Genomic DNA, 55,704 nt, shown 5'->3' on the forward strand with positions numbered 1-55,704 from the left:
CCCCGGGTCCGGCGCCCCCCCCCCCCCGACTCGGGCGCGGGGGGGGCGGCCGGCGCCCCGGCGATGGGCTGCGCAGCAGCCCCGATGACGCTAACCGACAGGCTTCAGGCCTTAGTGCGAGTGCTTTGGCACCGCCGCCCCTCGGCAACCGACCAGGAAGTCGAAGTCGCAACCTTCGTCGGCCTGCATGACGTGGTCCAGGTACAGCCTGGCGTAACCACCGCTGATCAGCTGCTGCGGGGCTTGCAGGTCGGCCAGGCGGCCGGCCAGTTCCTGGTCGGAAATGTCCAGGTGCAGGCGGCCCTCCTTGCAATCCAGTTCGATCCAGTCACCTTCGCGCACAGCAGCCAATGGCCCGCCGGCTGCCGCTTCCGGCGCCACGTGCAGCACTACGGTGCCGTAGGCGGTGCCGCTCATGCGAGCATCGGAAATGCGCACCATGTCGGTCACGCCCTGGGCCAGCAGCTTGGCCGGCAGGCCCATGTTGCCGACCTCGGCCATGCCCGGGTAACCCTTGGGCCCGCAGTGCTTCATCACCAGCACGGAACTGGCGTCCACCTCCAGCTCGGGGTCGTTGATGCGTGCCTTGTAGTCGTCGAAGTTCTCGAACACCACGGCGCGGCCACGATGTTGCATCAGCGCCGGGGTGGCAGCTGACGGCTTGAGCACAGCACCCTTGGGCGCCAGGTTGCCGCGCAGGATGCAGATGCCGCCATCGGCCACCAGCGGCTTGTCGATCGGGCGGATCACCTCTTCGTCATACAGCGGTGCGGCCTGGCAGTTGTCCCACAGGCTCTTGCCGTTGGCAGTCAGCGCGGCAGGGTTGGGCAGCAGGCCGTGTTCGCCCAGGCGGCGGATGACCGCAGGCAGGCCGCCGGCATAGTAGAACTCTTCCATCAGGAAACGGCCCGAGGGCTGCAGGTCGACCAAGGTTGGCGTACCGCGGCCGATGCGGGTCCAGTCTTCCAGCTGCAGGTCCACGCCGATGCGCCCGGCAATGGCCTTGAGGTGAATCACCGCGTTGGTCGAGCCACCGATGGCGGCGTTGACGCGGATGGCGTTCTCGAAGGCCTCGCGGGTGAGGATTTTCGACAGGCGCAGGTCTTCGCGCACCATGTCGACAATGCGCATGCCCGACAGGTGGGCCAGCACGTAGCGGCGTGCATCCACCGCCGGAATGGCGGCGTTGTGCGGCAGCGAGGTGCCCAGCGCTTCGGCCATGCAGGCCATGGTCGAGGCGGTGCCCATGGTGTTGCAGGTACCTGCCGAGCGCGACATGCCGGCCTCGGCCGAGAGGAACTCGTTGAGGTCGATCTGGCCAGCCTTGTAGGCCTCGTGCATCTGCCAGACGATGGTGCCGGCGCCAATGTCCTTGCCTTTGTGCTTGCCGTTCAGCATCGGCCCGCCGGTAACCACGATCGCCGGCACGTCACAGCTCGCCGCGCCCATCAGCAGCGCCGGGGTGGTCTTGTCACAGCCGGTCAGCAGCACCACGGCGTCCACCGGGTTGCCACGGATCGCTTCCTCTACATCCATGCTCGCCAGGTTGCGGGTGAGCATGGCGGTGGGGCGCAGGTTGGACTCGCCGCTGGAAAACACCGGGAACTCCACCGGGAAGCCGCCAGCCTCCAGCACACCCTTCTTGACGTGTTCGGCAATCTTGCGGAAGTGCGCGTTGCACGGGGTCAGCTCCGACCAGGTGTTGCAGATGCCGATGATCGGCTTGCCCTGGAATTCGTGGTCCGGAATGCCCTGGTTCTTCATCCAGCTGCGGTACATGAAACCGTTCTTGTCAGCGGTGCCGAACCATTGGGCGGAGCGCAGAGGGCGTTTGTGATCAGACATGGGGGTACCTAATTAGTATTACTATTTGTCGTTGTGGTGTCGAATGTACTGAGAAAAATGGTCTCTGTGAAGGCTTGTTGATTTAAATAGTAATACTATAAGATCGTTTACCCAGGTCAGAGGTCTGCCAAAAAGTCCCCGGCCGGTGCTGTACCCATTACAAGAACAATTGGAGACATCGCCATGATTCAGGAGCAGCGGCTCGTCCGCCTGATCACACTGAAACTCATCCCTTTTCTGGTACTGCTTTACCTGGTGGCCTATGTCGACCGTTCCGCGGTGGGCTTCGCCAAGCTGCACATGGGCGCCGACATCGGCCTGGGTGACGCTGCCTACGGCCTTGGTGCCGGGCTCTTCTTCATTGGTTACTTCCTGTTCGAGGTGCCGAGCAACCTGTTGCTCGACCGCGTTGGCGCCCGCCGCTGGTTCGCCCGCATCCTGGTCACCTGGGGCGCGATCACCGTCGGCATGGCCTTCGTCACCGGGCCCAACGGTTTCTACGTGATGCGCTTTCTGCTGGGGGCGGCCGAGGCGGGCTTCTTCCCGGGCGTGCTGTACTACATCACCCAGTGGTACCCGGTACGCCATCGCGGCAAGATCCTCGGCTTCTTCATCCTCTCCCAGCCGCTGGCAATGTTGATCACCGGGCCGCTCTCGGGCGCGCTGCTGGGGCTCGATGGCATCTACGGCCTGCATGGCTGGCAATGGCTGTTCATCTGCATTGGTACCCCGGCGGTGTTGCTGGCCTGGCCGACCCTGCGCCTGTTGCCGGATAGCCCGGCCAAGGTGCGCTGGCTCAGTGACGAGCAACGCAGCTGGCTGCAGGAACAACTGGCCAACGACCTGCGCGAGTTCGGCCAGACCCGCCATGGCAATCCGTTGCATGCCCTGAAGGACAGCCGGGTGCTGTTGCTGGCGCTGTTCTACCTGCCGGTGACCCTGAGCATCTACGGCCTTGGCCTTTGGCTACCCACGCTGATCCATCAGTTCGGCGGCAGTGACCTGGTCACCGGTTTCGTTTCGGCCGTGCCTTACCTGTTCGGCATCATCGGCCTGCTGATCGTGCCGCGTAGCTCCGACCGCCTGAACGACCGCTATGGCCACCTCGGCCTGCTTTACGCCCTGGGGGCAATCGGCCTGTTCCTCAGCGCCTGGCTGAGCGTGCCGGCCATGCAGCTGGCGGCACTGTGCCTGGTGGCGTTCGCGTTGTTCTCCTGCACCGCCATTTTCTGGACCTTGCCGGGCCGGTTCTTCTCCGGGGCCAGCGCCGCAGCCGGCATCGCCTTGATCAACTCGATCGGCAACCTCGGCGGCTACCTGGGCCCGTTCGGTATCGGCGCGCTCAAGGAGCACACCGGGCAGCTTTCGTCGGGGCTGTATTTCCTGGCCGTGGTGATGCTGTTCGGGCTGTTGCTCACCGGGGTTGTCTACAACCGCCTGGAGCGCCGCCAGCGCCTGGCTTCCACGCGGGCAGCCGAAGCCTCCCGCTAATTTTCGCAACCGAGAAGCGAGCACAAACATGCGATTGATCCAATTTGAAACCGCCACCGGCGAGCGCTGCGTGGGCGTGGTGGAAGGCGATTACGCCCTGCAGGTGCAGGGCGCTGGCAGCACCCGCCAGCTGGCCCTGCAAGCCATTGCCGCCGGCCGTGACCTGGCCGCTGAAGTGCAGGCTGCCGGCCTGGGCGAGCGCCACGACTACCTGGCCCTGCTGGCCGAAGGCCGCGTGTTGCCACCACTGGACCACCCGGACCCGGCGCACTGCCTGGTCACCGGCACCGGGCTGACCCACCTGGGCAGCGCCGCTACCCGCGACAAGATGCATCAGCAGCAGGCCGAAGGCGCGGTGACCGACAGCATGCGCATGTTCCAGTGGGGCCTCGAGGGCGGTCGGCCGCCGGCAGGCGAGGAGGGCGCCCAGCCGGAGTGGTTCTACAAGGGCGATGGTGGCATCGTCGTGCGCCCTGGCGCCGACCTGCCGCTGCCGGCGTTCGCCGAGGATGCCGGCGAGGAGCCGGAGCTGGTCGGGCTGTACCTGATCGGTGCCGACGGCACGCCCTACCGCCTTGGCTACGCATTGGGCAACGAGTTTTCCGACCATGTGATGGAGCGGCGCAACTACCTGTACCTGGCCCATTCCAAGCTGCGCGCCTGCAGCTTCGGCCCAGAGCTGCGCCTGGGTGCGCTGCCGGCCCACCTGGAAGGCACCAGCCGTATTTTGCGCAACGGCCAGGAGCTGTGGCGCAAGCCTTTCCTGTCGGGCGAGCAGAACATGTGCCACAGCTTCGAGAACCTCGAGTTCCACCACTTCAAGTACACCCAGTTCCTGCGCCCTGGCGATATCCACGTGCATTACTTCGGCACCGCCACGCTGTCGTTCGCCGACGGCATCCAGGCGCGGCCGGGCGACACCTTCGAAGTCAGCCTCGACGCCTTCGGCCAGCCGCTGCGCAATGGCATTGCAGCAGCGCCCGGGCAGGTTCGCCCCGGGGTGGTGAAAAGCCTTTGAGCTCGCTGCCAGCCGGTTGATGAATCGGGGCCGCTTTGCGGCCCTTCGCGGGCTCGCCCGCTCCCACAAATACGGCGCAAGCTGCCAGAACTGCGCGGTCCCTGTGGGAGCTGGCTTGCCTGCGATGGGCTGCGCAGCAGCCCCCTTTCCGCTAACTGCCTGACACGAGCATCTGAACCTTCTTTCTCATTACAGGAGTCAACCATGACCGGAAGCAACTTCATTGGCGGCCAGCGCAGCGCCGCCGGCAGCGTGCGCCTGCAAAGCCTCGATGCGCGTACCGGCGAAGCCTTGCCGCAGGCCTTTGCCCAGGCCACCCCGGAAGAGGTGGATGCCGCCGCGCAGGCTGCCGAAGCGGCCTTCGCCGAATACAACGCCTTGGCGCCGCAGCGCCGTGCGCAGTTCCTCGATGCCATTGCCGACCAGCTGGATGCGCTGGACGACACCTTTGTCGCCACCGTGTGCCGCGAAACCGCATTGCCGGCCGGGCGCATCCAGGGCGAGCGGGCGCGTACCAGCAACCAGATGCGCCTGTTCGCCACGGTGCTTCGCCGTGGCGACTATCTGGGGGCTCGCATCGACCGTGCCCAACCACAGCGCCAGCCGCTGCCGCGCCCCGACCTGCGCCAGTACCGTACCGGCGTCGGCCCGGTAGCGGTGTTCGGTGCCAGCAACTTCCCGCTGGCCTTCTCCACCGCAGGGGGGGATACCGCCGCAGCGCTGGCCGCCGGCTGCCCGGTCGTGGTCAAGGCGCACAGCGGCCACATGGCCACTGCCGAACGGGTGGCCGAGGCCATCGAGCGGGCGGTCGTGGCCACCGGCATGCCCGCGGGCGTGTTCAACATGATCTACGGCGCCGGTGTCGGCGAAGCGCTGGTGCGCCACCCGGCGATCCAGGCCGTGGGCTTCACCGGTTCGCTCAAGGGCGGCCGCGCGCTGTGCGAGCTGGCTGCGGCGCGCCCGCAGCCGATTCCGGTGTTCGCCGAAATGAGCAGCATCAACCCGGTGCTGGTCTTGCCAGCGGCCTTGCAGGCCAGGGGCGAGCAGGTGGCCAGGGAGCTGGCCGGTTCGGTGGTGCTGGGCTGCGGGCAGTTCTGCACCAACCCGGGGCTGGTCATCGGTATTGCCGGCGAAGCGTTCAGCACCTTCCTCACGGCCCTTGGCGCGCATCTGGCCGACCAGGCCGGGCAGACCATGCTCAATGCCGGCACCTTGCGCAGTTATAGCCAAGGTGTGCAACGCCTGCTCCAGCACCCGGGCGTGCGCCATCTGGCCGGTGCCGAGCAGGCGGGTGACCAGGCCCAGGCACAGCTGTTCCAGGCCGATGTGAGCTTGCTGCTGAACGGTGACGCACTGCTTCAGGAAGAGGTCTTCGGGCCTGCCACGGTGGCCGTCGCAGTAGCCGACGAAGCCGAACTGCGCCGCGCCGTGCAAGCCCTGCATGGGCAACTGACTGCAACCCTGATTGCCGAGCCGGAGGACTTCCAGCGCTTCGCCGCGCTGGTGCCGGTGCTGCAGCGCAAGGCCGGGCGCCTGCTGGTCAATGGTTACCCGACCGGCGTTGAAGTGTGCGATGCCATGGTGCATGGCGGGCCGTACCCGGCCACGTCCGATGCCCGTGGGACCTCGGTCGGCACCTTGGCCATCGACCGCTTCCTGCGCCCGGTGTGCTACCAGGACTACCCGGACGCGCTATTGCCCGATGCCCTGAAAAACGCCAACCCGCTGGGCCTGCAACGCCTGGTCGACGGCCAGCACAGCCGCGAGGCGCTGGCCTGACGCCTTGAGTTCCGACGTTGAATCGCTGCCCCCCGCCCGGCCAAGGCCAGGGCGGGCATTCGACCTATACCCCAAGAACAACAACAAGAGGTTGCAGCCATGCCCAGTCGTTCCTTACCCGCCGACCTGATCGCGCGGGAGTCGCTGGATAACCACCTGTTCCGCAAGATCAACTGGCGCATCGTGCCGCTGTTCATCGTGTGTTTCCTGTTCGCCTACCTGGACCGCGTCAACATCAGTTTCGCCAAGCTGCAGATGCAGAGTGCGCTGGGTTTCAGCGACGCAGTCTACGGCCTGGGCGCGAGCCTGTTCTTCGTCGGCTACTTCCTGTTCGAGGTGCCGAGCAATGTGTTGCTGCACCGCATCGGCGCGCGCATCTGGATCGCCCGCATCATGATCAGCTGGGGCCTGGCCTCGGCGGCGATGATGTTCGTCACCAGCGAAACCTGGTTCTACGTGCTGCGTTTCCTCATCGGCGTGATGGAAGCCGGTTTCGTGCCTGGGGTGTTGTACTTCTTCACCCAGTGGTACCCCAGCGACCGCCGTGCGCGCATCAATGCCTATTTCAAGAGTTCGATCTGCCTGTGCGGCATCGTCGGAGGCCCGTTGGCGGGGTTCATCCTCAGCCATTTCGACGGGGTCAACGGGCTGGCCGGCTGGCAGTGGCTGTTCCTGCTCGAGGGGCTGCCGTCGGTACTGCTGGGCCTGCTGGTGCTGTGGCTGGTCAGTGACCGCATCGAGGATGCCCGCTGGCTCGACGCCGAAGAAAAGCGCTACCTGCGCGAGCGTCTCGATGCCGAGCCCAGGCCCGAAGGGGGCAGCTCGGTTCGCGCCATCCTGCGCGAGCCGGCCTCGGTGGCGTTGTCGGCGATCTACCTGTGCCTGGTGATGGCGCTGACCGGGCTGCTGTTCTGGATGCCACAGTTGATTCGCAACGCTGGCGTGGCCGATGCCATGGACATCGGCTTGCTGACCATGATCCCGTACCTGGTGGCGGTGGTGGGCAACCTGCTGATTGGCCGCAGCTCCGACCTGCGCGGCGAGCGTCGCTGGCACATGGCGAGCTGTGCCGCCATGACCACCGCAGGCTATGCGCTGTGCGCCGGTTTCAGCGGCCAGCTGTGGCTGCTGATGCTCGGCATGAGCCTGATCATGACCGGGATCATCGCCTGGATGCCGATCTTCTGGACCCTGCCGCCGAAGTACCTGGCCGGCCTGGCGGCGGCGGCGGGTATTGCGCTGATCAACTCCATCGGCCAGCTCGGCGGCATTGTCGGCCCGTATCTGGTCGGCAGGGTACGCGACGTCAGCGGGTCGCCGACCCCGGCACTGTGGTTGCTCACTGCAGTCAGCCTGCTGGCAGTGATATTGATCATCTGGGGCGTACCGCGCCGGCTGTACGCGGCTCAACCTGAAACGCGCATCGACTGAGGAGGTTCCATGCAACGTGTCGTTTCCTTCGGCCCCATTTCCAGCGCCGAGGTGCTGGCCGACCTGGGCCGGCGTTACCACTTTCAGCGTTTCGACCAGCCGCTGGCCGACCGCGAACGCTTTCTTGCGGCGCTGGCCACTGCCGACGGGCTGATCGGCAGTACCTTGCCGCTGGGTGCGGAGCTGCTTGACCGGGCGCCGGCATTAAAGGCCATTGCCAGCGTGTCTGCGGGTTTTGACAACTATGACCTGGCGTACTTGCGCAAGCGCGGTATCCGCTTGACCAACACCCCGGATGCGGTGACCGAAGCCACCGCCGATACCGGGTTCATGTTGCTGATGATGGCTGCCCGACGCGCTGGCGAGCTGGCGCAGATGGTGCGTGATGGCGAATGGACGCACGCTATCGACGCCACGCGCTTCGGCCGCGATGTGCACGGCAAGACCTTGGGTATCGTCGGGCTTGGCCGCATCGGTGCGGCGGTGGCCAGGCGCGGGCATTTCGGTTTTGGCATGCAGGTGCTGTACAGCGGCAATAGTGACAAGCCCGAGTATGAAGCGCAGTTCGCCGCAAGGCGGGTGCCGCTGCAACAATTGTTGGGCGAGGCGCACTTCGTCTGCGTCTGCGTGCCGCTGAGTCCGGCCACGCATCACTTGTTCGGCCGCGAGCAGTTCGCAGCCATGCGGGCCGATGCAGTGTTCGTCAATATCGCCCGTGGTGCTGTGGTCGATGAGGCCGCGCTGGTGCAGGCGCTGGTCGAGGGGCAGCTCGGCGCGGCCGGGTTGGACGTGTTCGAGCAAGAGCCGCTGCCGGCCGCCTCGCCGTTGCTGGCGTTGCCCCAGGTGGTGGCGCTGCCGCACATCGGCTCGGCCACCGTCGAGGCGCGTGCATTGATGGCGCGTACTGCGGCGGCCGAGCTGGCAGCGGTACTCGAGGGCAGGGCACCGAACCATCCTGTTCTGTAGGGCTGCGCGCAGCCAGCAAGAGGCACCGTCCAGCAGGCGCCGGTATCGACCTGGCTTACAAGGTGGTCGAGCACCCCAGCCGGTCAACCTCGAACACCTTGCTGCGCTGCAGGCTCTCCCGCAGGTAGCGCGCCGCCGGGCCGGGCTGGCGCTTGCGGTGCCACAGCAGGTCTACACCCACCAGCCAGTCGGTGTGGGGGTACGCCTCCAGCTGCAACTCAACCAGTTGGCCGCTTTCCAGCTCGCACTGCACCAGCTGGCGCGGCAGGGTCGCCCAGCCAAGCCCGGCACGGACCATTTCTACCAGCGCCAGGTAACTCTCCGCCTGCCATAGCTGCCCGGCACGCAGGTATTCGCTGCTGGGCAGTTTGTCGGCATGGGCGGCGAAAGCCAGCCGTCGATGGGCGTTGAGGTCGGCGAAACTCACCGGGCACTGGCGCGCCAGGGCGAACCCGGGGTTGCACACATGGGTCATGATCAGCTTGCCTAGTTGCTGGAAGGCCAGCTCCGGCGGGTAGTCGGGCTGGGCGAAGGTTACCCCCAGGTCGGCCTCGCCAGCCAGGATCATTTCACTGACATCACCGTGCACCGGGTGGCGGATCAGCAGGTCGACAAAGGGAAACGCCTGGTCGAAGCCTTTGAATGGTGGGATAAGCGGCCCATACGGTACTTCGATCGCCAGGGTCAGGGTGGCTTCTACCTGGCCGGCCAGGCTGTCTGCGCTCCCCTCCAGCGCGTAGCAGCGCTCGAGGATGCCCTCGGCCCGCAGCAACAGCTTGTGGCCGGCGGCAGTCAGCTTGGGGATGCGGCTGGAGCGGTCGAACAGCTGCACGCCCAGGTCGGTTTCCAGGTTGCTGATCGCTGCACTGACCGTCGACTGGGTGCGCCCCAGCCGCCGCGCTGCGGCAGAGAACGAGCCGGCCTGAACGGCGCCGACGAAAACCTGCAGTTGCTCAAGGGAAAAGCGCATTGTCCGATCCTTTCTACCGCTCGATCCATCGATAGTAACGATGGTTAATCATTTGCTCCATCGGTGATTTCACAGGATTCTTCACCTCGACATCGGTGTCAGCTGCCCAGGCTTTCCTGCGCTGCATGTCACTCCGGGCGCCTTCAACAATAAAAAGAGCCGCATTTGAGGAGAGTCACGACATGAGCCAATCCAAGATCCATCCCGTGGACCAGGTCCTGCCCCCGCGGGAGCTGTTCACCTTCGGTCTGCAGCATGTTCTGGTGATGTACGCCGGCGCCGTCGCGGTGCCGTTGATTCTGGGCAGTGCCCTGGGCCTGAGCCAGGCCCAGGTGGTCACGCTGATCAATGCCAACTTGCTGACCTCGGGCATTGCCACTTTGCTCCAAACCCTCGGCCTGTGGCGCTTCGGCGCGCGCCTGCCGCTGATCCAGGGCTGTTCGTTCATTGCTTTGGCGCCGATGATCATGATCGGCAAGGCGTTCGGCCTGGCGCATGTGTTCGGCGCGGTCATTGCCGCCGGTGCGCTGACGATTGCCATTGCACCGCTGTTCAGCCGGTTGCTGCGGTTCTTTCCGCCAGTGGTGATCGGCAGCCTGATCACGGTCATCGGCATTTCGCTGATGCCGGCCGCAGCCATCTGGCTTGGCGGAGGGCAGCCTGGCGCTGCGGACTTCGGCAAGCCGGCCAACCTGCTGCTCGGTGTGGCGACGGTAGCGATCACGCTGGTGATCCATGCCCGTTTTCGTGGGTTCATCGGCAACCTCAGCGTGCTGCTGGGGCTGATTGCCGGCAGCCTGGTGGCCGCGGCCTGCGGCATGACGGATTTCAGCCAGGTCTCGGCTGCGGCATGGTTCGAGCTCAGCGCGCCGATGGCGTTCGGCGTGCCGCAGTTCTCGTTCACCCCGGTACTGATCATGCTGTTGGCGATGCTGGTGATCATGGCCGAGACCACCGGCAATTGCCTGGCCATCGGCAAGCTGACGGGCCGGCCCACTGACCAGCGTACCCTTGGCAATGCGTTCCGCGCCGATGGCCTGTCGACCATGCTAGGCGGCATGTTCAACAGCTTTCCCTACAACGCGTTCACGCAGAACACCGGGCTGATTGCGCTGTCCGGGGTCAAGAGCCGCTACGTGGTCGCCGCCGCCGGCGCGATCATGGTGCTGATGGGGCTGTTCCCCAAGCTGGGGGCGCTGATTGCCAGTGTGCCGACGCCGGTCCTGGGCGGCTGCGCCATCGTAATGTTCGGCATGACCACCGTGGCCGGTATCCAGGAGCTTGCCCGGGTGCGTTTCGAGGGCACCCGCAACGGCTTGGTGGTGGCGGTATCGGTCAGCATCGGCGTGCTGCCGATGTCGATGCCGGCGCTGTTCGGGCATGTCAGCGGCCCGCTGAAACTGGTACTCGAGAGCGGGATCTTTCTCGCCGCCGTCAGCGCCATCCTGCTCAACCTGTTGCTCAACCGCGCGCCTGATACCAGCACCCGGAACGCCGCCGATAGCGGCCTGGCCAACTGAACCTTCTTCACGCGCGCCAGCTGGCGCGCGTTCCATCATCCCTCAGGGAGGACCGTTCGTGACCTTTTCAAACCCCCAGGACACCGGCCTGTCCGCACTCGACCTGGACCTGCTGCGCCAGTCGATTCGTCTGTCCGAGCAAGCCCGCGAGGAAGGCCGGCATCCGTTCGCTGCCATTGTCGCCGATGCCCAGGGCCGGGTCGTCGCCAGTGCCGGCAACAACTCCATGCCCCCGCAGGGCGACCCGACCCAGCATGCCGAACTGGTCGCCGCAGCCCGTGCAGCCAGGCTGCTGACGCCTGAGCAACTGGCCTCCTGCACGTTGTACACCAGTGCCGAGCCTTGCTGCATGTGTGCTGGCGCGGTCTACTGGACCGGCATCGGCCGGGTGGTGTACGCGCTGTCGGAACATGCCCTGCTTGGACTGACCGGTGCCCACCCGGAAAACCCTACCTTCGCCTTGCCGTGCCGCGAGGTGTTCGCCCGCGGGCAGCGTGTCGTGCAGGTGCACGGGCCGGTATTGGAGGATGAGGCGGCGCAGGCCCACCGGGGGTTCTGGGCATGAGCGGCGGGGTGTCCGTGCATGTGGTCGACATTGCCAGCGGGCGAGCTGCCGAAGGCTTGTGCCTCAGCATCGGGGCGCCCGGCGCGGCACCGATCGCCGAAGGCTGCATCGACGCGCGTGGGCAGTGGCCGGAACTGGCGGCGCTGAGCGGGCGGTTTCCCGTCGGCGTGTACGAAGTGCGTTTGCAGGTGGCGCAGTTCTACCGCCAGATCGGTGTGGGGTTACCCGAGATACCGTTCCTCGACGAACTGGTTTACCGCTTCGGCATTGGGGATGCACAGGCTCACTATCATTTGCCTTTCAAGATCACCGCCTGGGGTGTCAGTTGCTTTCGGGGTGGTGCATGAGCAACGTACAAGCCAATAACAATCCAACGCCTTTTCTGATTTGCAGCCAAGGTGCTTGCCGAGCCTTCAACATCCCGCGCTAGCGGTTTAGAAGACTTCCCGTTGTCGGGGCACTGCGAGACTCAAGGTCGATTTCCGCTGGCCATCGCACCTTGGGGGCGAGGTATCGCATCGGGTTCAGACCATTGCCAACCTTCTGATCCTGCAAAGCGCTTATAGAGTCAGGAAGAGCGTCATAGCCACTTTGCATGTACAAACGTGCCAGTGCCCAATACTGCTTGCCTTGCTCTATGTCGTCACACAGGAACAGGCGCTCGATGACTTCCTCGGTGCCTGCTTTGCGAACCGATATCATCACATTTTCAATGAGGCCGCCGTAACCCATCGGGGCGTATACCCTGTAGACCTCGGCAGTGAGGTCAGCCCAGTCATAGGCCACAGGGTTTACTCCCCAGCCCTTGCTGCCGAAGGGGTATAAGCGATCAAACCTGTATTCATAAAAATAGACTTTTTGGCGTGCTCTATTGAAACGTATGGGTTCATCGCGAGGAAGTCGTAGGTCCATACGAAACAATGGAAAAAAGGCCCAGGTTGAAAGAGTTACAATCATGAGGCCTATGGTCGTAATTTCAATTCCCGATTGCCAGTCGTCGAGGAGGGAAGTGAAGATGTCTGGCACGATAAACACCATTGTGTAAATTAGAATAATCAAGCCGCCGAAAAAAGAAATCCCCCGCACGCTGACCGAGGACCGAGGGAACTCGATAAATATACGTCCAGCCCGATTTATTTTTAAATTGGATGCCAAACACACCTCGCGCTGCGCGGGTGCAATATCATGCGGAGGAAGATCATACTTCCAGCCCACCCCTCGGGTAGGTAGCATCTTTCTCTTTCCTTTCATGCATTCAGTTCCGTGGAAACAGTGATGGGTGCAAGCAGAGCGGGGAACAACCTGCCGTAGGGCCTGACTGGGCAGTGGCCATGCGGGAAGAGTGAGGCTGCCGCAACCCAGGGCGGCCTATATTTCTAGGCCTGGGGTTCATCGGCCCCCTCATTCAGGGGGGGCAGTACGGGATTCACGGTCAATGTCCTCCGGCCAATGAACCTTTGGTGCCAGGCAATGCATGTGGCTCAGGCCATCGTCGTCGTTCCAGTCACGGGGTGGGTGCACGAACTTCGGCAGGGCTTCGGGGCCTTGCTGCATGTATAGCCGGGCGATGGCCCAGTAGGCCTCGCCTTGGTAGAGGTCGTGAGTGAAGAATACGCGGTCGATGACTTCGTTGGTTTCCGGGTTGCGGATCGACAGCATGACGTTCTCGATCAGGCCCCCGTGGCCAGGGGCGTAGACTCGGTAGACTTCGGCGGTTACGTCGTCCCAGTTGTAGGCGACCGGTTTGACGCCCCAGCGTTTGCGGCTGAAGATGAAGATGCGGTCATATCGAAACTCATAAATATATATTTTCTGGCGAAGTCGGTTGAAGCGAATTGGCTCGTCTCTAGGCGTAACCAGATCAAGTCTGACATAGGGAATCAAAGCCCATAGTATTGCCGGAGGAAAAATTATTGATATGTTTATTAGCCAATCGCGCTGCCAACCGTCATGCAAAAGACTCCAGTAGAGGCAAAGCGTCAATCCCAGAATAAAAATCAACCCCGGAATCCCAACTAAAAATATGACACCTCGGAGGATAATGCTACTCCGAGGTAACTCGAGATAAACATCATCGAAGTAGTTGGGCGACGGTTTGACACTTGCCCACACTTCCCGCCACTTTGGCACTTCATCTACCTTGGGAAGGTCATGACTCCAGCCTAAAGCGCGCTCCCACAGAACTTTACCATCACGCTTCACTCGTTAACCTCCCTGACACAATTCTCAACGTACTCACTTGGCATCTAGGCAGAGCGTGTAGCAGCTTGCCGTAGGGCCCGGCTGTGCAGGGGCCTTGCGGGAACAGTGAGGCTGCCGCAGCCTATACCTTCTAGGCCCGGGGGGAATCGGCCCTCTCATTCAGATGGGGCAGTACGGGACTCACGGTCAATATTCTCCGGCCAATCAACCTTGGGTGCCAGGCAATGCATGTGGCTCAGGCCATCGTCGTCGTTCCAGTCACGGGGTGGGTGCACGAACTTCGGCAGGGCTTCAGGGCCTTGCTGCATGAATAGCCGAGCGATGGCCCAGTAGGCTTCGCCTTGGTAGAGGTCGTGAGTGAAGAATACGCGGTCGATGACTTCGTTGGTTTCCGGGTTGCGGATCGACAGCATGACGTTCTCGATCAGGCCCCCGTGGCCAGGGACGTAGACTCGGTAGACTTCGGCGGTTACGTCGTCCCAGTTGTAGGCGACCGGTTTGACGCCCCATCGTTTGCGGCTGAAGATGAATATGCGGTCATATCGAAACTCATAAATGTATATCTTTTGGCGGAGTCGATTGAAGCGAATTGGCTCGTCCCTAGGGGCAACCAGATCAAGCTTGATGTAAGGAATCAAGGCCCACAGTATTGCTGAGGCGGTAGTTACCAATGATAGATTCATCAGCCAGTCGTGCCACCAGTCGTCATATAATAAATCCCAGTACAAGTAAAGCGCCATTCCAAAAAGAAAAAGCAGCCCCGCAACACCGATCAGGAATATAACGCCTCGAAGAATGGTGCTGCTCCGTGGCAACTCGAGATAAACATCATCGAAATAGTTTGGCGACGGTTTGACACTCGCCCACACTTCCCGCCACTTTGGCACTTCATCCACCTTGGGAAGGTCATGGCTCCAGCCTAAAGCGCGCTCCCACAGAACTTTACCATCACGCTTCACTCGTTAATCTCCCTGACATAAATCTCAATGTACACACTTGGCATCCAGGCAGAGCGTGTAGCAGCCTGCCGTAGGGCCTGGCTGTGCAGGTGCTTTGCGGGAACAGTGAGGCTGCCGCAACCTATGGCAGCCTATACTTACTACGCTTGGGGGCATCGGCCCTCTTATTCAGATGGGGCTGTACGGGACTCACGGTCAATATCCTCCGGCCAATGAACCTTGGGCGCCAGGCAATGCATGTGGCTCAGGCCATCGTCATCGTTCCAGTCACGGGGTGGGTGCACGAACTTCGGCAGGGCGTCGGGGCCTTGCTGCATGAATAGCCGGGCGATAGCCCAGTAGGCTTCGCCTTGGTAGAGGTTGTGGGTGAAGAACACGCGGTCGATGACTTCGTTGGTTTCCGGGTTGCGTATCGACAGCATGACGTTTTCGATCAGGCCGCCGTGGCCGGGGGCGTAGACTCGGTAGACTTCGGCGGTCACGTCGTCCCAGTTGTAGGCGACAGGTTTGACGCCCCAGTGTTTGCGGCTGAACAGGTAGATGTAGTGAAATCTGAACTGATAGAGATAAATCTTGCGCCGCAGGCGATTGAAGCGGATTGGTTCGTCCCGTGGGAGCAACAGGTCCATTTTTACATATGTCGCAGTAGCCCACATGCCAATCAAAATCGCTAACGATGCGAGGATGTCAGTACCCCAATTATTCGACCAGTAGATACCAAAAAACCTCCAGTGCATGTAGATTAATGCACCCACAGAAAAAACCAAGATTGGTCCCCCTATCAGCACTGTGACACCACGCAAACTAACAGTAGAACGGGGAAGCTCCAGGAACACATCATCACAGTAGTTTGGTGGCGGATCTATATCTTCGAAGCTCAAACGCGGGACTTCATCCGAGCTGACACCAGGCAGATCATGGCTCCAACACAGAGCTCGCTCCGAAAGGATCCTGGGCTTAATCTTCATTCATTAGCTTCCTTAAGGCAGACCTCAATATATGCGTCTGGCAGGCTTCTATCCGGCCAATAACTTATCAGCAGTGTCGCGGCTCTAATGGTATGCGGTCCAATCGTAGCCATAAGATTCATAGCGCCCGTAATTTCTAGCCAAGACATATGCGGCTCATTTTGGCTAGGCGACCGTCTTTTTTTTTAACTAAAATGTCACTCTTGTAATCGGGCAGCCTCGGCTGAGAAAAGTCATGGAATGTTGCCGCTTTGGTAAGCGCCTCGGCTCGAACAGGTTGGTACTCATCAAGAACGACAGCCTCTCCGCCACTGAAGTCGGGGAAGGTTCCGTCACCATGTCGATGTACCACAAGCGTCAATCGATAGGCCGAATGCTCATCACGGTATTTGGGCAATATGATTTGGAATTTTAGTTTTTGCTCTAGTCCCAAGCTAAGCAACCCACCAATCTTAGAAGTGGCCGGGTCGCTTAAACGTTTGGATTCGAAATGAATCGCCGTATGTACGCCGAGCGTGGCGGCATTCAGCTCCGCAAACGCTATATCTGCATATTCAGGTGTCTTCCAAGACACGACCGGATTTTCATTGTTAGTCCCAAAGCAGCACCGTCGCACCCAGCGCTCTAATGCATTAGATTCGCTTTCTTCAGCTGACTTGGCAAATGCGTAAGCGATGAGTGCCAGTACTATAGCCAGACCTAAAGGCCCTAATAGGACGGGCTTGAATATTGCATAGACAAACATACCAGTTGAAGAGACGTACACGACACCCGCACTAAAATAACTCATCGCTGCTGGGTTATCCCCAGCTGCTCGTGCACGTTTAGCAGCAGAAAATGCTTGTGCCGTATCCAAAATCCCGATTATTGCACCTATCATCGCACCGATTTTTATCAGCGACACTCCAGTTTCTGAGACGCCCTTAGCCCACGACTTTCCAATGGGTTTAGTACTTGAGCTCAATAAGAACCCCACCAGTTCGATATGTCCTCCCAACACTCCCAAATACGATCCTTGCAATGCCAACTTGGCCTCATGCGCCTTCGGCCCAATCTCCGTTTCCGCCTTTTCCTGATTCCTGCCCAGGCTGTCCTGTTGCAAATACAACCCGCCTATCGCCAGCAGAACCTCCCAGCTGCCGGCAATCCCACGCAACCCGGAAAAACCGGTCTTCACCAATCGGGCCGCCTGCTGCGTCGTGATCTTCATCCCCTGCAATAATTTGCGCGCATCGGCTTCCAACGTCCCCGCCGCCACCGAGATATCCACCAAGGCAAACTGCGCCGCACTGCTCGCCTGCGTTACGCCAATGTTGGCTTCCTGGAACAATCGCCCATGCACCTCTTCAGCCTTGCCTTCGACCCACACCGTCACACTGATCATCGTATTGGTGAGCCGTGGATCGAGCACGGCCAGGCTCATCAAGCCGTGCTGGATAATCGGCCGCACCTTGCGCATGGCCTTCATCGAGCCAAACTCGAAGTCATCGATATTGCGGCGCATCCGGTCCCGCGCCTCGGCGATCGACGCATTGGCCTTGTGCTGCAACTCCCGAAGGTGCGCACTCTGCAAGGCGTAGTACTCGCCCAGCTTCATCTTCACTTCCAGTTCGATCAGGTGCACGCCGTTGTAGAGAAACTGCGTGGCGCCGTTCAGATGGCGCACCGCCTTCTGAATACCAGGCGACAGACATGGCGCCAGCCGCTGACTAGCCGCATTGAGCGCACCCTGCGTTTCAGCAATGGCCTGCTTGAGGGTATTGCGCATGCGCAGGCCGGCGTCATCGCTGGCGATGATCTTGCTCAGCATGCCGTAGAGCTTGTCGCTGTCGTTCCAGTTGATCGCTTCTGTGGCGGAGAAACTGGGCAGCAGCCCGGCCAGCAATGACTGGTCGCGCATCAGCAAGGCGCGGTAGGGCGGGCTGTCCGGGTCCTGCAGCCATTTCAACCAGAGCAGTTCGCTGGTGCCGGAAGCGGGAACATGCGGTTCAAGGCGGGGGACAACAGCTTCCGTAACGCCACCGCCCAGGCACAGGGCCATGGTCTTGGCATAGGCCACCCCGGACTCACGATCATGACCGTCGTAGTCGTACTGCTCGACAACCTTGAACATGGGCGTATCGAACAAGGCAACGTACGCCTTTGCGTCCTTGTCGATGTAGCGCTGAAACTCGCGCTCCTGCTGGTCGTATTCAGCCTGGAACGCGGCCCGCTGCGGCTCGTGGTAACGTTGTTCAAGCCGCTCGTCACTCTCCTGCTGCGCACGCTCGACCAACCGCTGCCGCTCGACTGTCGGCTCGACGAACGCTGGCGGCCCATCGCCCGTCATCGGTTCCAGCGACGGCACCTCCTGCGCCGCCCACTCCCTATGCGTGGCTCGAATGATCTGCAGGATCTGCGAGGTCTGCAGCTGATAGGCCCGCATCGGTTCTTCACGCCAGGCCTGACGCTTCAGTACCCAGTTCAGGCGCTGATGGTTGTACTCCTGAATCAGCCCGACAGTGTCGTCGAGCACCACTGCCAGCACGCCGTTTTCCAGCTTGTGCCGGTTGATCGCATTGACCAGATAGCCGCGCAGGGCGAACCGGCGCAACCAGCGGCTGTGGAAGCCATGCGCACTGTCGAAGGGGGCGCAGCCATGCTGGGCGTACTCGAATACCTGCTGGTCGACCCCAAGCTTATCGGGCGTCATGGCGATGCCCAGCAGTTCGGGATTGTTGCGGGCCTGGATCAGGTCCAGGCCCTCGAAGCGATGCGCAGGCGATGCACCGCTCTTGTAGGCGTTCAGCACACTCACCGGCCAAGGATCGCTGGAGAAGGCCAGCCAGGCGCTGGCGTACCTGTCGGTATCGAGGTTGAGAAAGGCTGAAGGAATGTCGTGATCTGCGTTCACGCATGTTTCGGGCAGCGGCGAGGGCGGGCCGTCTGGCGGCTCGTAAGGGTTGAAGCGGCGCAGGTGGCCCTGCTCGCTGACGGCATAGGCATGCCAGACCTGCTGGTCGAGCAGCACATACAGGTAGCCCATACGCAAGGTGCGCAAGCCGATCATTGTCGAGATATGCCGGTTATCCGCGACGGTGAAAACACACTCGGGGCGGGTATCCGGCACCAGGGCGCGGCGCAGCGGCAGGATCGGCAGGCCCTGGCGCTCGCAGGACATGCACTGGTCGTGCGGGAGCCCGGCTTCGGCGATCGCGAGGGCGATACGTTGGCTGATGGTCATGAGCGATCCTCGTGTTGGACAGGTCCTTGTCGACCTCTGAACACTAACGGGGAATCGCTTTCCAGAGAGGCATTGGGCGTCCTAAAAGCTTGTAGGAAACGTCTCTGAATAGTGGTTTAGCTCTATAGGGACCGTGATCCGTACCCCGGCCTTTTGCGCCACCTGTCGAACCCAAGGCACTGCTGCTGGTTGTTTCCCGTCCGATCTGTATGCGCGATCAACGCGCAAACCAGGAGAACTTCCATGGCAAACGATCAGAAAGGCCCGGGCCTCGAGCAAACCGAGTCCGAGCCAAGGCAAGGCGTCGGCGAGGCGTGGTCCGAAAAGCGTCCCGTCGATTGGGACCCGCCGCCTGGCAACCCCGGTTCGGACCAGGACGGGCAGCCTGGCAGCGGTGACGGAGAGGTCCCGCTACCTTCGGATGACGAAGGCCCGATCGAGGAGGAGATGGAGGACGTGCAGGCCAACAATTCGGTTTCCGCCGAGCACCCGCAGCCTCGCTGACGGGAGGAACGAATGCGGTTCACACCTTTCTTGCGAGGTACGCAGCGATGAGCCCCGATCCAAATGTACAAGGCGGCACGAACCCGGACATGCCTACTTCACCCGAACCGGCCGTTGACCCCGACCGCCCGACCATACCCGACCCCGACGACGACCCGCTCATGAACGAAGAGGAGGGTGGTGATTGGCAGGAGGAAGACAGCCTGGCTGATGACGGCAGGCAAAGCGTGGAGCACCCTGCGGAAGACGTGGATCAGCGCAGGGAATGACCATTGATAGGGCAGAGCCCTGTGGGAGTGGGTTTACCCGCGAAGAAGCCAACGCGGTGGCTGGCACCGGCTGCGCCGGTGTTCGCGGGTGAACCCGCTCCCACAGGTACTGTGGCTGCCTTGCCTTGAAGGCTGTAGTGATCCTGTAGGAGCTGGCTTGCCTGCGATGGGCTGCGCAGCAGCCCCAATGGACGCAGCCCTGGCATGCGCGCCGGCGTATCACCCCCGTCGCAACACCGCCGCCAGCCCCACGGTCAGGATCACGGCACATAGCATTGCCAGGCTGATGGCAATTGCGACACCCCAAGCATCGAGCAGCCCTGCCAATAGCAGATAAAACGCAATCACCCCCACCGCCCCGATCGCATTTCCCCGCACCATCGCCGCCATTCCGGCACGGCCATTCTGCACATGGGCAAACACCACCAGCGGCCAGGCAATGACCGGAATCGGCGCAAGCATCCCGCTGGTCGCCGGGCCCAGCCAGTTGGCCAGGCTGGTGGTGACCATCAGCAAAGAAGTGGCAGACACCATGCGCAAGGGGATTTCCCAAATCCGATTTCGCGGCCGGACCAAGGTGTCTGGCCTGGGCTCGCGGCCGCTGACGCGTATCAGCACGCCTATCAACAACAGCGCCACGGCAATCGACAGGTGCAGGCTGCCCCAGTGGGTAAATGCATGGGCAGCCAGGCCATAGAACAGCATCGCCAGCAGCACGGCCGGGGTGATGCCGAGCCTGCGTGTGGCGAACAGGTAGAAGGTGTACGTGGCCTGCACCGCCGCCAGGCCGCCCAGGGCGCCGGGCACCGCACCCAGGGCGAAGGCCGTGCCCTGTTCCAGGCACAGGAAGGTCATTACCAGTGCCGAGGTGATCGGCAGGCCGGACAACAACCCGCCGAGCAGGCCGCCCCAGCGACGCGAGGCGAGGGAGATGGCCCACATCAGGAGGGGGGTGACGATCAGCTTGAGGTAGAACAGGGTCATCGCAAGGCTATCCAGATGTGCGAAAGGTGCGCCCGCCGTCGGCATTGGGTAGGGCGCAGATGAATCAGCCGCGGCTGGCATCCAGCGCTTGAGCCAGGTCGGCGATGATGTCGTCGCTGTGCTCGATGCCGATCGACAGGCGCACCATGTCCCGTGGCACGCCGGCCTTTTCCAGTTCCTCGTCATTGAGCTGGCGGTGGGTGGTGGAGGCGGGGTGGCAGGCCAGTGACTTGGCGTCGCCGATGTTCACCAGGCGCACCACCAGCTGCAACGCATCGATGAAGCGTGCACCGGCCGCCTGGCCGCCCTTGATGCCGAACGACAGGATCGACGCCGGCTTGCCGCCGGTGTAGCGCTGGGCCAGTTCATGCTCGGGGTGGTCGGGTAGCCCTGCATATTTCACCCACGCCACCTGCTTGTGCGCTTGCAGGTAGCGGGCGACCTTCAGCGCGTTCTCGGTGTGGCGCTCCATGCGCAAGGCCAAGGTTTCCAGGCCTTGCAGAATCAGGAAGGCGTTGAACGGCGACAGCGCGGCACCGGTGTTGCGCAACGGCACCACGCGGCAGCGGCCGATGAAGGCGGCGGGGCCGAAGGCCTCGGTGTAGGTGACGCCGTGGTAGGACGGGTCGGGGGTGTTGAGCAGCGCGAAGCGCTCTTTGTTGTCGGCCCAGGGGAATTTGCCGGAGTCGATGACGATGCCACCGATGCTGGTGCCATGGCCGCCGATGTACTTGGTCAGCGAGTGCACGACAATATCGGCACCGTGCTCGAACGGCCGGCACAGCACCGGGGTGGCCACGGTGTTGTCGACGATCAGCGGCACGCCATGACGGTGGGCAGCCTCGGCCAGCGCGGCGATGTCGACGATGTTGCCGGCAGGGTTGCCGATGGACTCGCAGAACACCGCCTTGGTGCGCGAATCGATCAATGCTTCGAGGGCGTCGATGTCGTCATGCGCGGCGAAACGGGTGTGGATGCCCATGCGCGGCAGGGTGTGGGCCAGCAGGTTGTAGGTGCCGCCGTACAGTTTTGCCACCGAGACAATATTGTCGCCGGCCTCGGCGACGGTCTGGATGGCGTAGGTGATGGCCGCCATGCCCGAGGCCACCGCCAGCGCGCCAACCCCGCCCTCCAGGGCGGCCATGCGCTGTTCGAGCACATCGTTGGTGGGGTTCATGATGCGCGAGTAGATGTTGCCGGCCACCTTCAGGTCGAACAGGTCGGCGCCGTGCTGGGTGTCGTCGAAGGCGAAGGAAGTGGTCTGGTAGATCGGTACGGCCACTGCCCGAGTGGTTGGGTCAGGGCTGAAGCCTGCGTGGATGGCGAGGGTTTCCAGCTTCATGCAATCGTTCCTTGAGCGTGGTGTGGAGCGAACGAGCATGTGGCGGGGGGAGGGTATGGGTCAAGGGGCCGCGCGCGATGGGCTGCCCGGCAGCAGCCCATCGCGTTCAAGGGTGCTTCTACTGGTCCTGGCGGCGCACCTGCATCAACCACTGCCCGGCCTGCCAGGCACCGCCTACCGCGATCAGGCCCGCCACCGCGCGCCAGTCACGGAAGAACAGTCGCATCGCGTTGATGGTGGGTGGCGCGTCGCTGCTGCGGACGAAGATGCGGATCCGCGAGGGTTGCGGGGCGGGATCGGCCTCCTCGTAGCGGTGCTGCGGCAGTGACGCGGGGCTGAGGCCCTCCTGGATGATCAGGTAGTCATGGCCCTGCTGAGTCACGCGGGCATTGATTTTCTCTTTCTTCAACTGTTCGACCAGCCCTCTGGTGACGCTTTCGATTTGTCGATCCACGGTATGGACGAAGTCCAGTAACTGGGCGCCACTCACCTTTGGATCGGCCGTAAACGCCAGCGGGCCGGCGTCGAGGGTGGCGATGTCAATGGGTTTGTTCATTTTCAGCTCCTTGCCGAATCCGGCGACATCAGGCCGGCGCGCTGCTGCGCGCCGGCCGCAGCTTCAGGCGTGTTCAAGAACCCTGCCAAGGCGCTCCTGGCGGGCAGCGATCAACCGTTGGGTAGCCTCGTAGGATACTTTGGTCACTTCGGAGTAGGTTATGGTCAGTTTGATATTGGCGCCGTCCATGCGCGCAGTTGCGGTTGCGCAGTTCATGCCACTGGGGAACTTGATCTCTCTTGGGCCGACAACGACGTTGCTGCTGATGACTTCACCCAGCTGTACTTTCTGGAACAGCCCCAGGTAATAAGTGGGTGTCACCTTGAACTGAGCCTGGCCACTACCGACCACATCCGGCTTGAACACCGAACCCTGCCCGCTCATGCCGATACCCAGGTTGGCAGGCAAGTTCGATTTGTTGTTGATCTGGATGCTGTCTCCGGGCGCCGAGCCGCTACCCAGCACCAGTTGCTGTACGTTGTCCTTGAACACACAGTCCCAGACCGATCCGAGCTGAGTCGACAGGGTCTGGCTGGCCTTGTACACCCCAACGCCACCGACCTGCCGATAATTGGCGATCACCACGTTGTAGTCGATGGTCCACTCCACCCCGCTGAAGCCCTGGGTGGGCACGGTAGTCTGCTTCCAGGACACGCTGTCGAGCCCTACCGAGCTTGGCAAGGTCTGGTAGACCGCGAGGGTCCAGGTATCGTTGGTCTGGTTGTCGAAATCTACATAGTAGTCAGTGCTCATGATGCTCTCCTTGTCATGTGGGCCGAGCGTGTGGGGTCACGCGCTCGGCCCAGTGACAGGAGCATCGATCATGCCAGGCTGGTGATCGCTTTCCTTTCAACCAGTTAGGCCGAAAAGCAGGGGTACAGGTGGACGTTTTCGTCCACCCGGTGGAGCCCAAGGCGGACGTATCCGGCCACCTCAGCCAAGGGGCACCCTGGCGTAGCACAAACGGCTAGGACGCACCTTCATCCGCACCAGCGACAGCAGGAAGCCGAAGCCACACTGGTTGGGGTCCAGCACCGGTACGTAGCAGCCAAGGTCCTGTTCGATAAGCTTCGACAAGCGCTCGGCGACACCCATGAAGCCGGTACAGCCAAGCAACAGTGCCTGCGCGCCATCCTCGTTGATGGCAGCCAGCCCGGCTTGCAATGCCTTGACCAGTACCACCTCCACATCACCCAACTGGGCTACCGGGCAGTCGATGGCACGGATCGAGGCAAAATTGATGCTTTGGCCATAATTGGCCACATGGCCGCGTTGCAGGGCCAGGGTGCTCTGCAGGATGGTGATGATGGAAAACCGCTGACACAACCCCAGGGCGCTGAACGCGGAGGTGGGGAAGCCGCCAATGATCGGGATATCGATCACTTCGCGGGCAGGCTCCACGCCGCACATGTCGAAATCGCTCAGCCAGATACCGTCGAACCCCTGTTGCTCAAGCTGCTGGGCCAGGCGCACCACCGCCAGGGCGTTCTCGGTGAGATTCAGCCGGTTCTGGATACACGGGCTGCCATGGTCGATGTTGTACACCTGGACCTCGACATCCGGGGGCACCACTGGGGCTATCGAGGCCAGCAGGCCCTCGTTGTAGTCGCTGCTGTTTACCGGCGCGAGAACCGCAATACGCAGGCTCATGGTCGTAACTCCTGCAGTTGCTCGATGCTTCGGTAGGCGCCCAAGTAACCCAGGTCTGCCAGCAACTGCTCGAAGCTCCACGCGATCAACCCACCGGGTTGGCGCAGCGGTGCCGCCGCCTGCCAGCCGATAAGGCAGGCAACGCGCCCGGCATAGCTCGGGTCCAGCGAGCCGTCGGCGCGCACCAGGTCGCCGTTGGAGGCCAGTGCCGGCCCTGGGCCTTCAAAGAACCAGGCAATGCTGTCCGGGGCCATTGCCAGCGGTTGCGGCTGGTGCTTGTCCCACAGCAACAGCGACTCGTTCTCGTAGCACAGGCGCAAGCTGCCTTCTGGGCTGTCGAGGTCGATGCGGCCAATGTCAAAGCCGCCTTGGGTAGTCACGCCGGCGTGGGTCAGGCGCGCATTGCGGGACAGGCAGCGGGCCATCAGGCCGAACTGGCCAAGCCAGTCGAGCACGGCCTGGCAAGTGTGCAGCTGCCCCGCAGCCAGGGCTCTGCCCAGCGCCAGGGCGCGGCTGAGGGTGCCGCGCAGCGGCAGCGCGGAAGGCAGCTGGTCGGGGCGCATGCACCATAGCGCCAGGCCACCGAACTCACCGAACGCCGGCGAGCCGACCACAGGGCGCAACATCTGCTCGGCGATCACATTGGCGTTTTCCGGGTACCCCCGGGCCTCGGCCGGCGGCGTCACATTCAGCTCCACCACCAGTCCGCCCTGGCTGACCACGAACGCCGGCCGCGGTGGTATACCGGCAGCAGCGAAGGTGAGCATCGGCAATGAGGGCACCGCGCGCCCGGCGCCGTCCGCATCGACCACCGCCAGGCCCAGCTTGGCGGCGGCCAGGCACGCAACCACAAAGCCTAGCGCGCCGCTCTCCGGCGGCACCACGTAGGCAAGCTCGCGGCCCTGCTCATTCAAGCGCTGGCGCAAGCATTCCAGTGCCTGGATCGGCCCGAGTGGGTACTCGCAACCCCCGATCGTTTCCGGTGCACCCATGTATGCCACAACCGCGGCGTCGCCAGCACGGGCCTCATCCACCGTGACCACCCTGACGCGGTCGTGTCGGTAGAATTCCCCGACCTTGAACGCGGCCAGCAAGTGCCGGGCCGACGCCAAGGTGCCACCACCACCACTGCCAAAGAAACAACCACCGTTGATCAACGCTTGCAGATCCTTGTGCTCCAGCTCGAACGCCATGATCGTGCTCCTGCTTTCCGGTTGAGGGGATCAGCTCGACAAACGTGCCAGCCAGCTACGCACGTTGCTGGCGGGCGGGTAGTCCAGTTGCGGGTCGAGACCGCGAAGCGCACGCACCAGGATCGACTGCACCTGGGCGCCACGTTCGCTGCGTTCGAGCAACCGGGCCAATTCCAAGGCGGCGTGCAGCCGCGCCGGCACCACGCCGAGGGTCAGCGCGGTGGACAAGGCGACGCGCAGGGTCGCCTCGGCTTCGCGGTCGTCGCCAAGCGCCAGCAGCGCCCGGCCACGTAACAGCATCAGTTCGCACAGGTAGGCGCGCTCCTGATGGTCCTGGGCCAGGTCGAGGGCGACATCCACCAGCTCCAGGCAGGCTTCTGCCCGCCCGCCCAGCAACAGCACTTCGCCGCGCTTCCAGGCCTGGAAGCCATGAAACAGAAGGCCGCCGTTACGCAGTACATGCTGCTGGTAGCCTTCGGCAATGGCCTGTTCACCGGCTTCGTACTCACCCGATATGCCCTGGTGATAGCCGCGCAGGATCATGCCCACGCCCCGGTAGAAGGAGAACTCGTGGCGCGCACTGAGCAGCTCCAGTTCGCGGGCCTGGCGCCCGAGTGCATCGCGCTCGCCCAGCACTGCGGCGAGCCAGGCCGCGCCCTGCAGGGCGACCGCGCGGTTGAAGGAGTTGTCGACCGCCTGCTCGGCGCGGGACTGCAAGCGGGCCAGCGCCTGGCGCGCCTGGCTGAACAGGCCCAGCTCGAAGGCGGCCAGGCCTTCGAAGGTGCGGGCCAGGCCCACCAGGTCCAGCCCCTGGTTCGATGGCCAACTGGCCTGGTCGTCCTCCAGCAGCCTGCCGCGCGTCAGGCAGGCCAGGCTTTCCTCGAAATCGCCGAGCCAGAACAGGGTGTTGGCCATGGCCAGGTGGGCCTCGATGCGCAGTGCCTCGCCACCGGCTATCTGCGCCTGCTGCAGCATCTGTTGTGCCGTAGCGCGGGCCTCTGCCAGTTCCAGGCCCATCAACAGGGTGGTCCACAGCCCGAACGACACCGACGCCATCTCTTGCGCCTGGCCTTGGCGCGCGGCCAAGGCCTGGGCGTCCCGGTAGCTGGCCAGGCTGGTGATGCTCAACCAGCCCTCGATACTGCGAAAGCTAACCCCCAATAACCGGTGCAACTCAAATTGCAAACGCCACAGGTCCTTGCCCTCGTAGACCCGCTCGGCTACTTCCAGGCCTTTCTGCAAAGGGCCCAGGGCGCCGCGGAAGTCGGCCCCGTCGATCAGCTTGCGGCCTTCGGCCAGGTAGCGTTCCACGGTCAGGCGCAAGTCCTGGCGCAACCGGACCCGCCGCTCGATCACCTTGCGATTGACCCCCAACAGCTGCGCCGCAGCACTCTTGTTGCCGTTGCAGCGGTTCAGCGCATGCTCGATCAGCAGTGTTTCCACCGCCGCCAGCTTGTCCGGCCCCTCAAGCCCGAGCAGCGCTTCGGCCAGCTCTACGGCAAGCGCAGAGGCGGGCGAGGGCCGTGCCAGCAACTGCTCGAGGGTTTCCCGGTCAACCAGTGGTGACGGGGCCAAGGTGCCGATGCGATCGATCGAATTGCGCAGTTCGCGCACATTGCCCGGCCAGTCTCGCTGGCACAGCAGCTCCAGTGCTGCTGCATCGAAGTGCAGCGGTCGCCGTTGCTGACGGCAGAAGTGCTCGATCAGGTCCGGGATGTCCTCCCGCCGCTCGTTCAGCCCCGGCAGTTCGAGCTCGAACACCGACAAGCGGTAGTACAGGTCTTCGCGAAAGCGCTCCTCGGCCACCAGGTGCTTGAGGTCACGGTGGGTGGCCGCCACCACCCTGCCGCGGAAGTGCCGGCTCTCGCTGCTGCCGAGTGGCCGGTACTGCCCGGTTTCCAGCACCCGCAGCAGCTTCGGCTGCAGGGCCAAGGGCAGTTCGCCGATCTCGTCGAGGAACAAAGTTCCCGCCCCAGCCATCTGCAGATGGCCCATGCGTTCGCCAACCGCGCCGGTGAACGCGCCGCGGGCATGCCCAAACAGCTCGGACTCGAGCAATTGCTCGGGGATCGCCCCGCAGTTGAGGTCGATGAACGGTTTGCCCGGTGCGCTCAGGCGGTGCAGTTGCTGGGCGATGACTTCCTTGCCGGCTCCCGTCGGGCCAAAGATCAGCACCGGCCGGTCGCTCTGCGCCACCCGCCGCAGCAGGGCTTGCAATGCCTGCATGGCAGGTGAACGGCCAGGCACGCCGTCCTCGTCGCCCGGGTGCGTGGTGCACAGTGGCTCCATGAGAATCCATCCTCGTTGGGGTGAGCCAGGCAATGAGGTATAGCAGAGCGACGCGGCCGCTGCTGCGTGTCCGGGTGGCCACTGGTCAGAACGTGGCTGCGGCATGGCCGCGCGACGCCAACCGCTACAGCATCCGCACCATCTCCCAGAACGATGCCGCCACCCCGGTAATGCTTTCCCCGGCGATCAGCCCCGCTGCGGCCGTGATTGCAAACCGCTCTGTAACGCTCGGCCAACGGCAACCGACCAGCCAGGTAACCACCGCGCCGAGCCCCATCATCATGCTGATCGATGCCGGCAGTATGAACGCCAGGCCCAGCGCGCCGGTACTCGGCAGCCAACGCGCCACCCGCTGCGGCAGCAGGCTGTCCAGCGCGCCCAGCAGTACGCCAGCCGCGCTGCCGGCCAAAATTGCCCAGCGCAGCTCTGGCGCCAGCGCCCCCAGCCCTTGCATCAGGGTCTGGGCCACGGCTTTCCAGGTAGCCACGGCTGGTGCGGGCCATTGCTCGGTGAGCAGCAAGGTCTGCGGGTCGGGAATCAGCAACAGGTACACCAGCACGCCGACCACGCTGCCTATAAGGATGCCCAGGCACTGTGCAATCAGTTGCTTGTGCGGCGTGGCGCCGATCGCTTGGCCAACCTTGAAGTCGTTCATCAGGTCGGTGGCTTGCCCGGCCGCGCCACCGGCGGTGTTGGCGCTCATCAGGTTGATGGCCACCTGGCCTGGTGCAACCAGGCCAAAGCTCAGCTGCGACAGCTTGCCGATGGCGCCGATCGGCGCAATACCGGTGGCGCCGACCACGCGCGCGGCGACCACCGCAAGGCAGATCGCCAAGGGAATGCTCAGCAGCGCCATCCACCAGTCGATGGCGAACAGCAACGCCTGAAGCGCCACCACCAGCGCAATGGACAATAGAAGCCCGCAGGCAGGCGCCAGGGAAAACCGCCCACGGGCGTGCGCTACCCGGCTTGCCTGCGCTTCGGCGAGCCTTTGCCGGGGCATTTGCAACAGGCGGGCCGACAATGAAGTCAGGGTTGCGCATACCATCAGGCTGACGCCCGGCCACAACAGCCACTCCACCAGGGTGGCGAACTGCGGGCCGCTGGCGTTCGGGGCCAGCACCACCAAGGCATGGTCGACCAGCCAAGGTGCCAGCCCGCCCCACGCCAGCGCGGCGCCGAACAGCAGCGTAAGGCCCACCCGGATGCCGATGATGCCGCCGAAGCCGACCAGCATCAGCGAAGGATCGAGCGTGAATGTCAGGCGCTCGAGCACTGGCGAGGGTGCCCAGCGCGGTATCGCCCAGACGAACCCGTCAATCCACTTCACCAGCCCCGACAGCAACGCGGCGCTGCACAGTACCTTTATCCGCATCATGGCTTCGTGGCCGTGGCGGTAGATCTGCTGCAAGGTCTCCAGGGTCGCCATGCCCTCGGGGAACTTCAGGCCATGGTCATCGAGCAGGGCGGGGCGCAGATACCAGGCGATCCAGATGCCCAGGAAGCTCACGGAGAACACCCAGGCCATCATCGGCAGCGGGTCGAGTTGGTGACCGGTGAGCAGGGTATAGGCGGGGATCGGTGCGACCAGCCCGCCAGAAACGATGGACGCGGCGGCCGAGGCCACGGTCTGGTTGATGTTGCTTTCGTGCAACGTCCATGCGGGCCGGCCGTTGCTGCGCCCTGCCAGGCCCTGCCACAGGGTGAAGCCGACCAGCAAGGCGATGATCGACATGTTGAACGACCAGCCGATCCGAAGGCCCGCGTACACATTCGAGGGTGTCAGCAGAACGCCCAGCACTACGCCGGTGAGCACCGCCCGCGGGCTCAGTTCACGTTCGATGCGAACCTGGGGAGGGGCGGTGGACGGGGCAGATCTCATGGCAATCCCTTGTCGGAGTGGTAAGCGCGCTTTGCACAACTGAGCCACTGCTGCCACAAAGGTTCACTGTTGCTTCTGGTTGTGAAAGGTGTCCAGCAACAGCCTCGAAGTGCTAGTGGCGACAGCGTCGTGTCTCAAGAAAAGTGCTGTGCACAGGGGCTCGCTTTTGCTGACATTGCCGAATCAAGAGAGATTCGTTCCGAAAACCAGTTGGCCGCGTTGATCACCGCTTTGCATCGCTGTGCCCAAGGCCAGTTGCAGGTCACGCTGGTGGGGGCTGGCCTGTGATACGGCGTTCACGGTGCCGCTGTTCGATGAGTTCATGCGGCGTATCATGCCGGGCGATGATTGGCGGATGGGCTAGCCTGCTTTAAGGGCATGCAAGCCGCAACCACAGGCAACGGTCCTCCCTGATTGCCAGTGCGACTGTAAAGATATGCAAAGTTTCCCCGTGCCATCACTCCGCAGCTCTAGAATCCGCGCGCTGCCGAACCGGCCAACGGCCGGCAGCAGATCTAGCCTTGTGGAGCGTTGCAATGAAGTCGAAACACCTTTTCCGCGCAGCCCTGGTTGCGGCGCTGGTATCGGCCTTGTCAGGCTGCTGGATGTTCATGCCGCCGGGTGGTGGCGGTGGTCATGGCGGTGGCCACGGTGGGGGCGGTGGCTTTGGCGGTCATCAGGGCGGTGGCCCTCGCTAAGCTGACCTTGCGATGGAGCGCACAGCCTCGGCCGGGACGCAAAAGCGTACCCGGCGCGAGCGCACACACCTCGGTTCAGCTCACCCCGACCGCCCAAACCGCTTGCGATACTCCGCCGGCGTAACCCCCACATGCTTCACGAACGCCCGCCGCAACGTATCCGCATTGGCAAACCCACACAGCGCCGCCACCTGCTTCGGTGCCTCTCGCCCAGCCTCCAGCCGCGCCCGCGCAGCATTCACCCGCGCCAGCTCCACCCACGCGGCCGGGGTCATCCCCACATCACCCTGAAACACCCGCGCAAAATGCCTCGGGCTCAGCCCAACCCGCGCAGCCAGGCTGGCAACCCCGTGGTCCAGTGCAGGGTTGGCGGCCACGTAACGCTGCAACCCCTGCAATGCCGAACGCCCAACCGGTGATGTCCCACCTTGCCGGCTGAACTGCAGTTGCCCCCCAGGCCGCTTGAAGTACATGACCAGGTGCCCCGCAACCAGCTTGGCAATATCTCGCCCCAGGTCTTCCTCCACCAGGGCCAGTGCCAGGTCCAGCCCGGCCGTTACCCCCGCAGCGGTACGCAGGTTGCCGTCATGCACCTGAATGGCATCGGCATCCACCTGCACCCGCGGATAACGCTCGGCCAGCGGCTGCGCCACGGCCCAATGGGTGGTCACACGCCGGTCATCCAGCAGCCCGGCAGCCGCCAGTGCAAACGCCCCCGTGCACACCGAGCCGTAACGCCGGCAAGCGCCCGCGCGTTGCCGCAGCCAGTCGAGAATGCCGGGGCGCAGGTATTGCTCGGCAGCCTGCGGTGTGCCGGCGACCAGCAGGGTGTCGATTGCCTCCAGGTCTTCGCCGATCCAGCCGTCGGCCACCAGGCGCGTACCAGAAGAACTCACCAGCGGCCCCGGTTCGCAGGCCACCGGCAAATTCAACTGTTGCGCGTCAATCCTGGGGCCGCCTTGCGGCCCTTTCGCGACACAAGGCCGCTCCCACAGGTTCAGCGACAACCTCGGGAGCAACGCTGTACCTGTGGGGTACGTCGAACGCAGAGTCCGCCGCCGAACGCTCGCGATTCGCCACCCCGAACGGCACATGCACCATCGGCAAATCCCCCGCCGGCGATTGCAAATGGCTGCGCTGGTCATCAAAGAACACATGCGGCTTCAGTATCGACAGCACCCTGGGTTTTTCCATCCCGCCCAGAAAGAAGCACTCGTCCGGCGAAACGCCCCAGTCTTTCAACGTTGTCACTACCCGCTCGTGCGAAGGGGCATTGCGCGCCGTCACGATGGCAATCCGCAAGATGCGCTTGTACGCCGGGTCTTCGGCCAACTTGCGGTCCTCGAGCATGCGAATCAGCGAAAGCTTGCGGTACAGGTCGGCCAACGGCCCCGGCGAATGCGGGATGCCCTTGCGCACGCGTTCATGCTCCTGAAAATCGTCCAGGTTGTCGTCGCGCTTGTACACGCGCTCGGCCTCGTCATCGGCAATCACCCCGTCAAAGTCGAAGGCTACCCGCAGTTCGGTGTCGATCTCGTCATCGTAGATGCGTGTCGGCAGCACCCGCCCGGCCGGGTAGTTGGCGTCGATGGCTTTCTGCACATCTTCCTCGTTGGCGCTGAGGAACAGCGAGGCATTGAACGCCGGTATGTACTCGTAGGGCGAGCGGCCCGACATGAACGCCGCGCGGGTGATGTCCAGCTGGTAGTGGCTGATCGAGCGAAACACCCGCAGGCCGGTTTCCGGCGAGTTGCGCGATAGCAGCACCACCTCCACCGGCAACTGCTCGGGGAAGGCCTGATTGATGCTCAGGAAGCGGCGGATGAACGGGAACGCCACGCCTTTGGGGAAGGGTTCGTCCAGGTTCTGCTGCTGGTGCTGGCGGTAAGCCTCGACGCCCTGGGTCTGGTAGATGTCGTCCGAGACGGTGAGGTCGAACAGCGCACTCGAAGCAACGCCGATGACCAGTTTCTGTTCGATGGGATAGGGCATGAAGCAACTCCTGAGCGTGAGCTGAAGGCAAGTGTACCGCGCGCTTAGCGGCGCTGTTGGCGTCAGATCAGGATGTAGTCGTTACGCACCACCACCGGCTCGTGTGCGCCTTCGACCAGGTGCACGAACTGGCCTGCTACCTGGTCGATCGCCAGGCAGTCGTCGACAGCCAGCAAGGCATCGGTATGCGGCTTCAGCCAGTCCGCCTGCATGCGTTGCTTGCCCAGGGCCTTGGCCTCGGTCTTGTTGTGGGCGGTGACCAGCAGGTAGCGGTGGGCCTCGCCGAACACTTCGCGTTCATAACCACCGAGGTTGATGAAGTACAGGCGCAGCGCACCGCGGGCGGGGGCGTGCGGGCGCAGTTCGATGCGCTGGCCGTCGACACCATGCACCTCCAGCCACGAATCGATGTGCAAACCTTTCGGGCTGCCGAACCAGGCCTGGCGCAACTGCGGGTAGGCCTGTTCGAAGGTGTCGGCCAGGGCGAACACCACATCGTGAACTTCGATCTTGGCGCCGGGGTGGCGGCCTCCGAGCATGACGACGTAAAGCATGGGCGGTCCTTTGCGGGGCTAACGTAAGAATGCGGCATTGTACTGCCTGATTCGCGGATGCCGCTTTCATGGAACTGCACAGGACTCACTGAATTAGCAGGGCCCCTGTGGGAGCGGCTTTAGCCGCGAACACCGGCGCAGCCGGTGCCATACACTGTGTTGGATTCTTCGCGGCAAAGCCGCTCCCACAGGGTACGCGTACCGTTTGCGAATTCAGTTCTCTGCGCGACAGCTCCGGCCTGACAGTTGTTCTACCAGAAAATCCACGAACACCCGCACCCGCGCCGGCATCGCCGGGCCGCCGACGAACACCGCATGGATCGGCTCGCTATCACCCGGGTTGTACGCCTCCAGCAACGGCACCAGCTGCCCGTTGGCCAGGTCGTCGGCCACGGTAAAGGTACCGATGCGCGCCACGCCGGCGCCGAGCCTGGCCAACTGCGCCAGGGCCTCGCCGCTGCTGCATTCGATGTTGCCCGTCACCTTCAATGAAAAGATCTGCCCGTCGCGGCGGAACGGCCAGTCGGGCGCGGCGCGGCGGAAGTTGAAGCGCAGGCAGTTGTGCCGGGCCAGGTCCTCTGGCACAAGCGGCGTACCGCAGCGCGCCAGGTACTCGGGCGAGGCGACGATCACCTGGCCGGTTTCGCCAATGGCACGAGCGCTCAACGAACTGTCCGGCAGGTGGCCGAAGCGCAGCGCCACGTCGGCCTGGCCGCCGAGAATGTCGGCCACTTCGTCGCTGAGGGTAAGGTCGACCAGCACCTGCGGGTAGCGCGCGCTGAACGCTGCCAGCAGCGGTACCACGGTCAAGCGGCCATGGCCCAGCGCTGCGCTGACCCGCAAGCGCCCGCGTGGCACGCCCTGGTCGGTGATGGCCTCTTCCACTTCGAGCATGTCGGCCAGCACCCGCCGTGCACCGCGCAGGTACGCTTCGCCCTCGGGCGTGAGGGTGATCGCTCGGGTGGTGCGCAGCAGCAGGCGGGTGCCCAGGCGCTGTTCGGTGCGCGCCAGGATGCGGCTCACCGCCGAAGGTGTCAGGCCCAGTGCCCGGGCGGCGGCGGACAGGCTGCCCTCCTGGGCCACCTTGGTAAATATTTCCATCTCGCCGGATCTTCCACTGAAGTCCATTTGTGCCTCTTCAGCAAAGGTGGTTCGCAAAAATGCAGTCTAGTGCGGCTTGGCTTCGGATCGTAGCATTTGCAGCACAGATAAGGAGCTTGCCATGCGTATCAATCCACCTCTTGTCGCACTCGCCATCGGTGCCTTCGGCATCGGGGTCACCGAGTTCGCCCCCATGGGCATGCTGCCCAGCATCGCCACCGACCTTGGCGTCTCCATCCCCGCTGCCGGGTTGTTGGTCAGTGCCTATGCGATCGGTGTGCTGATCGGTGCGCCGCTGATGACCCTGGCCACGGTGAAGATCCCGCGGCGTTACCTGCTGATCGGGCTGATGGCCATCTTCACCCTCGGCAACCTGATGTCGGCCTTGGCCAGCGACTACGCCAGCCTGCTGGTTGCCCGCGTGGTCACCTCGCTGAACCACGGTGCGTTCTTCGGCATCGGCTCGATCGTCGCGGCCAGCGTGGTGCCGCCCGAGAAGCGCGCCGGGGCCGTGGCCGCCATGTTCATGGGGTTGACCCTTGCCACCATCGGCGGTGTGCCGCTGGCGACCTGGTTCGGTGAAATGCTGGGCTGGCGCACGGCATTCTGGGGCATCGCCGGGCTCGGCCTGGTAGCAATGACCACCCTCTGGTACGCACTGCCCAACGTGCCGTCGCCCAAGGGCGGCGGGGCCATGGCAGAAATCCGCGTGCTGGGCCGCGGGCCGGTGCTGGCGGCATTGCTGCTGACTGTGGTGGGCTCCAGTGCGATGTTCACGGTATTCACCTACATCGCGCCGATCCTGCAGAGCGAGGCGGCAGCGTCCACCACCTTCGTCACGGCCATGCTGGTGTTGTTCGGTGTCGGCCTGACCTTGGGTAACGTGTGGGGCGGCAAGGCGGCGGACCGTTCGATCGACCGTACCCTGATGCTGTCGCTGGCCGTGCTGATTGCGGTGTTGCTGGTGTTCCCGCTGGTGATGGACTGGCCGCTGGCGACTGCGTTGGCGGTCCTGGTGTGGGGCGCTGCCAGCTTTGCCCTGGTGCCGCCACTGCAGATGCGGGTGATGGAGGCGGCCAAGGATGCGCCCAACCTGGCGTCGGCGGTGAACATCGGGGCGTTCAACCTGGGGAATGCAATTGGTGCGGCGCTGGGTGGGGCAGTGATCAACGCCGGGCTGGGGTATTCGGCGGTTTCCCTGGCGGGGGCGGCGATGGCGGCTTTGGGCCTGGTGATGGTGCTGCTGTTCGCCTGGCGGGGGCGGGCGGGGGCTGCGGCGAGTCAGGTTGCTGTTTAACAGGTGGAGACTTCGGGGGCTGCCAGGCAGCCCCGCAGTTTTGCCCGTCACGGCGTACCGTTACGGCCATGCAGGTGATAGGCCGGGCGCTCGCTAAGCCGCTCGTAATAATCGCGCACTGCCGGCAGGTGCGGGTGCTCGAATGGCGTTTCGAACCAGCGGTTGACCGACAGGCCAATGGGGATGTCGGCCAAGGTGAACTGGCTACCAGCCACGTAGGCACCGGTGTTTGCCAGCTGGCGGTCGAGAATGCGCATGTAGCGCGCCCAGTCCGCGCAGCCGGCGGCCAGGGCCTGTGGGTCCTGGTGGGCGGGCGAGTGCCTGACCAGCGACATGAACGCGTAGCTCCACGAACGGTTGAGGTCCGAGGCCTGCCAGTCGATCCACTGGTCGATCCTGGCCCGCGCCTGCGCCTCGCCCGGGTAGAACCCGGTGGCGCCATAACGCGTGGCCAGGTAGCGGATGATGCTGTTGGATTCCCACAGGGTGAAGTCGCCATCCTGGATCACCGGGATCATGGCATTGGGGTTCAACGCAAGGAACTCGGCGCTGTCCGTGGGCTTGAAGCCCGCCCCCCAGTCTTCGCGCTCGAACGGGACCTCGAACTCGGCGCACGCCCACAGAACTTTTCGTACATTGATGGAGGAGGCTCTACCCAGTATCCGTAGCATGGTGTTCATCCTTGTGGGGGGGACACCGATCGTCCGTCACTGCCGGTTGCCGGTCAAGAGCCTGAGTGGTGGCGGAGCATCCCCTTTGTAGGGTTCTTGTAGTCCATTTCTGAAAGTAAGCCTTTCCACCCCCAAGGTTATTGTGGCGGGGCAGGCAGCGCCCTAGTCTCGGCACGCTCGTAACCCCGAGGAATGGACATGGACAAAGACACTCCGAAAGAAAGCAGCAACCTCAATGTCGTGCGCGCAGCGGGCCGTTTTGGCAACGGCGGCGCCGAACTGGTGCAGATGAACGCGCAGTTGCCAATGCGTACGGCGTTGATGGAGGCCTCGAGCATCATGGGCTGCATTACCGAACTCACCCGCAAGGCCATCGACCGGCCCGGTGACCGCAAGGCGATGATGCAGGCCACGTATTACCTGGCAGGCATGGCCAAGGCGCTGATCGACGGCCAGTTGCAACAGTTGCGCCAGGCTCGGGGAGGCGAGCAGGAGCCATAGTCAGGCTTGCCTGGGGACCTTGAACTTGGCACCCTTGGTCGGTTTGAATCGTCTGTATCACGACAGAAGGAAGTTCGCATTGAGCTGGGACAAGGTGGGGAAACTCCTCGTAGCCGTGCTGCTTGGCCTGATGGTCCTGCTGGCCGCCTATGGATTGCTCAGGGGCAACCCACGCCTGGAGGCATCGCTGACCTATGCCTACCTCACCTATCCCAGCCAGTTCAGCGAACGCATCAGCAAGGCCAGCGAGCAGCTCAAGTACGAGCAGTTGCAGGGGCGCATAAATGCCATCAGCGAGGGCGGGCTGAGTCACGATCAGGTCGAGCGGCTGATCGAAATGGCCCAGGCGCCGTATGCCCAACTGTTCGCCAAGCCCTTCGAGGCCGGGCTGGTCGACCACCGTACCGGCCTGCTCATCGAGCTGCGCAACAGCGGTGATGCGCAGGTGCGTCAGGTGAAAATCCGCCTGCCGGCGAAAGGCCTGGTGCAGGTGCGCGATGCAGCTGGCAATGACACCATCCTGGAAACCTCCACCATGCAAGCGGACATCCCCGTCATCGAGCCGGGTGGCGCGTGCAAGGTATGGGTGTATTTCGATGCGGACTACTCGCAGATCCGTCAGGGCGGGGTCAGCATCAGTCACGCCGATGGCAAGGCTGACATCCAGGTGTACCGCGAAGTCATCGGTTTCCCGGCCTGGGCGGCCCGTTACAGCCGCGAGCTGATGGTGCTGCTGGGCGTATTGGCGGCCAGCGTGCTGGGCCTGGGGTATGCCTGCCTGTCGCGCCGCCGCGTGGCGTGAGCTTGCCGGGCGTGTCTTCAGGGCAAAGGTCATTTGCCGCAAACTCAACAATCGCCCGTTGACAACCCTCTATAGTGCTCGGCATTACAAGACCCATGCCGAGCCTGCCCGATGATCCCCTCCCTGGATTCCATTTTTTCCCGCCTGCGCCTGCGTCAGTTACGCCTGCTCATCGAACTGGACCGTTGCGGCTCCCTGCACAAGGCGGCGGAGGCCATGGCGATTTCCCAGCCCGGGGCTACCAAGGCCTTGCGCGAGGTGGAGGAGGTGCTGGGTGTGCCGTTGTTCCAGCGCCTGCCCAGCGGCCTGGTGGCCAATGACGTAGGCCGTTGCGTGGTGCGTTATGCGCGCTTGATCCACAGCGACCTGGGGCATTTGCGCGAGGAGGTGCTGGGCATTGTCCAGGGCCAGGGTGGGCGGCTGGCGGTGGGCAGCATCATGGGGGCCATGCCGACCCTGGTCGGTGCCCTCGGGCGGTTGCGCCGCAAGCAGCCGCAACTGGCGGTGGAGATCGCCGAGAACACCAGTGCCAACCTGCTGGCCCAGCTTGATGAAGGGCGCCTGGACCTGGCCATCTGCCGGCCAGGGTTGGGCCGCAATGCGGCGGACTACGCCTTTGTCGAACTGGCCCAGGAGCCGCTGGCGGTGGTCGCGCACCCGCAGCACCCGCTGGCCGGGGCGGCGGCGCTGGAGGTTGGCGACCTGAGCCAGTACCGTTGGATCGTCTACCCGGCCAACATGCCCATGCGCCAGGCGCTGGAGCGTGAATTGAGCGAGGCGGGGGTGGAGGTGCCACGCTACCCGCTGGAAACCTTCTCCACCTTCGCCACCTTCATGCTGCTGGAAGACGACCCGACGCTGGTGGCGGTGATCCCCAGCGCCGTGGCGGCCTTTGCCGAGCAGCGCGGGTTGCTGGTGTCGCTGGCAGTGCAACTGCGGGCGCTGAGCGAGCCGTTCGGGATCGTGCACCGAGTAGCAGCGCCGCTGTCGCCGGCGGCGCGGTTGCTGGTGGAGGAGCTTAAGGCCGGTTGAGCCCTGTTGCGGCTCCCTGTTGGAGCAATTGTCTCGCGCTGCCTGTCCTGGCCTTATCGCCGGCAAGCCAGCTCCCACAGGTACTGCAAAAACCTTGAAAGCAGCTCGACCGGTGTGGGAGCCGGCTTGCCGGCGATGGGCTGCAAAGCAGCCCCAACCGGCTGTATCTCAGAACTGCCGCTCGCGGTAATCGATCAAGCTGGAAAACACCGCAATCAACACCGCAGCCGCCACAAAGAAGATCAGCGCAAAGAAGTAGTCCCCGCTGAACTGTACGATCAGCCCGATCACGATCGGCACCAGCACCCCGGCCATGTTGCCACAGAAATTCATGGTGCCACCCAGCACACCGGTGCGCGACGGCCCGCCGATGATCGCCGGCAGGCACCAGTACATCCCGCACCAACGGATGAAGAACATCGCCACGCACAGCAGGCTGATCACCGCGACGGTCTCGCCCACATAGGCTGCCGCCAGGATGCACAGCGCCGCCACCAGCGCCGAGCCGCTGAACAGGGTGCGCATCACCAGGTTCGGCGAGGCACCGCTGGCCCGCCAGCGGTCACCGATCCAGCCGCCGATCAGTTCGCCGACAAACCCGCACATGAAGATCAGGAAGGTCGCCCCGCCCATGGCCGAGATGTTCAGGCCGTGGGCCTTGTGCAGGTAGCTCGGCATCCAGGTCAGCAGGCCATAGAACACTGCCAGGATGCAGCTGTAGCCGGCGAACATGGCAAAGATCGAACGGTCCTTGAGCAATTCGCGCAGCGGCAGGCTGGCCTTGGCTGCCGCGGCATGGGCGCTGGCGTTGCCTTCGGTGATGTGGCGCAGCTCGGCCTCGTTCACCCCCGGGTGCTCGCTGGGGTGGTTGCGGATGTACTTCCACGCCAGGATGCCGGCCAATACGGTGCCGACTCCGGCCACCACGAAGGCCAATCGCCACGAGCCCAGCCAGGCAATCAGCCCGGAAATCAGGATCGCACCCAGGGCGCTGCCCAGCGGTGCGCCGCCATCCACCAGCACCGCGCCACGGCCACGTTCGTTAGGCGTCAGCCAGGCGCCATTGAGCTTGGCCCCGGCGGGCATGATCGGCGACTCGGCCACGCCCAGGCCGATGCGTGTCAGCAGCAGTACCAGCCAGTTGTGCGAGGCCGCGCCCAGTGCCTGGAACAGGCCCCAGGCCACGGTTGCCGCACCAATGATGCCGCGGGTGTGGAAGCGGTCCAGCAGCATGCCGCCAGGGATTTGCATCAAGGCATAGGACCAGAAGAACGCACTGAGCATCAGCCCTTCCATGGCCGGCGTCAGGTTGAATTCGGGGGCGATCAGCGGTAGCGCAACCGACAGCGAGGCGCGGTCGATGTAGTTGATTGCGGTCAGCAGCAACAGGATCAGGAAGATGCGCCAGCGCACCGTGGTCATCGGGGCCGCAGCGGGCAGCGCCAGGTCGGCCGGGGAGGGGATGGTCTTCATCGCAGGAGCTCGTTGTTGTGATTATCGGGAGGCGTAGCAACTACGCAGGCCGATTGTTGGAGCGCTGCCGGCATTGCAGGTAATGAAAAGAGCTGATCCGCCAATAACGCCTGCTTATTACCCGGGCAGGGGATAAGCAGCGGTTATTGGCGGATCAGCTCTTTTCATTATCGGCGGCCCTGGCCCGCGCTCTAGATTGCCCCGGCACGGCCCGCCAGCGTCACGGCGGGCACAACAAGAACAACGTAGTTGCCTGAGGACCCCTCATGAGCCAATTCCAGTTCCATTTCCCCACCATTGCCAAATGTGGCGCGGGCCTGGCCGACCAGGCCGGTGCGCTGCTCAAGCCGTACGTGGACGGTACCCTGTTGGTGGTCACCGACCAGGGCCTGATCGACGCTGGTATTCTGGCCGGCTTCTTTGCCTCGCTGGAGCAGGCGGGCATCGACTACCAGCTGTTCTCTGCCGTTGAAGCCAACCCCAGCACCGACGTGCTCGACGCTGCCGTGGCGCTGCTCAAAGCGCGCAACTGCACCGCCGTGATCGGCGTGGGCGGCGGCAGCAGCATCGACACCGCCAAGGGCGTGGCGGCGATGGCCACCAACCCTGGCAACATCCTCGACTACGAGGGCTACGACAAACTGACCCAGCCGCCGCTGCCGATCTTCGCCATCCCGACCACCTCCGGTACCGGCAGCGAATGCACGGCGTCGACCGTGTTCACCAACAAGCGCACGCTGTTCAAGACGGTGATCGTCAGCCCGCGGCTGTTCCCGCGCCTGGCCATCCTCGACCCGGCACTGACCCTGAAGCTGCCTGCGGCCATCACCGCTGCCACCGGCATGGATGCCCTGACCCATGCCATCGAGTCGTATGTGTCGCGCCAGGCCAACCCGATCAGCCAGGCCATGGCCCTGCAGGCCATTCGCATGATTGCCGGCAGCCTGGAAAAAACCTACTTCGTCGGCACCGACATGGCCGCCCGCGAACAGATGCTGCTGGGTTCGTTCCTGGCCGGGGTGGCGTTTTCGCAATCCAAGCTGGGCAACGTGCATGCCATTTCCCACACCTTCGGCGGGGTGTTCAACATCCCCCATGGCATCGCCAACGCCGCCCTGCTGCCTTACGTGATCAAGTTCAACCTGCCGGCCTGCCCGGAGCGCTTCCGTGACATCGCCATTGCACTGGGCGCCGATGTGACCGGGCTCAACGTGGAACAGGCCGCGGCACGCACGGTGGACGCGGTGGTGGCCCTGAACCAGGCCATCGGCATTCCCGCGACCATCCGTGAACTGGGCGTGGACCTGGAGTTCCTGCCGCAAATGGTCAGCGACTCGATGCGCAGCGGCAACGTGCTGGTCAACCCACGCCTGACCACCGCACGCGATGTCGAGCGCCTGATCACCGACGCCTACCACGGCAACCTCTGAACCTTTGGCGGAACCACGACCATGTTCTATGAAATGCGTACCTACACCCTGCACATCGGCAAGATGAAGCAATACCTGGAGCACTTCGAAAAGGAAGGCTTGCCGGTGATCTCGCGCTACGCCAAGCTGGTGGGCTGGTGGTACACCGAGATTGGCGAACTGAACCAGGTGGTGCACATCTGGGCCTACGAGAGCCTTGACGACCGCATCGAGCGCCGCGCCGCCCTGTACCGCGATGCGGACTGGCTGGAGCGCTTCATCCCCGTGGCCTTCCCGATGCTGGTGCGGATGGAATCGAAGCTGTTGATGCCTGCCGCGTTTTCGCCGATCCAGTGACCCTGTAACTGCATTGCATCAAGGAGCAACCCAATGGATCTAGGCATTACCGGCCGCTGGGCCATCGTCTGCGCGGCCAGCCAGGGCCTGGGCAAAGGCTGCGCCGAGGCGTTGGGCAAGGAAGGCGTCAACCTGGTCATCAATGCCCGTACCCAGGCCACCCTGGAGCAGACCGCCGCCGAGTTGCGCGCGGCCTGCCCGGGCATCGAGGTGCGCACCGTGGCCGGTGATGTCGCCGACGCCGAGGTGCGCCAGGCGCTGCTGGCAGCCTGCCCGCAGGTGGATATCCTGGTCAACAATGCCGGTGGCCCGCCGCCGGGCGACTTCCGTGACTGGGGCCGCGAGGACTGGCTGAAGGCACTGGACGCCAACATGCTTACCCCCATCGAGCTGATCAAGGCGGTGGTCGATGGCATGGCCGAGCGCGGGTTCGGTCGGGTGGTGAACATCACCTCCGGTGCGGTAAAGGCGCCGATCGATATTCTTGGCTTGTCCAATGGTGCACGCAGTGGCCTGACCGGCTTCATCGCCGGCCTGGCACGTCAGCAGCGCCTGGCGGGCAGCAACGTCACGCTGAATAATCTGCTGCCTGGGGCGTTCGACACAGCGCGCCTGCAGAAGACCTTGAAGGCGGCAGGTGGCGATGTGCAAGCCACCACCCAGGCGCGGCGCAAGGCCATCCCGGCGGCGCGCTTTGGCAATGCCGGCGAGTTCGGCGCTTACTGCGCGTTCCTGTGCAGTGCACATGCCGGGTACATCACTGGGCAGAACCTGTTGATCGATGGCGGGGCGTTCCCCGGTACGTTCTGAAGATGGGGCTGCAAAGCAGCCCCAGGATCGAAATCGATCAGTGAATCGCCACGGGGTTGATGTTCACCTGGGTCGAGCCCTTGTACAGCGGCTGGCCCAGCACGAACAGGAACTCGAACGCCTTGTCCTTCACAAGCGTGCGGGTGTCGATCAGTTCCAGGTTGTAGATGCCGCGCTTGGCAAGCATGAACTGGTTGACCGGGAACTCTTCACCGGTCGGGTTCGGGTACACCTCCGACGCCCAGGTATCGCCACCAAAGGCGACAATGCCCTGGTCCGCCAGCCACTCGGCCGCCGGCAGGTCGATGCCCGGTTCGGTGGCGAGGAACTGCTGGTTGTCCTTGCCGATCAGTTCCAGCCAACCGGTGTTGAACAGCACCACGTCACCCTTGCGCAGGGTAATGCCTTGCTTCTTCAGTACGGCCTTGATGTCGTCGACGGTGAACGAGGTGCCGCCGGGCACGATGGCCTTGCCGTAGTGAGCGGTCATGTCCAGCACCACGCCGCGGGTGACCATGGGCGGTACTTTTTCCACGCCCAGCTTGGTCACGCCTTCGACAGTGACGAAGTCGGCAGCTTTGTTGCCGTTGTAGTAGACATTGTCGATACCGATGTGGCCGATGCCGTTGAGCTGGGTGCCGACGCCGGTCCAGCCGTTGACCAATTCATCGTTGAAGCTGAACTTGTTGCGGCCCAGGGTCTGGCCGGCCTGCTCGCCAGGCTGGATGTTGTACAGGTGGAAGCTGCGGTGGCGGAAGGCTGGCAGGTCTTTGCTAACCGGTACGGCCAGCGGGTAGGTCTTGCCGGTCTTGACCAGGCCAACCGCCTGTTTGACCACTTCGGGGGTGAGCAGGTTGGCGGCGCCGATTTCATCCTGTTTGCCGTAGGGCGAGGTCTGCCAGTCGGCGGCCAGGGTGGCCTGGGCGGTGGACGCCAGGGCGACGGCAAGCAGCAGGGGCTTGAAGCGTTTCATCGGGTACTCCTGATAGTGAGGCGTTGTCAGGAGCTGATTCTGCGCAGGGCCACCTGTGGGAAAAAGCGGCCCGGGGGACAATGACTTTTGCTCGCCGGTCAACAACCATCCTCGTGCAGCGCCAGGCTCTGGCGCAACTGCTCGAGCATGGCCTGGCGCAGTGCCTGGGGCGCCTGCACGCAGATCGAGCCGGCCTGGGAAAGTAGCCAGCCCATCAACGCGCGGTTGTCGTCGACGGTGGCTAGCAGGGTGGCGCCACCGTCCGCTTGCAGCGTCAGTTGCATGTCTGCCGACAGTGGCGACGCTTCCAGGCGCCGGGCCAGGGCATCATCGACCCACGCGTGCAGCACGACCTGTTCCGAGGGGGTGAGCGCATCAGGTTGCAACTGCTGCGCTTCACGCAGGTTCAGGCCCGGTTGCCAGTACCAGCCGTAGGGCATGCCTTTGCTGTTGCACTGCACCGGGAACAGCGCCGCAAGCTCCACCAGGTCGCGTTCGACGGTGCGTTTGCTGGTGATATGGCCCACGGCTGTCAGGGCGGCCTGCAACTGGGTGGAACTCATCCCTGGGTGACGGCCGGGCAGCAGCTTGAGCAGTTGCCACTGGCGGGCGATGGTGTGACGGGTAGGGTGGCTGGGCAAAGGGCTCGTCCTTGAAGACAGGCACGAGGCCTGCCTGAGCAGTGGCGTTTAGCTATTGCCCAGCATACCTTGTAGCAGAATGGGATCCAAGTTTTCGCACAGGGCGTTCAGTCGAGGCGCGTCACCCATTTGCCTGCGCCTTGGCCCTCTTTCAACTGCCGCAGAGCCTGGGGCAATGCCGAGAAAGCGAACTCGCGGCGTTGTGGCGCGATCAGGCTGCCATCGGCGACGGCCTGCAACAGGCGTTCACCAGCTACGCGCAGGGCTTGGCGGTCAGCCAATTGGCCATGGGCATGAATGCTGTTGAGCGCCACTTCATGCAGCGAGATCGCCGTGCCGAAGGCCGGCGTTGGCGCGGTTTCCTGGCGGTCCTGGATGCACACCAGGTGGCCGTTGTAACCGAGCAGGTGAGCAAGGCTGCCGGCATGGGCGCCGCTGACGGTGTCGAACAGGGCATGCAGCGGGCGCTCGCCCAGGGCGGCCTGCAGTTGGTTCTGCCAATCGGCGTCGTGGTAGTCGAACACCCCGCTCACACCAAGGGCCTTGAGCGTGGCGTGGTGGCGTCGGCCGGCACTGGCCCACACGCGCAGGCCACGCTGCGCGGCCAGTTGTGCGAGGTAGAAGCCCACTGCGCCACCGGCGCCGATCACCAGCACGTCGCGGCTGGCACCTTCGGGTACCTTGGCCAAGGCCTGCCAGGCGGTCAGGGCGGGGCAGGGCACAGCGGCCGCGGCGGTGTCGCCGAGCGCACTGGGGATATGCATCACCAGGCTGGCATCGAGCAGGCAGTGCTGGGCAAAGCTGCCGTCCCGCGCCAGCGACTGGTGGTAGGCAACGCGGCTGCCCAACGGCAGGTCGACGCCTGCGCCAACGGCGACTACCACACCGGCGCCATCCACACCCGGGACCGTGCCTTGCTGCCAGGCAGGGTGGCCCCATTCGCAGATTTTCCAGTCCACCGGGTTGAGGGCAATGGCACGGTTGGCCACCAGCACCTCGCCGGGGCCGGGTTGTGGCAGGGGTTTACGCAGCAGTTGCAGGCCATCGAGGCCGGCGTTCGGGGTCCAGGCCCAGGCTTGATGATCGGTTGGCATGGTGCGGGTCCTCTCGAGACGGGTGTGGGCGGCAGGCTAGCGGGGATCGGGCGGGGGAAACAGGTGCGGTGAGGGCAAGGTGTTTTGATTTCAGGGCAAAAGTCTGGGGCCGCTTTGCGGCCCATCGCGACACAAGGCCGCTCCTACAAGGGAAACGCGTTCTCCTGTAGGAGCGGCCTTGTGTCGCGATGGGCTGCAGAGCAGCCCCCAGGTTGAACTCAGATAGCCAGGCTGTCGACCACACCACCGTCGACCCGCAGCGCTGCACCGGTGGTGGCGGACGAGTAAGGGGAGGCCAGGTACACCGCCAGGTGGGCGACTTCGTCGACATCGGCGGCACGCTGGATGATCGAGCTCGGCCGTGCGGTACGCACGAAGTTGTCGGCTTCTTCACGAATGCTGCGCCCGGACGCCTGGGCTGCATCAGCCACCAGCGCGGCCACGCCGTCGGTCAGTGTCGGGCCGGGCAGCACTGCGTTCACGGTTACCCCGGTGCCAGCCAGGCGCTTGGCCAGGCCATGGGATACCGCCAGGTTGGCAGCCTTGGTGACGCCGTAGTTGATCATGTCGGCAGGGATGGCGATGCCCGACTCCGAGGAGATGAACAGGATCCGCCCCCAACCGTTCTCCACCATGCCCGGGGCATAGAGGCGGGCCAGGCGCACGCCGCTCAGCACGTTGGTGTCGTAGAACCGCGTCCACTCGCTGTCGGCCACTTCGAAGAAGTCGACATCGTCGTAGATGCCCAGGTTGTTGACCAGGATGTCGGCCCGTGGGTGGGCGGCGAACAGGGTTTCGGCACCGGCGGCGGTGCCCAGGTCGGCAACCACGCCGTGGATCTGCCCACGGCCGCCTTGTTCGCGCAGTTCGGCCAGGGCGGCATCCAATGACTTATGGCTGCGGCCGGCAATGACTACGTCAGCGTTGGCGCGGGCCAGGCCGCGGGCGATAGCCAGGCCAATACCGCCGGTCGAGCCGCTGATGATGGCGGTGCGTCCGCCGAGGTCGATGTTCATGGAATGGCTCCTGTGGGGTGAGTTGCATCGATAGGAGCCATCCTAGTGAAGCGCAGTAAGACTGTAAAAGACGCAATTAGACTGAGTTCAGACCTTTATTGACTTATCAAACCCTTGCTCGGCCAATGCCAGTACGCGCTCGCGGAAAATGCCCACGATCGGCCTCAAATCGACCTGGTGCCAGACCGCCCACAACTGCTCGCTGGGCTGGAACCAGTCCAGCTGGCGCAGCACCACGGTCGGCCCGGCACTGGCCGACAGGCTGCTTTGCACCATGGCCAGCCCCAGGCCGGCGGACACCAGGCCTAGCACGCTCAGCGGGTCGTTGGCCTCCAGCGACAGGCGCGGGGTGAAGCCGGCATCGCCACAGCGGGCGATGAAATCGTCACGCTTGTGGCCCTGGTCGGGCTGGCCGCCGGTGATGATCCAGTCCTGTTCGTGCAGGTCGGCGGGGGTCAGCTCGGCCCTGCTGGCCAGCGGGTGCGTGGCCGGGATGGCGAGCAGCAATGGGTCGTCCAGCACCGGCTGGCCGCTCAGGTCGGGGTCATTCCTTGGCGGCGGCTCGCAAACCAGGGCAATGTCCAGGCTGCGCTGACGCAGGCCTTCGAACTGTTCGTTGGGGGTCATGTTGTACAGCGCAATGTGAATGTTCGGACGCTCGCCACGAATCGCCCGCACAGCGCCCGGCAGCACGCCGGCATGGATGGCATGGTTGACGTAACCGATGCACAGCCCGCCTTCCTCACCACGGCCCAGGCGCTTGCCCAGCGATTCCAGGCGCTCGGCATGCTTGAGCAGGCCGCGCGCTTCGGCCAGGAAGGTACGACCGTCTCTGGTCAGGTACAGGCGCTGGTTGCGCCGTTCGAACAGGGCCAGGCCAAGGTTGTCCTCCAGCTGGGCAATCTGTCGGCTGAGGGGGGATTGGGAAATATGCAGCTGCTCGGCGGCCCGGCCGACGTTCTCGCATTCGGCGACAGCTACGAAGTAGCGCAACTGACGTAGATCTTGCATGAGACCTCCAGGGACTTAACTGTTAACAATTATGACTTGGGAGGTCTCGATCTTGCCAGCCTGGGATGCGTTCACTTCGTCGGGTTGATGAACGCGGTCAATTGTGGGAGCGGCCTTGTGTCGCGAAAGGGCTGCAAGGCAGCCCCAGGGGTTCAGCGCAAAGACATATATTGCTGGGGCTGCTTTGCAGCCCTTTCGCGACACAAGGCCGCTCCCACAACTGACCGCGCAGGCTGGGACATTTAGGTTGACCCGCTCGCAATAGCTTGAGGATGACCTTTGCCGTCAAATCAAAACTCATTGTCCCGTCCCCACCTTTTTCCCATCCCCACGTCCCCCGAGAATTCACCCATCCCAACCTTCCACAGGTGATTCTCAAATGCCTCTCGCCTTGTTAGCCCTGACCCTGGCGGCTTTCGCCATCGGCACTACGGAGTTCGTGATCGTCGGCCTCATCCCGACCATCGCCAATGACCTGGCGGTCACCCTGCCTTCGGCCGGCCTGCTGGTCAGCCTTTACGCCCTCAGCGTCGCCATCGGCGCGCCTCTGCTCACCGCCATGACCGGCCGTGTCCCGCGCAAGCTGTTGCTGGTCGGCCTGATGGCGCTGTTCACCGCCGGTAACCTGGTGGCCTGGCAGGCACCCAGCTACGAATCGCTGATCATGGCGCGCATCCTCACCGGCCTGGCCCATGGGGTGTTCTTCTCGGTCGGCTCGATCATCGCCACCAGCCTGGTGCCGAAAGAAAAAGCCGCCAGTGCCATCGCCACCATGTTCAGTGGCATGACCGTGGCCTTCGTCACCGGTATCCCGCTGGGTACCTTCATCGGCCAGCACTTCGGCTGGCGTGTGACCTTCCTGGTGGTGGCGGCCTTCGGCCTGGTGGCGCTGCTCGGTGCATTGCTGTTCGTGCCCAAGCGCATCCAGCACAGCCAGCCGGCACCGCTGCTGCGCCAACTGCGGGTGATGCTGCAACCGCGCCTGCTGCTGGTGTATGCCATGACTGCCGTGGGTTACGGCGGCTCGCTGATCGCCTTCACCTTCCTTGCCCCGATCCTGCAGGACATCGCCGGCTTCGGCGCCAACAGCGTCGCCCTGGTGCTGCTCGCCTACGGTGTTTCGGTTGCCCTGGGCAACATCTGGGGCGGCCGCCTGGCCGACCGCAAAGGCCCGGTCAAGGCACTGTCGATCATTTTCCTGCTGCTGGCCGTGGTGCTGCTGGCGCTGACCTTCACCGCGTCGCATCCGGTGCTGGTGGTAATCACCGTACTGGCCTGGGGAGCGGTGGCCTTCGGCAATGTGCCGGGCCTGCAGGTGTACGTGGTGCAGCAGGCGGAAAAGGTCGCCCCCGACGCAGTCGACGTGGCTGCCGGTTTCAACATCGCCGCCTTCAACCTGGGTGTGGCCGGTGGTTCCTGGGGCGGTGCCCAGGTCGTGCAACAGCTCGGCCTCGGCCACACCCCATGGATTGCCGCGCTGGTCACCCTCGGTGCCCTGGCCCTTACCCTGTACAGCGGCCGCCTCGACCGCCGCGTACCTGCCCAGCCACAACCTGTCGTCAGCCGCGCCTGACCCCTGATTCGACTTACGGAGATGCTCATGATGACTCAAGATCCGCTGTTCCAACCCCTGCAATTCGGCGCCCTTGACCTGCCCAACCGTGTGCTGATGCCACCGATGACCCGCTCCCGCGCCGCACAGCCTGGTGATGTCCCGACCGCGCTGATGGCCGAGTACTACGCACAACGCGCCAGTGCCGGGCTAATCGTCAGTGAAGGCACCTGGATCTCGCCACTGGGCAAGGGTTACGCCCGCACCCCGGGTATCCACACCCAGGCGCAGATCGACGGCTGGCGCCTGGTCACCGAGGCGGTACATGCCGCAGGCGGGCGCATCTTCGCCCAGCTCTGGCACGTCGGTCGCCTCAGCCACAGCAGCCTGCTCGGCGGCCAGGCACCGGTGTCGTCCTCGGCGATGCAGGCCGAAGGCGTGAATGTGTTCATCGACAATGCCGACGGCACGCCAGGCTTTGTCCAGGCCTCCAAGCCGCGCGCGTTGAGCGAAGCGGAAATTGCCGAGATCATCGAGCAGTACCGCCAGGCTGCGCGCAATGCCATGGCGGCTGGTTTTGACGGTGTCGAGTTGCACGCGGCCAACGGTTACCTGGTCAACCAGTTTCTCGATTCCGGCGCCAACGATCGTACCGACCGCTACGGCGGTTCGCTGGAAAACCGTCTGCGTTTCCTCGACCAGGTCACCCGTGCGCTGGTCGAAGGCACCGGCGACGCTCAGCGCGTAGGCGTACGCCTGGCGCCGCTGACCACGCTCAATGGCTGTGTCGATGCCGACCCGGTCACCACCTATACCGCGGCGGCCAAGCGCCTGGGCGAAATCGGCATCGGCTACCTGCACATTGCCGAAGCCGACTGGGATGACGCGCCGGACATGCCAGTGGACTTCAAGCAACAGCTGCGGGCAGTGTTCCCCGGGGTGATGGTGTATGCCGGCAAATACACCGGCGAACGTGCACGGCGTGCGCTGGAGGAGGGCTGGGCTGACCTGATCGGCTTCGGCCGGCCATTCGTGGCCAACCCGGACCTGCCGGCGCGGCTGAAGCTGAATGCGCCACTGGCCGAGCACGAACGGGCCACGCTGTTCGGTGGTGATGCCCATGGCCTGACCGACTACCCGGCACTGGCAACAGCCTGACCCCGACCGCTCCCCATGGAAATGCAAATGACTCATTGAGCTAGCAGGGACCCTGTGGGAGCGGTTTTAGCCGCCAACACCGGCGCAGCCGGTGCCATGCACCGCGTTGGATTCAAAGGGCTGGGCGATCTCCCACAAACACGGCATTTCGCCTGTCGTGTCTCACCTCTGTGCTTGAGCAGTGACGACTTGTTTGTGTCCTATATATGGACCAAAATATGGCTCTCTATTGAGGGTGTAAACATGCAAAACATATTCGCTGACGTGGCCGTAAGCGTGTCGGAACTGAAAAAGAACCCATCCGCGGTGATGACCGGCGCTGCGGGTATGCCCGTCGCCGTGCTCAATCACAACCGCGTGATGGGTTACATGGTGCCGGCCGAACTGTACGAGGCCATGATGGAACGCTTGGAAGATCTCGAATTGAGCGAACTCGCCAAGTCGAGGTTGGGTGAAAAAGGCGTACCGGTATCCCTGGATGACCTATAAACTCGAATTCCTGCCTTCGGCACTGAAAGAGTGGGGCAAGCTAGGCCACACCGTGCGCGAACAGATCAAGAAAAAACTCGCCGAGCGCCTGCTGTCACCCAAGGTACAGGCCGACGCGCTGCGTGACCTGCCGAACCACTACAAAATCAAGCTCAAGGCCTCTGGATATCGCCTCGTCTATCGAGTCGAGGACGAGCGTATCGTTGTAGTGGTGGTATCGGTTGGCAAACGCGAGCGTAGCGAGGTGTATCGATCCGCTCAGAAGCGGTAAACGCCATCATGGCCATCAACCAAACGCCGCACGCTGCCAATGCGCCTCGCTTACGATCGCAATGTTCGCACCCGCTTCCCTGATTTCCACTGCTTTCTTGATCTTCGTGCCATAACTGCTGTGTAGCCACTGCTCGTTGCCAATACTGCCAATGACCAGGTAGTGGGTCTTCTTGCTCACCCCCGCGGCGATTGAACCCCCACGTTCGACTACCAGCGCTTCGCATGCTTTGCGAGGCCCGTAAGCCATTGTGCCGGTAAACAGGAACATGCGGCCTGTCCACTCCAGTGTGGGTTCGGGGTTATCGAGTGGCAGTGAGGTGGGTGAAGAGAATGGGTTGTCGCTGCAGCGCGGCTTGCCGGTGAACTGCTGCAATAGCTCAAGCAGTTCAGCCGACTCGGCAGCATCCAGCATATTGTCCTTGAGCATGTCGCTCAGGCGCCGGTACAACAAATTGATGACCGGATCCTCAAGATGAACGAGTTGCTGCTCCATCCATCCTTTGAGGAACTCGGCTTCTTGTTGATTGACCTGATTGTCAGCAGTCAGGCCCGCAGCGATTCCAATCAACCCATCAACCGAGCGCTGCGCGATCCGCGCTTCGTGGAAAAAGCGGCTGTTCTGAAATTCCTGATGAAGATCGACCATTCCCTGTTCCTCGTTTCTATTCCGTCAGGATCACAGCATTGGCGTATTTTTCCTGGTCCGGTGTGAACGTTGTCAGCATGCCGGTGTGATTACAGGTCAGGGTGAGCTCTGTTCGCGTATCGATGAACAGATCCTCGCCGCGAAGGCCCTGCCATTGCGCCAGGTACTTGAACGAACCGTACTTCATCGGCTTCTTCAAGGCGCGATCATGGCCACCTTTCCAACCTAGCACCGGGAGTGCGCCATCGATGCAGTGCCGGGCAAGTTCTGGCTGGGTCAGGGCCCGCTCACGGCCAATCTCCCAGCACCGGATCAAGCCCTCGTCGGGCCCCTTCCATGCTTCTTCCCAGGTAATCAAAGTGCGGATGGGGTAATGAATAGGGCGTCGAATGACCCCGGTGGCTCGATCCATGACTGAGATTGTCCGTAATATTCAGTTGGTCTGGATGCTACTAATTGGCCACTATTGTGTCCAGTGCTCGCCACCCCCGGCTCCGCGTTCAGTCAAGGCGTTGCTGCAACGCCTCGATAAACATCTCTTCCGCCCGGCTGAAGCGCTGTTCCCTGTTCCACAACAGGTGGATATCCACATCGGCAATCCCTTCCTGCGGCGGCAGCTTCCACAGCAACCCGGCGTCTACATCCGGTGCTACCACATGCTCGGGCAGGCAGCCTATGCCAAACCCGGCAATCACCAGCCGGCGCACTTCCTCAAGGCTGGGTGACGATGCCACGATCCGCCCGGCAAACCCTTGCTGGTCGCGGAAAATGGTCAGTGGCGACAGCATGCCGCCAATCTGGTCACTGGTGAAACTGACGAAGTTCTCCCGCTGCAGGTCGCCTTCGGCCTGGCCGAACAGGGCATGGTGCTTGCCACAGAAGAACGCATAGCGCTGGCGCAGGAACAACCGTTGCTCCAGCCGTGGCTGCGCACGCCGGTTCAGGCTTAGGCCCGCCGTGGCGGTTTTTTCCTGCAGGGCGGCGACGATGTCGGAGCTGCGCATTACATCAATCTCCAGCTCCACCCGCGGGTGCTGGCGGTGGAAGTCGGCCAGGAAGTCGTCGAAGCGTTCGTTGACGATACGGCTGATCATCAGCAGGCGTACCTTGCCCACCAGTTCGTCCGCCGGCTGCTCCAGCAAGCTGCCGATCTGCGACATCTGCCCATAGACCTCGCCAGCCAGCTGAAACAGCTGCTCGCCCATTTCCGTCAGCACGAAGCGCGGCCCGCGGCGGGCGATGAGCTGGCGGCCAAGCTGTTCTTCAAGGCGCTTGAGCGCCTGGCTCACTGCCGGCTGGGTGAGGTGCAGGCGCGCGGCAGCGCGGCTGATGGAAAGCTCCTGGCCGATGACCCGGAAGGTACGCAGCAGGTTCCAGTCGAGGCGGTCGTTGAGCAGACGGTCGGGCATGGCAAGGCTCGATAATAAGCAAGGCTAATATTTCGAATAATAAATAGAAAATTGACTAATCATAGCCCCGGGCCGATAAATCGCAGGTATCGAGGCCTGCTGAGTCGGTGCTGGCCTCTTCGCGGGCTTGCCCGCTCCCACAGGGTCACCACAAGTTTCGAATGCTGCGCAGTACCTGTGGGAGCGGGCGAGCCCGCGAAGAAGCCAACACCGATTCAACAAGCCAAGCGCCACAAGAGCGCCCCCGTGCCCCCGACAACTCCTGCCAGAACAACAAGCAAAGGAGCCTCCATGAAGCCCACCGCTTCCCCCCAGCCACGCCGTGCCGCCGCTGCCGCGTTCATTGGCACCATGATCGAGTGGTACGACTTCTACATCTACGCCACCGCCGCTGCCCTGGTGTTCGGCGCGCTGTTCTTCCCCTCCGACAACAGCCTGTTCAGCACCATGGCCGCGTTCGGTACCTTCGCCGTCGGCTTCTTCGCCCGGCCGCTAGGTGGCATCGTCTTCGGCCACGTGGGCGACCGTATCGGCCGCAAGAAATCGCTGGTCATCACCTTGCTGATGATGGGCATCGTCACCGTGGGCATCGGCCTGCTGCCGACCTACGCACAAATCGGCGCCACCGCGCCGGTGCTGCTGATCCTGCTGCGCATCGTGCAGGGCATTGCCGTGGGTGGCGAGTGGGGCGGGGCAGTGCTGATGGCTGGCGAGCATGCGCCCAAGGGCCGGCGCAACTTCTTCGCCTCGTTCGCCCAGCTGGGCAGCCCGGCGGGCCTGATCCTGTCGCTGCTGGCCTTTGGCGCGGTCACCCGCCTGCCGGAAGCAGACCTGATGAGCTGGGGCTGGCGCGTGCCATTCCTGGCCAGCGCGCTGTTGCTGCTGGTGGGCCTGGCGATTCGCCTGGGGGTGAATGAGTCGCCCGAGTTCATCGCCAGCCGCGAGCAGGCGGAAAAGGCCCGGCGCAAGGAGCAGGCCCCGGTATTCGAAGTGCTGCGCACGGCCTGGCGCCCGCTGTTGCTGTGCATCGGTGCCAATACCCTGGGTATTGCCGGGGTCTACTTCACCAACACCTTCATGATCAGTTACACCACCCAGCAATTGCACCTGGAGCGCTCGTTGATTCTGGAGTGCCTGTTCTTCGTGGCGATCATCCAGTTCTGCGTGCAGCCGTTGGCCGCCTGGCTATCGGAGAAGATGGGCGCCACCCGCTTCCTGGCCCTTGTCGCGCTGCTGGCGATGGCTTCGCCTTACCCGATGTTCGTGCTGGTCAGCTCGGGTCAGGGCCCGTTGATCGTACTCGGCATCGCCCTGGCAGCCGCGTGCATGGCGTCCTTCTACGCGGTGATCGCCGGCTATGTCAGCGGCATGTTCGAAACCCGCGTGCGCTACACCGCCATTTCCCTGGCCTACCAGATCTGCGGCGCCATCGCGGGCGGCCTGACCCCGCTGATCGGTACCTGGCTGGCCCACACCTTCACCGGCCAATGGTGGCCGATGGCGGTGTTCTACACCCTGATCGCCACTGTTTCGCTGGTCTGCGTGCTCGCCCTGGCGCGCCAGTACGCCCGCAGCCAGCGCCTGGAACTGGCCTGATCGAACCGTTTTTCTGGAGTACCCGCACATGTTGAAAAGTAATGGCGAACGCCTGTGGGCGAGCCTGATGGCCATGGCCGAAATCGGTGCCACTGCCCGTGGCGGCAGCTGCCGCCTGGCCCTCAGCGACGAGGACAAGGCTGGCCGTGAACTGTTCAGCCACTGGTGCCGTGAAGCCGGCCTGACGCTGACCGTTGATGCCATCGGCAACCTGTTCGCTCGCCGCGCTGGCAGCGACCCGGATGCAGCGCCGGTGATGATGGGCAGCCACCTCGACACCCAACCTGAGGGCGGCCGTTTCGATGGCGTCTACGGTGTGCTGGCGGGCCTTGAAGTGGTACGCCGGCTCAATGACCTGAACATCCAGACGCGCAAACCGCTGGAAATCGCCGTATGGACCAACGAGGAGGGCGCCCGCTTCACCCCGGCCATGTTCGGTTCGGCGGTGTTCACCGGCACTCTGGCCCTGGACGAAGCGCTGGCCATTCGCGACGCCGATGGCATCAGCGTCGCCGACGAACTGCAACGCACCGGTTACGCCGGCCAGCGCCCGCTGGGCGGCCGGGTGGATGCCTATTTCGAGGCGCATATCGAGCAAGGTCCGATCCTTGAAGACAACGCCAAGGCCATTGGCGTGGTCAGCGGCGGGCAGGCCATCCGTTGGCTGGACGTTACCGTCGAAGGCATGGCCGCACACGCCGGCACAACACCGATGCCATTGCGCAAGGATGCCCTGTACGGCGCTGCACAGATGATCCAGGCCGTCGAGCAACTGGCCGCCGACTTCGCACCGCAAGGCCTGACCACCGTGGGTGAACTGTCCATCGCCAAGTCCTCGCGCAACACCATTCCAGGGTTGCTGCAGTTCACCGTCGACTTGCGTCATCACCGGGATGAAGCCATCGAGGCGATGGAGCGCGACCTGACGTTGAAGCTGCAAGCCATCGCCAATCAGCGCGGGTTGCGGGTGCGTATCGAGCGCCACTGGGTCAGCCCGGCCACGCCGTTCGACGCCGACTGCGTAGCTGCCGTGCAGCAGGCGGTGGATGGCCTGGGCTATGCCCAGCAGTCGATCGTCAGCGGTGCCGGCCACGACGCCATCCTGCTGGCCCGCTACTGCCCGACCGCCATGGTGTTCATCCCCTGTGTCGGCGGCCTGAGCCATAACGAAGCCGAAGACGTACTGCCCGACGACGCCCGCCAGGGTGCCGATGTACTGCTCAACGCCGTGCTGGCCCGTGCGGGCCTGATCGAACAAGGAGAAGCCTGATGCGTTGCTACTTCCACCCCGAACAACTGCTGCACCACCCACGCAGCTATTACTCGCGCGGCGCCATGCGCACCCCGCAGGAAGTCCCCGAGCGCGCCCAGCGCCTGCTCCAGGCAGCCAAGGCTCTGGGCTTCGACATCCGTCAGCCTGAGGACGCCGGCCTCGAGCCGCTCAAGGCAGTGCATGGCGAGGCCTACCTGGCCTTCCTCGAAGAGGCCCATGCGCGCTGGAAGGAAGTGCCCGAAGATTGGGGCGACGAGGTCATGTCCAACA

Annotated in this window: 54 protein-coding genes (1 of these 54 only partly in view); 25 read left to right on the top strand and 29 right to left on the bottom strand. The window is 63.6% G+C overall.

Features of this window, described 5'->3' with window-relative positions:
* Positions 1-111: 111 nt before the first annotated feature.
* Entirely contained in the window at positions 112-1,845 is a 1,734-nt protein-coding gene (locus tag IRZ77_RS19200) for an IlvD/Edd family dehydratase (protein ID WP_196174143.1), read from the bottom strand.
* Positions 1,846-2,028: 183 nt separating this feature from the next.
* On the opposite strand from IRZ77_RS19200, the gene IRZ77_RS19205 reads away from it, so the two are divergent.
* The 5 genes from IRZ77_RS19205 (at position 2,029) to IRZ77_RS19225 (ending at position 8,530) form a co-directional block, all read left to right on the top strand.
* Complete coding sequence (locus tag IRZ77_RS19205; RefSeq protein WP_196174145.1) at positions 2,029-3,336, top strand: MFS transporter; 1,308 nt, start codon at positions 2,029-2,031, stop codon at positions 3,334-3,336.
* Between the two features lie 28 nt (positions 3,337-3,364).
* Positions 3,365-4,354, top strand: coding sequence for an AraD1 family protein (araD1, locus tag IRZ77_RS19210; RefSeq protein WP_196174147.1), 990 nt, complete (start codon positions 3,365-3,367; stop codon positions 4,352-4,354).
* 204 nt (positions 4,355-4,558) lie between these two features.
* Positions 4,559-6,133, top strand: a complete 1,575-nt coding sequence (locus tag IRZ77_RS19215; protein ID WP_046614052.1) for an aldehyde dehydrogenase (NADP(+)) — start codon at positions 4,559-4,561, stop codon at positions 6,131-6,133.
* Between the two features lie 99 nt (positions 6,134-6,232).
* Positions 6,233-7,564 (top strand): MFS transporter, encoded by a 1,332-nt coding sequence (locus tag IRZ77_RS19220; RefSeq protein ID WP_196174149.1) that lies wholly within the window; start codon positions 6,233-6,235, stop codon positions 7,562-7,564.
* A 9-nt stretch (positions 7,565-7,573) separates the two neighbouring features.
* Positions 7,574-8,530, top strand: a complete 957-nt coding sequence (locus IRZ77_RS19225; protein WP_046614050.1) for a 2-hydroxyacid dehydrogenase — start codon at positions 7,574-7,576, stop codon at positions 8,528-8,530.
* A 55-nt stretch (positions 8,531-8,585) separates the two neighbouring features.
* Here the strand turns inward: IRZ77_RS19225 and IRZ77_RS19230 are convergent, their stop codons facing one another.
* Complete coding sequence (locus tag IRZ77_RS19230; protein WP_196174150.1) at positions 8,586-9,500, bottom strand: LysR family transcriptional regulator; 915 nt, start codon at positions 9,498-9,500, stop codon at positions 8,586-8,588.
* Between the two features lie 182 nt (positions 9,501-9,682).
* On the opposite strand from IRZ77_RS19230, the gene IRZ77_RS19235 reads away from it, so the two are divergent.
* Genes IRZ77_RS19235 through IRZ77_RS19245 form a run of 3 tightly spaced genes read left to right on the top strand, consistent with a single transcriptional unit; the run spans position 9,683 to position 11,932 of the window.
* Positions 9,683-11,020: a nucleobase:cation symporter-2 family protein gene (locus IRZ77_RS19235; RefSeq protein WP_196174153.1), complete on the top strand. Its 1,338-nt coding sequence runs from the start codon at positions 9,683-9,685 to the stop codon at positions 11,018-11,020.
* 58 nt (positions 11,021-11,078) lie between these two features.
* Positions 11,079-11,585 carry a deaminase gene (locus IRZ77_RS19240; RefSeq protein ID WP_196174154.1) on the top strand — a complete coding sequence of 169 codons (507 nt, stop codon included), beginning with the start codon at positions 11,079-11,081 and terminating at the stop codon, positions 11,583-11,585.
* A gap of 8 nt (positions 11,586-11,593) precedes the next feature.
* On the top strand, positions 11,594-11,932 hold the full coding sequence (locus IRZ77_RS19245; protein WP_178081774.1) for a hydroxyisourate hydrolase: 339 nt from the start codon (positions 11,594-11,596) through the stop codon (positions 11,930-11,932).
* Between the two features lie 79 nt (positions 11,933-12,011).
* Here the strand turns inward: IRZ77_RS19245 and IRZ77_RS19250 are convergent, their stop codons facing one another.
* The 5 genes from IRZ77_RS19250 to IRZ77_RS19270 form a co-directional block, all read right to left on the bottom strand.
* A complete protein-coding gene (locus IRZ77_RS19250; RefSeq protein WP_230386609.1) occupies positions 12,012-12,836 on the bottom strand; it encodes a DUF6708 domain-containing protein in 825 nt (274 codons plus the stop codon).
* Positions 12,837-12,986: 150 nt separating this feature from the next.
* Positions 12,987-13,787, bottom strand: a complete 801-nt coding sequence (locus IRZ77_RS27190; RefSeq protein WP_322493039.1) for a DUF6708 domain-containing protein — start codon at positions 13,785-13,787, stop codon at positions 12,987-12,989.
* 155 nt (positions 13,788-13,942) lie between these two features.
* On the bottom strand, positions 13,943-14,746 hold the full coding sequence (locus IRZ77_RS27195; protein ID WP_328316355.1) for a DUF6708 domain-containing protein: 804 nt from the start codon (positions 14,744-14,746) through the stop codon (positions 13,943-13,945).
* 164 nt (positions 14,747-14,910) lie between these two features.
* Entirely contained in the window at positions 14,911-15,714 is an 804-nt protein-coding gene (locus tag IRZ77_RS27200; RefSeq protein WP_230385897.1) for a DUF6708 domain-containing protein, read from the bottom strand.
* A 136-nt stretch (positions 15,715-15,850) separates the two neighbouring features.
* Entirely contained in the window at positions 15,851-18,937 is a 3,087-nt protein-coding gene (locus IRZ77_RS19270) for a T6SS effector BTH_I2691 family protein (protein WP_230386611.1), read from the bottom strand.
* 243 nt (positions 18,938-19,180) lie between these two features.
* Here IRZ77_RS19270 and IRZ77_RS19275 point away from each other — a divergent pair, with 243 nt between their 5' ends.
* A complete protein-coding gene (locus IRZ77_RS19275) occupies positions 19,181-19,441 on the top strand; it encodes a hypothetical protein (protein WP_046614044.1) in 261 nt (86 codons plus the stop codon).
* Between the two features lie 89 nt (positions 19,442-19,530).
* Positions 19,531-19,710 (top strand): hypothetical protein, encoded by a 180-nt coding sequence (locus IRZ77_RS19280; RefSeq protein ID WP_196174157.1) that lies wholly within the window; start codon positions 19,531-19,533, stop codon positions 19,708-19,710.
* Between the two features lie 219 nt (positions 19,711-19,929).
* Here IRZ77_RS19280 and IRZ77_RS19285 read toward each other — a convergent pair whose 3' ends face one another.
* From IRZ77_RS19285 to IRZ77_RS19320, 8 genes are all read right to left on the bottom strand, one after another.
* Positions 19,930-20,694 carry a hypothetical protein gene (locus IRZ77_RS19285; protein WP_135003137.1) on the bottom strand — a complete coding sequence of 255 codons (765 nt, stop codon included), beginning with the start codon at positions 20,692-20,694 and terminating at the stop codon, positions 19,930-19,932.
* A gap of 64 nt (positions 20,695-20,758) precedes the next feature.
* Complete coding sequence (locus IRZ77_RS19290) at positions 20,759-22,036, bottom strand: bifunctional O-acetylhomoserine aminocarboxypropyltransferase/cysteine synthase (protein WP_196174159.1); 1,278 nt, start codon at positions 22,034-22,036, stop codon at positions 20,759-20,761.
* Between the two features lie 118 nt (positions 22,037-22,154).
* The gene (locus tag IRZ77_RS19295) at positions 22,155-22,592 is read right to left on the bottom strand and encodes a hypothetical protein (protein ID WP_046614040.1); all 438 of its coding nucleotides are present in this window, start codon (positions 22,590-22,592) and stop codon (positions 22,155-22,157) included.
* A 63-nt stretch (positions 22,593-22,655) separates the two neighbouring features.
* Entirely contained in the window at positions 22,656-23,345 is a 690-nt protein-coding gene (locus tag IRZ77_RS19300) for a hypothetical protein (RefSeq protein ID WP_046614039.1), read from the bottom strand.
* A 180-nt stretch (positions 23,346-23,525) separates the two neighbouring features.
* Positions 23,526-24,242 (bottom strand): aspartate/glutamate racemase family protein, encoded by a 717-nt coding sequence (locus IRZ77_RS19305; RefSeq protein ID WP_196174161.1) that lies wholly within the window; start codon positions 24,240-24,242, stop codon positions 23,526-23,528.
* A complete protein-coding gene (locus tag IRZ77_RS19310; protein ID WP_196174163.1) occupies positions 24,239-25,435 on the bottom strand; it encodes an S-methyl thiohydantoin desulfurase domain-containing protein in 1,197 nt (398 codons plus the stop codon). The genes IRZ77_RS19305 and IRZ77_RS19310 overlap by 4 nt, the downstream gene beginning before the upstream one ends.
* Before the next feature lie 30 nt (positions 25,436-25,465).
* Positions 25,466-27,724 carry a sigma-54-dependent transcriptional regulator gene (locus tag IRZ77_RS19315; RefSeq protein ID WP_196174165.1) on the bottom strand — a complete coding sequence of 753 codons (2,259 nt, stop codon included), beginning with the start codon at positions 27,722-27,724 and terminating at the stop codon, positions 25,466-25,468.
* Positions 27,725-27,848: 124 nt separating this feature from the next.
* Positions 27,849-29,606, bottom strand: coding sequence for an OPT family oligopeptide transporter (locus IRZ77_RS19320; RefSeq protein ID WP_196174167.1), 1,758 nt, complete (start codon positions 29,604-29,606; stop codon positions 27,849-27,851).
* A gap of 536 nt (positions 29,607-30,142) precedes the next feature.
* Here IRZ77_RS19320 and IRZ77_RS19325 point away from each other — a divergent pair.
* Positions 30,143-30,304, top strand: coding sequence for a hypothetical protein (locus tag IRZ77_RS19325; RefSeq protein ID WP_024086757.1), 162 nt, complete (start codon positions 30,143-30,145; stop codon positions 30,302-30,304).
* 80 nt (positions 30,305-30,384) lie between these two features.
* Here IRZ77_RS19325 and IRZ77_RS19330 read toward each other — a convergent pair whose 3' ends face one another.
* The 4 genes from IRZ77_RS19330 to IRZ77_RS19345 form a co-directional block, all read right to left on the bottom strand.
* A complete protein-coding gene (locus tag IRZ77_RS19330; RefSeq protein ID WP_258229945.1) occupies positions 30,385-31,224 on the bottom strand; it encodes a GlxA family transcriptional regulator in 840 nt (279 codons plus the stop codon).
* Between the two features lie 22 nt (positions 31,225-31,246).
* Complete coding sequence (locus IRZ77_RS19335) at positions 31,247-32,296, bottom strand: 5'-nucleotidase (protein WP_230386575.1); 1,050 nt, start codon at positions 32,294-32,296, stop codon at positions 31,247-31,249.
* 62 nt (positions 32,297-32,358) lie between these two features.
* Positions 32,359-32,850, bottom strand: coding sequence for a DUF1543 domain-containing protein (locus IRZ77_RS19340; RefSeq protein WP_046614034.1), 492 nt, complete (start codon positions 32,848-32,850; stop codon positions 32,359-32,361).
* 213 nt (positions 32,851-33,063) lie between these two features.
* Positions 33,064-33,978, bottom strand: coding sequence for a LysR substrate-binding domain-containing protein (locus IRZ77_RS19345; protein ID WP_196174169.1), 915 nt, complete (start codon positions 33,976-33,978; stop codon positions 33,064-33,066).
* A gap of 94 nt (positions 33,979-34,072) precedes the next feature.
* On the opposite strand from IRZ77_RS19345, the gene IRZ77_RS19350 reads away from it, so the two are divergent.
* Positions 34,073-35,248: an MFS transporter gene (locus IRZ77_RS19350; protein WP_046614032.1), complete on the top strand. Its 1,176-nt coding sequence runs from the start codon at positions 34,073-34,075 to the stop codon at positions 35,246-35,248.
* A gap of 47 nt (positions 35,249-35,295) precedes the next feature.
* Here IRZ77_RS19350 and IRZ77_RS19355 read toward each other — a convergent pair whose 3' ends face one another.
* Positions 35,296-35,919 (bottom strand): glutathione S-transferase family protein, encoded by a 624-nt coding sequence (locus IRZ77_RS19355; protein ID WP_046614031.1) that lies wholly within the window; start codon positions 35,917-35,919, stop codon positions 35,296-35,298.
* A gap of 198 nt (positions 35,920-36,117) precedes the next feature.
* On the opposite strand from IRZ77_RS19355, the gene IRZ77_RS19360 reads away from it, so the two are divergent.
* From IRZ77_RS19360 to IRZ77_RS19370, 3 genes are all read left to right on the top strand, one after another.
* Positions 36,118-36,420 (top strand): DUF3077 domain-containing protein, encoded by a 303-nt coding sequence (locus IRZ77_RS19360; RefSeq protein ID WP_025338583.1) that lies wholly within the window; start codon positions 36,118-36,120, stop codon positions 36,418-36,420.
* Between the two features lie 79 nt (positions 36,421-36,499).
* Positions 36,500-37,222 carry a hypothetical protein gene (locus IRZ77_RS19365; RefSeq protein WP_135002441.1) on the top strand — a complete coding sequence of 241 codons (723 nt, stop codon included), beginning with the start codon at positions 36,500-36,502 and terminating at the stop codon, positions 37,220-37,222.
* Positions 37,223-37,333: 111 nt separating this feature from the next.
* On the top strand, positions 37,334-38,254 hold the full coding sequence (locus IRZ77_RS19370; protein WP_085601304.1) for a LysR family transcriptional regulator: 921 nt from the start codon (positions 37,334-37,336) through the stop codon (positions 38,252-38,254).
* Between the two features lie 168 nt (positions 38,255-38,422).
* Here IRZ77_RS19370 and IRZ77_RS19375 read toward each other — a convergent pair whose 3' ends face one another.
* The gene (locus IRZ77_RS19375) at positions 38,423-39,727 is read right to left on the bottom strand and encodes an MFS transporter (protein WP_196174171.1); all 1,305 of its coding nucleotides are present in this window, start codon (positions 39,725-39,727) and stop codon (positions 38,423-38,425) included.
* 266 nt (positions 39,728-39,993) lie between these two features.
* Here IRZ77_RS19375 and IRZ77_RS19380 point away from each other — a divergent pair, with 266 nt between their 5' ends.
* The 3 genes from IRZ77_RS19380 to IRZ77_RS19390 are packed head-to-tail and all read left to right on the top strand — an operon-like array spanning position 39,994 to position 42,303.
* Entirely contained in the window at positions 39,994-41,157 is a 1,164-nt protein-coding gene (locus tag IRZ77_RS19380) for an iron-containing alcohol dehydrogenase (protein ID WP_196174173.1), read from the top strand.
* 21 nt (positions 41,158-41,178) lie between these two features.
* Positions 41,179-41,493, top strand: a complete 315-nt coding sequence (locus tag IRZ77_RS19385) for an NIPSNAP family protein (RefSeq protein ID WP_013972037.1) — start codon at positions 41,179-41,181, stop codon at positions 41,491-41,493.
* Positions 41,494-41,526: 33 nt separating this feature from the next.
* Positions 41,527-42,303 carry an SDR family oxidoreductase gene (locus tag IRZ77_RS19390; RefSeq protein ID WP_108481361.1) on the top strand — a complete coding sequence of 259 codons (777 nt, stop codon included), beginning with the start codon at positions 41,527-41,529 and terminating at the stop codon, positions 42,301-42,303.
* Positions 42,304-42,340: 37 nt separating this feature from the next.
* Here IRZ77_RS19390 and IRZ77_RS19395 read toward each other — a convergent pair whose 3' ends face one another.
* From IRZ77_RS19395 to IRZ77_RS19415, 5 genes are all read right to left on the bottom strand, one after another.
* On the bottom strand, positions 42,341-43,276 hold the full coding sequence (locus IRZ77_RS19395) for a cyclase family protein (protein WP_108481362.1): 936 nt from the start codon (positions 43,274-43,276) through the stop codon (positions 42,341-42,343).
* A 98-nt stretch (positions 43,277-43,374) separates the two neighbouring features.
* Positions 43,375-43,917 carry a WYL domain-containing protein gene (locus IRZ77_RS19400; protein ID WP_046614023.1) on the bottom strand — a complete coding sequence of 181 codons (543 nt, stop codon included), beginning with the start codon at positions 43,915-43,917 and terminating at the stop codon, positions 43,375-43,377.
* Positions 43,918-44,024: 107 nt separating this feature from the next.
* The gene (locus IRZ77_RS19405; RefSeq protein WP_085601310.1) at positions 44,025-45,011 is read right to left on the bottom strand and encodes a zinc-binding dehydrogenase; all 987 of its coding nucleotides are present in this window, start codon (positions 45,009-45,011) and stop codon (positions 44,025-44,027) included.
* 218 nt (positions 45,012-45,229) lie between these two features.
* Positions 45,230-46,027, bottom strand: coding sequence for an SDR family NAD(P)-dependent oxidoreductase (locus IRZ77_RS19410; RefSeq protein ID WP_196174175.1), 798 nt, complete (start codon positions 46,025-46,027; stop codon positions 45,230-45,232).
* An 87-nt stretch (positions 46,028-46,114) separates the two neighbouring features.
* Positions 46,115-47,038, bottom strand: a complete 924-nt coding sequence (locus IRZ77_RS19415; protein WP_196174177.1) for a LysR family transcriptional regulator — start codon at positions 47,036-47,038, stop codon at positions 46,115-46,117.
* 379 nt (positions 47,039-47,417) lie between these two features.
* Between IRZ77_RS19415 and IRZ77_RS19420 the strand changes: the two genes are divergently transcribed.
* The 4 genes from IRZ77_RS19420 (at position 47,418) to IRZ77_RS19435 (ending at position 50,508) form a co-directional block, all read left to right on the top strand.
* The gene (locus IRZ77_RS19420) at positions 47,418-48,611 is read left to right on the top strand and encodes an MFS transporter (protein ID WP_196174179.1); all 1,194 of its coding nucleotides are present in this window, start codon (positions 47,418-47,420) and stop codon (positions 48,609-48,611) included.
* A gap of 30 nt (positions 48,612-48,641) precedes the next feature.
* Positions 48,642-49,748 carry an alkene reductase gene (locus IRZ77_RS19425; RefSeq protein ID WP_153670595.1) on the top strand — a complete coding sequence of 369 codons (1,107 nt, stop codon included), beginning with the start codon at positions 48,642-48,644 and terminating at the stop codon, positions 49,746-49,748.
* A 243-nt stretch (positions 49,749-49,991) separates the two neighbouring features.
* On the top strand, positions 49,992-50,237 hold the full coding sequence (locus IRZ77_RS19430) for a type II toxin-antitoxin system Phd/YefM family antitoxin (RefSeq protein ID WP_013972043.1): 246 nt from the start codon (positions 49,992-49,994) through the stop codon (positions 50,235-50,237).
* Entirely contained in the window at positions 50,227-50,508 is a 282-nt protein-coding gene (locus tag IRZ77_RS19435; RefSeq protein ID WP_153670562.1) for a type II toxin-antitoxin system RelE family toxin, read from the top strand. The genes IRZ77_RS19430 and IRZ77_RS19435 overlap by 11 nt, the downstream gene beginning before the upstream one ends.
* 15 nt (positions 50,509-50,523) lie before the next feature.
* On the opposite strand, the gene IRZ77_RS19440 is transcribed toward IRZ77_RS19435, so the two are convergent.
* From IRZ77_RS19440 to IRZ77_RS19450, 3 genes are all read right to left on the bottom strand, one after another.
* Positions 50,524-51,156 carry a BRCT domain-containing protein gene (locus IRZ77_RS19440; RefSeq protein ID WP_085601314.1) on the bottom strand — a complete coding sequence of 211 codons (633 nt, stop codon included), beginning with the start codon at positions 51,154-51,156 and terminating at the stop codon, positions 50,524-50,526.
* 16 nt (positions 51,157-51,172) lie between these two features.
* Complete coding sequence (locus IRZ77_RS19445) at positions 51,173-51,568, bottom strand: hypothetical protein (RefSeq protein WP_085601315.1); 396 nt, start codon at positions 51,566-51,568, stop codon at positions 51,173-51,175.
* Between the two features lie 88 nt (positions 51,569-51,656).
* Positions 51,657-52,565 carry a LysR family transcriptional regulator gene (locus IRZ77_RS19450; protein WP_196174181.1) on the bottom strand — a complete coding sequence of 303 codons (909 nt, stop codon included), beginning with the start codon at positions 52,563-52,565 and terminating at the stop codon, positions 51,657-51,659.
* Positions 52,566-52,856: 291 nt separating this feature from the next.
* On the opposite strand from IRZ77_RS19450, the gene IRZ77_RS19455 reads away from it, so the two are divergent.
* The 3 genes in view from IRZ77_RS19455 to IRZ77_RS19465 are tightly spaced (at most 28 nt apart) and all read left to right on the top strand, a layout consistent with a single transcriptional unit that may run on beyond the window.
* Positions 52,857-54,161 (top strand): MFS transporter, encoded by a 1,305-nt coding sequence (locus IRZ77_RS19455; protein ID WP_046614016.1) that lies wholly within the window; start codon positions 52,857-52,859, stop codon positions 54,159-54,161.
* A 28-nt stretch (positions 54,162-54,189) separates the two neighbouring features.
* On the top strand, positions 54,190-55,431 hold the full coding sequence (locus IRZ77_RS19460; protein WP_196174183.1) for a Zn-dependent hydrolase: 1,242 nt from the start codon (positions 54,190-54,192) through the stop codon (positions 55,429-55,431).
* Positions 55,431-55,704: the 5' portion of a histone deacetylase family protein gene (locus IRZ77_RS19465; protein WP_196174185.1), read on the top strand. The gene runs 746 nt beyond the window's last position; only the first 274 of its 1,020 coding nucleotides appear in the window; its start codon is at positions 55,431-55,433; its stop codon lies off the right edge, out of view. Before IRZ77_RS19460 ends, IRZ77_RS19465 begins: the two co-directional genes overlap by 1 nt.

The sequence above is a fragment of the Pseudomonas pudica genome, assembly GCF_015680405.1.
GTDB classification, from domain to species: Bacteria; Pseudomonadota; Gammaproteobacteria; order Pseudomonadales; family Pseudomonadaceae; genus Aquipseudomonas; species Aquipseudomonas pudica.

Coding starts and splice junctions, on each gene's coding strand:
- IRZ77_RS19230 (WP_196174150.1), bottom strand. CDS start 9,500: ATGCGCTTTTCCCTTGAGCAACTGCAGGTTTTCGTCGGCGCCGTTCAG.
- IRZ77_RS19335 (WP_230386575.1), bottom strand. CDS start 32,296: ATGCCCTATCCCATCGAACAGAAACTGGTCATCGGCGTTGCTTCGAGT.
- IRZ77_RS19220 (WP_196174149.1), top strand. CDS start 6,233: ATGCCCAGTCGTTCCTTACCCGCCGACCTGATCGCGCGGGAGTCGCTG.
- IRZ77_RS19300 (WP_046614039.1), bottom strand. CDS start 23,345: ATGAGCACTGACTACTATGTAGATTTCGACAACCAGACCAACGATACC.
- IRZ77_RS19420 (WP_196174179.1), top strand. CDS start 47,418: ATGCCTCTCGCCTTGTTAGCCCTGACCCTGGCGGCTTTCGCCATCGGC.
- IRZ77_RS19325 (WP_024086757.1), top strand. CDS start 30,143: ATGAAGTCGAAACACCTTTTCCGCGCAGCCCTGGTTGCGGCGCTGGTA.
- IRZ77_RS19215 (WP_046614052.1), top strand. CDS start 4,559: ATGACCGGAAGCAACTTCATTGGCGGCCAGCGCAGCGCCGCCGGCAGC.
- IRZ77_RS19415 (WP_196174177.1), bottom strand. CDS start 47,038: ATGCAAGATCTACGTCAGTTGCGCTACTTCGTAGCTGTCGCCGAATGC.
- IRZ77_RS19200 (WP_196174143.1), bottom strand. CDS start 1,845: ATGTCTGATCACAAACGCCCTCTGCGCTCCGCCCAATGGTTCGGCACC.
- IRZ77_RS19380 (WP_196174173.1), top strand. CDS start 39,994: ATGAGCCAATTCCAGTTCCATTTCCCCACCATTGCCAAATGTGGCGCG.
- IRZ77_RS19225 (WP_046614050.1), top strand. CDS start 7,574: ATGCAACGTGTCGTTTCCTTCGGCCCCATTTCCAGCGCCGAGGTGCTG.
- IRZ77_RS19290 (WP_196174159.1), bottom strand. CDS start 22,036: ATGAAGCTGGAAACCCTCGCCATCCACGCAGGCTTCAGCCCTGACCCA.
- IRZ77_RS19205 (WP_196174145.1), top strand. CDS start 2,029: ATGATTCAGGAGCAGCGGCTCGTCCGCCTGATCACACTGAAACTCATC.
- IRZ77_RS19455 (WP_046614016.1), top strand. CDS start 52,857: ATGAAGCCCACCGCTTCCCCCCAGCCACGCCGTGCCGCCGCTGCCGCG.
- IRZ77_RS19275 (WP_046614044.1), top strand. CDS start 19,181: ATGGCAAACGATCAGAAAGGCCCGGGCCTCGAGCAAACCGAGTCCGAG.
- IRZ77_RS19280 (WP_196174157.1), top strand. CDS start 19,531: ATGCCTACTTCACCCGAACCGGCCGTTGACCCCGACCGCCCGACCATA.
- IRZ77_RS19285 (WP_135003137.1), bottom strand. CDS start 20,694: ATGACCCTGTTCTACCTCAAGCTGATCGTCACCCCCCTCCTGATGTGG.
- IRZ77_RS19235 (WP_196174153.1), top strand. CDS start 9,683: ATGAGCCAATCCAAGATCCATCCCGTGGACCAGGTCCTGCCCCCGCGG.
- IRZ77_RS19385 (WP_013972037.1), top strand. CDS start 41,179: ATGTTCTATGAAATGCGTACCTACACCCTGCACATCGGCAAGATGAAG.
- IRZ77_RS19315 (WP_196174165.1), bottom strand. CDS start 27,724: ATGGAGCCACTGTGCACCACGCACCCGGGCGACGAGGACGGCGTGCCT.
- IRZ77_RS19445 (WP_085601315.1), bottom strand. CDS start 51,568: ATGGATCGAGCCACCGGGGTCATTCGACGCCCTATTCATTACCCCATC.
- IRZ77_RS27200 (WP_230385897.1), bottom strand. CDS start 15,714: ATGAAGATTAAGCCCAGGATCCTTTCGGAGCGAGCTCTGTGTTGGAGC.
- IRZ77_RS19460 (WP_196174183.1), top strand. CDS start 54,190: ATGTTGAAAAGTAATGGCGAACGCCTGTGGGCGAGCCTGATGGCCATG.
- IRZ77_RS19310 (WP_196174163.1), bottom strand. CDS start 25,435: ATGGCGTTCGAGCTGGAGCACAAGGATCTGCAAGCGTTGATCAACGGT.
- IRZ77_RS19340 (WP_046614034.1), bottom strand. CDS start 32,850: ATGCTTTACGTCGTCATGCTCGGAGGCCGCCACCCCGGCGCCAAGATC.
- IRZ77_RS19435 (WP_153670562.1), top strand. CDS start 50,227: ATGACCTATAAACTCGAATTCCTGCCTTCGGCACTGAAAGAGTGGGGC.
- IRZ77_RS19410 (WP_196174175.1), bottom strand. CDS start 46,027: ATGAACATCGACCTCGGCGGACGCACCGCCATCATCAGCGGCTCGACC.
- IRZ77_RS19390 (WP_108481361.1), top strand. CDS start 41,527: ATGGATCTAGGCATTACCGGCCGCTGGGCCATCGTCTGCGCGGCCAGC.
- IRZ77_RS19450 (WP_196174181.1), bottom strand. CDS start 52,565: ATGCCCGACCGTCTGCTCAACGACCGCCTCGACTGGAACCTGCTGCGT.
- IRZ77_RS19375 (WP_196174171.1), bottom strand. CDS start 39,727: ATGAAGACCATCCCCTCCCCGGCCGACCTGGCGCTGCCCGCTGCGGCC.
- IRZ77_RS19350 (WP_046614032.1), top strand. CDS start 34,073: ATGCGTATCAATCCACCTCTTGTCGCACTCGCCATCGGTGCCTTCGGC.
- IRZ77_RS19405 (WP_085601310.1), bottom strand. CDS start 45,011: ATGCCAACCGATCATCAAGCCTGGGCCTGGACCCCGAACGCCGGCCTC.
- IRZ77_RS19360 (WP_025338583.1), top strand. CDS start 36,118: ATGGACAAAGACACTCCGAAAGAAAGCAGCAACCTCAATGTCGTGCGC.
- IRZ77_RS19250 (WP_230386609.1), bottom strand. CDS start 12,836: ATGAAAGGAAAGAGAAAGATGCTACCTACCCGAGGGGTGGGCTGGAAG.
- IRZ77_RS19345 (WP_196174169.1), bottom strand. CDS start 33,978: ATGGACTTCAGTGGAAGATCCGGCGAGATGGAAATATTTACCAAGGTG.
- araD1 (WP_196174147.1), top strand. CDS start 3,365: ATGCGATTGATCCAATTTGAAACCGCCACCGGCGAGCGCTGCGTGGGC.
- IRZ77_RS19320 (WP_196174167.1), bottom strand. CDS start 29,606: ATGAGATCTGCCCCGTCCACCGCCCCTCCCCAGGTTCGCATCGAACGT.
- IRZ77_RS19355 (WP_046614031.1), bottom strand. CDS start 35,919: ATGCTACGGATACTGGGTAGAGCCTCCTCCATCAATGTACGAAAAGTT.
- IRZ77_RS19395 (WP_108481362.1), bottom strand. CDS start 43,276: ATGAAACGCTTCAAGCCCCTGCTGCTTGCCGTCGCCCTGGCGTCCACC.
- IRZ77_RS19425 (WP_153670595.1), top strand. CDS start 48,642: ATGACTCAAGATCCGCTGTTCCAACCCCTGCAATTCGGCGCCCTTGAC.
- IRZ77_RS19270 (WP_230386611.1), bottom strand. CDS start 18,937: ATGACCATCAGCCAACGTATCGCCCTCGCGATCGCCGAAGCCGGGCTC.
- IRZ77_RS19440 (WP_085601314.1), bottom strand. CDS start 51,156: ATGGTCGATCTTCATCAGGAATTTCAGAACAGCCGCTTTTTCCACGAA.
- IRZ77_RS19430 (WP_013972043.1), top strand. CDS start 49,992: ATGCAAAACATATTCGCTGACGTGGCCGTAAGCGTGTCGGAACTGAAA.
- IRZ77_RS19370 (WP_085601304.1), top strand. CDS start 37,334: ATGATCCCCTCCCTGGATTCCATTTTTTCCCGCCTGCGCCTGCGTCAG.
- IRZ77_RS19305 (WP_196174161.1), bottom strand. CDS start 24,242: ATGAGCCTGCGTATTGCGGTTCTCGCGCCGGTAAACAGCAGCGACTAC.
- IRZ77_RS19295 (WP_046614040.1), bottom strand. CDS start 22,592: ATGAACAAACCCATTGACATCGCCACCCTCGACGCCGGCCCGCTGGCG.